The following is a 57,671-nucleotide window of genomic DNA, read 5'->3' as shown; positions in this document are numbered from 1 at the left end:
AGGATAGGATTTGGCGCGGCATACTTCACGCCAGCGGTGGCGTCGAGCAAGGCGTCCTGCCGCAACGCCGGTGCCGCCGCGGGCTCAGCCCCGTGGCCGGCTTCCTGAAAGACCACGGCTCCGGACGACCAGCCGGGGGGCATTTGGCGGCCGAGGCCGGGGTCGAACACTGTCGATTCCCTGGCGGGTGATGGCGCGCCGGAACCATCGGGAGCCACGCGCGGCTTTTGCCTTGGTCGTGGCGCGCGGATGACGGTTTTGTCCGGCGGCTCGGGAGGATCGTCCTTCGAGCTCATCGGCGCGCCACCGTCGAGGTGCGCGTACCAGGCTGGGTATCAACAGCGAGCCGGATGGAAAGACTGATCTTGCCGAAACATGACATTCCTGCACACGCCCCAAGCCACGCCGCTTTGCCAGCCAGGCAAGCACCCATGCGCTATCCTAGTCGCACCGCAAGCCGATTGAAATCGGAAAGCAGGATGATCAAGGAAGCGGCTTCTTCCAGGGGGGCCCTCACACAGCCCGTAAGAGCGTTGCCGACGACATTTGCCGAGCGCGGCTATTTCTGCTTGCCAGCCTTGGCGTAGGCTTCGGCGAAATAGGCGAGGAAGACATCCAGCATGCCGTTTTCGTGCTTGTCCTCCATCGTCCGCCACGTTGCGACGAGCGCGTCCCAGGCCTGGCTTTTCCTGGACGAAAAGGACGCAGGCGGGATTCTTTTGGCGATCGCCTCCGGCGACAGGTCGTCGAGCAGCCTCGAGAGCGCGGCCTGCATGGCGGCGTAGGTTGCGATTTCGTGGGTCTTCAGGTCGCGGAACGCATCCTCGATGCTGTGCCTGGCATCGAGATAGCCGGCCCGGCGCTTGGCAAACATGATCTCGAGTATGTCGTCGGTGCCCGGCACGAATTTCAGCGGGTTGTTGTCCTCGGCGCCGATCATGGTGCGGTGCGCGCTTTTGGCGAGCACCTTGGCGGCCGCCCGCGCCTTGAGCAGCAAGGACAGTTGCTCGACCGTGGTTCTCAGCACCGCACCGATCTCGGCAGCGACGTCATGCGGGTCGCGCGACTGCAACAGCTCCGGCGACAAGCCGGCCGCCTTGGCGATATCGCGCAGTATCCCGTCCGCTTCCGCCGACTGCTTGGCCGGAACAGCGGGGGTGGACTGCAGCGCCGAAGACGTCGGCACCGGCGCCGCCTCGGTCAGGCGCTGCCCCGCTGGATTGTGGAATGGCGCGCTGCCAGGTTCCAGCGGCCTTCCCGTCGTGGGCGGCAACTCGCGTTGCGTTGAACCGGTCCTGGCTTGCGGATGCCCGGTGGCGACGCGCTCTTCGTCGACCGAAACGGCGACGACATAACGGCCGATCAGCAGCCGGTCGCCTTGGGTCAGCCGATGCGGCGCATTTAGGCGCTGGCTGGAGCCGTTGACGAAAGTGCCGTTGCGCGAGACGTCATGAAGCCAGAACGAGCCCGCCTGATAGTGGACTTCGCAATGCCGGCCCGAGATGAACTTGTCGGGGTCGGTAAGTGTCCAGTCGCAATTTTCGCGCCCGATTTCGAAGCTGCGGTCGCGGGCGGCATAGCTGGTCGCTATGCCTGGCGGCAGTCTGTCAACATTGCTGATCTGGAGCGAAATGAACATTCGACGCCACTGGCAAACCTGAAATCCCAGGCATTCTAGCATCTTGCCAGCGCAGTGGGAGAGGTGCGCCTCACATGAATGCACGCCACGGTTTAGACATTGCTTCTGTTTGGCCTCCATCAAACATATGCTAGGCTTGCTTCGGTCCGATGCGGTGAATTCGAAAACCTCCCGAGCGTGATGCAGTTTACGGAGCGGGGGCTTCAATCCATCACACTGGCGGCCGCGTCGAGGAGGGGCACGCCCCATGCCGAACGAACGTGCCACGGTAGTACACACGCCGGTTGGCGCCGATGTGCTGACCTTCACCCATCTCGTCGGTCGTGACGAGATCAGCCGAAGTTTTGCCTATACCGTCGGGTTCGTCAGCAAGAGCCGCGACGTCGATCCGCTGAAGATGCTGGGCGGCGTCGTTTCGGTCGAAGGTGAATCCGATCCAAAGCGTTGGTTCAGCGGCCTGGTGTCGGATTTCAAGCTTACGCGCATAGAGGATCGGCTGGCCTATTACGAGGCCACCGTCAGGCCGTGGCTCTGGTTCCTCGGCAACACCACCGATTGCCGCATTTTCCAGAACATGACCGCTGTGGAGATCGTCGAAAAGATCTTTTCGAAATACGGCATCGCAAAATTCGAGAAGCGGCTGCAGGGCTCCTACCCATCGCGTGAATACTGTGTCCAGTATGACGAGAGTGATCTCGATTTCGTGCAGCGGTTGTTCGAGCACGAAGGCATTTTCTATTTCTTCGAGCATGATGAGGACAAGCACACGCTCGTGCTGTGCGATGCGATGAGCAAGCTGAAGCCGGCTCCAGGCTACGAGAAGGTGCTTTATAATTTCGAGGGCTATGGCTCGCGACGCGACGTCGAATACATCACCGAATGGATCCCGGGCAGTGCGGTGCGGCCAGGCGCCTATGCCCATACGGACTATGACTTCGAGAAGCCCGGCGCCGATCTGATGGCGAAGTCCGCCCAGCCCTTCAGCCACAAGGAGGCTTCGGGCGAAAACTACCGCCAGCCCGGAGCGCATCTCGATGTCGGGCGCGGCGACACGATCGCCGGAATCCGCCGCGAGGAACTTCAGGCAGTGCATCATCGCAACACCGCCGTCGCTACGGTGCGTGGCCTATTTTCCGGCTGCAAGTTCACGCTCGAAAGCTTTCCGCGCGACGACCAGAACAAGGAATATCTGGTTGTGAGCGCCGAATACCGCCTGTTCGATCCGGGCTACCGGACCCAGAACGAAGCCCACATCGAGAATTTCAAGGTGGTGCTGGGCGTAGCGCCGACGAAATTGCCCTATCGGCCGCCGCGCATCACGCCCAGACCGATCATGCGCGGCCCGCAGACGGCAACGGTGGTCGGCCCTTCGGGCGAGGAGATATTCACCGACAAATACGCGCGGGTGAAGGTGCAATTCCACTGGGACCGCCTCGGCAAGAAGGACCAGAACTCGTCCTGTTTCGTGCGCGTGTCTCAGACCTGGGCCGGCAGCGGCTGGGGCTTCATCCAGATCCCGCGCATCGGCCAGGAGGTCATCGTCGATTTCATCGAGGGCGATCCGGACCTGCCGATCATCACCGGCCGCGTCTACAATGCCTCCGAGATGCCGCCTTACGCGCTGCCGGGCAACGCCACGCAATCGGGCTGGAAGTCCAATTCCTCGAAAGGCGGCGGCGGTTACAACGAGCTGATGTTCGAGGACAAGGCCGGTTCCGAACTGGTCAATTTCCAGGCGCAGAAGGACCATCATCTGCTGATCAAGCACGACCGCAACAAGACGGTACAGCACGACCAGTCCGACCGCATCGACCATGACGCCAAGCACTCCGTCGGCCATAACCTCGATGAAGACGTCGGCAACAACAAGACGGTCAAGATCGGCGTCGACCAGACGACGAACATCGGGTCGAACGACACCGAGACGGTGGGCGCCAACCGTTCGCTGACGGTCAAGGCCAACGAGACCATCCATGTTGTGTCGAACTCGACGGAGAACATCGACGCCAATCATTCCCAGACGGTGGGGATCGTCCAGACCATCACGGTGGGCGCAGCACGCATCGACACGGTCGGCGCCGCCGAGACCCGAACTGTGGGTGGCGTTCAGACCAACACGATCGGCGCCGCCCGCACTGTCACGGTCGGCATTAGCCAGAGCCATACAATCGCAGTATCAGACAGTTGGGAGATTGGTGCAGGCCAAAGCGTTCAGATCGGGGCGGATCAAGGAATAAAGATTGGTGGCGGTCAGTCGACGGAAATCGGAAAAAAACGATCCACGAAGATTGGCGAAGACGATGCAACTCAGATTAACGGTGCACATGAGCAGAAGATTGGAAAGGGCAGCCTTGTACAGGTTGGAGAAGACAGCGGTATTATAGTAGGAAAAAATCTGACGATCGAGGCCAAAGAATCGATTACGATTAAATGTGGGGCAGCTTCGATTATTCTAAAAAAAGATGGAACAATTGGAATAAAAGGAAAGAATATTTCGATTGACGCATCTGGAAAGATAAGCGCGGAGGCGTCAAGCGATATTACAATGAAAGGCAGTAAAATACTGCAAAATTGAGGTGATAAGATGTCTGACATTTTGAAGCGTATTGACGGTGTAGTAATTGGTATATTTTTAGGATTCGACGCCAGCGCACCATTGGTGGTTTTTGTGGGGAATCCTAAAGATCACGGCATCCGGGCTCGCAGTCTTATTGAGCTTACTTCGGATATGATCGGCGCTGAGGTCGCACTGTTGTTCGAAAGCGGCGAAGCCACACGCCCTTTAATTGTTGGGCGTATTGTCGATCCAACCAAGGGAACGCGACCCACTCATGTGATTGCCGACGGCAAATATACCCGCATCAGCGGTGAAGATCGCGTTGAACTTAGATGCGGAAAAGCGACGATAATCCTGGAGAAGGATGGGCACATCACCATCCGCGGAACTTATGTCACGAGCCATGCTAGTGCCACGAACCGAATTCGTGGTGGATCGGTGAACCTTAATTGATCCCGGCGCCCGTCATTCCCGAGATAGTGCGCCAACACGCGGAAATGGCGGCCTTTCTGTGGATTGTATATGACGATGCACTTCTACATCCGGAGGAGAATCCCGAGATGGACGAAGTGCGCATTGCCCGACTAATCGAACGGTTGGAAGCGCATCTCGACGGGCTGCGAGTGGCGCGGGCGGATGGCTTGCGCATCGCCAAGGAGCGCTATTCGGAATTCCCAGAAGCGGGGGAACTGTTTGTGCTTCGAATGTTGGAGCCATCGGCGACAAGGACGCGAGTGTCTGATCTCGACCTAGCAAAGGTGCGAGCTTTCCTTGCCGCCCATGTCGAAAAACAAGAGCCTTGAATTATTCGAAGATAGGATAAAGCCGCGCCCACCGGCTGCCATCGAAAAACATGACGCCGCTCTCGAACATTGCCGCGATTGCGCCAACTGTTGGGGAGATGCTCACGTAGGCTGACTCGATGGACGGCAGCGGAGGGTCGAAAGGCACGATTTCCCCGCCCTGCAGGAGGTTGAGGCCACTGCCCAGCAAGAGCAACACATCGTTGTCGCGTGCCTTGACGTCGAAGAAATATCGTCGGCCAGGGAGGGCAACAACTTCATCAAAGGCGAGGAAATCCGTCGTGCGCCAAACCACACCCGTACTTGAGAAAACGTACCAGGTTCGACCAGGAGCGGGCAGGATCTCGATGACGGCACCGGAATAGTCGAAATCGAGCGTACGCCAGCGTCCGTCATAGATGCGCAGCGTCGTGCGATCCGGCCGAACATCTGCCAGCAGGAGGTCGGCAAGCAGATCAGCGTCGCCGGCATTGTTCGCTGCTTCCATCTCCGGGGTTGTTTCATCTCGAGAAATATCGGTCCCACCAAAGCAAAACTCGTTCTTCCCGAGAACGACTGCATAAAAGCATGGGTCGTATCCCGGCTCACTTGCCTCGGAGGGTACATTCAGGTTTTGCCAATTCTCCGTTGGGGTACGCCGATAGACCTGCCCGCCGAAACCAAATGCAAACAGATAATCACCTGCCTGGACAAGGGTCGTCATCCGGCCAAGGTCCAGCGCGCCTGCTCGATTATAGCCAGCGCCGGGGATAGGATCTGGAGTTGCCGCAGCCGGAGTTAGAAAGAAAACGGTTCCCTCGGCAGTCATTGCCGCCGCCTCGGCGCTACCGGCCCAAACGCCCGACAGGGGAATGAGCGATACGATTTCCTCGAGATCGGTCAGTCCCGTCAGCGGGATACGGTTTCCGTCACGGCGGCCCCCCACGACTACGAGCTCATCATCCTCGGCGTCTTCGTGGTCGCATAGAAGGTAAAACGTGCCCGACGTGGTAAGAACTCCGCCGCGCAGAGAAGCGGGGCCTTTAGGAATTTCTATGGCCATGGCTTATTCAACACTCCTCTCGCCGTCGGACTGAGATTGTTCAGGCTCTTTTCTGCTCGCACAAGCCTGTCCTTATGCGGTTCGGTCTGTTCCATCACCGCCTTCGTGGCAGCTTTGAAGCATTCCGCAGTGATAACGTCGGGGACGAGCTTCTTCAGCGCTTTCAAGCAGTCAATTCTCACGTCGCTCATCTTGGCGACTCCGCTTGGGTTGGCTCTAGTGCTCGCCTGTTTGCCCAAAGCGGTCAACTTGCTGTCCATGGCTTTGTGAACTGCGGTCTCCGTGCTTTTGGACGATCCAACGTGGTTATCAGGAGGAAGACAGATGCACATGCCTTCACCGTGTGAGGGCGCGCCAGGCATTCGTGAGTCGCGTGGATTCTTCAGCCCCCGGACCTTTCTGCGACCGGTTCGGAAAGTGCGATCGGGCACAATGTGGTGGAACTGGTATTTATTACCATCGGCGTCTGTGTTTTTGGCACAGTCTTTCGCCGCATCCGAGGAATACTCACCAACTATGCACTTCGTCCCGTCGGGATTTGGCGGCGCCGCCGCGACCATCTCCGGCCAAGGAGGAGTTTGGCCACCGGGCGACGCGTGGTTGTGCGTTGCGAGATCGGTGAAGCGTATGACCGGCTCGCCCTCGAACTTGACGTTGTTGGACCAAGAGTTGAAATACTTCTTGCCTGTATTCTTCGATGTGACGATTCCCTTTTTCGGCGCACATCCGGCTTCTGTTCCGCTGGTCCGCGAAATATCAGATTTATTCTTGATGTTCACCGTCTTGCCGCCGATGAGGACTTTGCCAGTGCCATTTTCGGTGTCGGATGCTATTCCGAAGGATGGATAGGGGATCGGCACCCCTGGCGGCGTCGCCGGCGTCTGAGGTGGCGTGAAGCACACATCGGGAAACGCAGCAATGGTTTGTGCTTGGACGGCCTTGCCAGAGATCTCTAGCCCATTCGCAAAGACGTTTGACATCAGGCAGCCCTCGCGGAGACGATGGCAGCCCCACAGGCTCCGTCATCTCCCGATGCCTCGATCAACACGGGGTTGCCAGCCGCATAGCCCTTGCGCGCCGCAAAGTACGCCATTCCGATCATGAGCGGGACCACGGCCGCACCGACGTTGCCAAGAGACTCGGCGGGGCTCCAGAGATCTTGAAAGCCTGTGGCGTCGCGCTCCAGGCGCAAGCTCGCAAGGGTAGTTTGCTTGAACCAGTATTGCTCGCCGATGAGGTCAGCAATCCGGTAGCCGACGCGGTTTAGTCCAATGCCGGTTTCATCCAAGGCCAAGCGGTAGGCTGAGGCCATGCCGTCCCCGCGCAATGGCAGATCACGCGGGTTGTTGATTGGCGCAGGATCACGTGCGAGTCCGAGACCGAAGAGGGAAAGGCTACCGTTCGAGCTGCGAGCGCAAAGCACTGCTGCGGCCGCCTCGCCAGGAATAAATCCGTTGGCATTGTCGGCAGTCAGCAGGCGATTTTGTCGTAGGTGATGGCCTACTGCCAATGTCGAGAGGTAGCTGTCCACCCCTACGATCATGACATTCGAAACAGCGCCTGACGCGATCAGCTTACGCGCGTGATCCAAAGCGACGTGTCCAGACGGCCGGCCGTGCGTAATAATGCGTGACGCGATATGCGGCTCGAACTCCAGAATTTTTGCAATTGCGCGCATAAATCGCGAGCTGTCGCGCACCGGCGAGCCAATGCGACCCTCCTCAGCAAGGCACAACAGCAGTGCCGTCTGATCCCTCGCCGCTTCACCACTTGCGAAAGCTTCGCTGATCGCGCCGGCCGCCAGGTGCTCTAGGCGCTTCTCGCCAACCCAATTCCGCGGCAGCGGCACTGGAGCGCCGATCAACCAGTCTCCGCCAGGGCCGACGAATCTCGTCTCGCGAAATCCGTCCAATCTCGCCCGCATTGCGGCACAGCTCGACGGTGCGTCAAGTCCAACAGCGGTGACCATTCCAACTGAGACGATGTCGAGACTGGCGCTCATGCCGCGTCGGCCTCATCTCTTGGCGGCGCATTGAAGCCGCGAACATATACTTTGCCCGTTGTCCTGGCGCGCTCCATTCCGCGCGTAGGTGGCCCGACCCAGCATTCGTTGAAATCGAGGATCGTGCGCTGGATCCGTTGCGATACCCGCCAGACCAGTGAAAACCGCCGCTTCTCCGGATCGAACAACAACGTATCTGGCAGAAGCTCGCCCTCGAACGCTTTTTCGCGACCTTTGAACAGCGTCAGCGGCAACGCTGTCGTTGGCATGCGGAAGCTTTCCTTGCCTGCCGGCGTCAAATTTATCAACTGCACGTCCTCGCCGCCGCGCGGATGGTCGATCTGCTGGTCAGGCGGCGCCATCTGGAAATAGCGTTCATCGAAATCCGGCGGCAGGAACGGAAAAATATTGTCGATCCAGTTCTGGTCGTAGGTGCCGCCATATTCGATGCGTCCCGGCCAGCCGCGGCCCATCGGCCCGAAGCTCATCGGCCTGTAGTCGCCAAAGGGTGAGCGCACTTCCTCGCCGACCGCCTGCGTGTTCGGCAGCCGCAGGCCTGGGACTAGACGCTGGTTCTTGGTCCGCGACCAGCCGGTTCCGACCGGGTTGTATTTATAGCTGGCGGGAAGCTTGTCCTCTGGATCCAGCCTGTCGACGCCACCCCAGGCAACATCATAGGAGATAGGCAGTTTCAGGAAGGGTTGCGGCGACGTGGCGGTAAAGAGCGGGCCGATGGCGCGCCATTCGCGGTGGCCGACGACCTCGAACAACTTTGACCAGTTGCCAACCTTGATGCCGACCGGTACGCGCTCGGCCGGACGCCCGCCCGGCGCGTAGGCACAGCCATTGGCGATCACGTCGCAGCGCGGCTTGCGGAAGGCGAAATCCGTCTCCCACAACGTCGCCGAATAGCCGGGCACGCCGGTTTGCGTGTCGGCCATGACCAGCGGAACCTGTTCGGCCGATTTCTGCACCAGCCCGCCAGGCTTCGTCGGAAAATCGAAAGTACCCTTGACCACGACCACGATCCATTCATGGCCGGCCTTGTCCATGCCCATGGTGAACTGATGCGGATAGCCCATCTGGTTCCAGATCTGCATCAGCTCGCCTCCATGTGGCTGGCGGCGATCTGCTCCAGCACCGGCCGCGGCGCCAGCTGGTCGACATCGAAAATATCCGTATGCGCCGACCACATGACGAGATCGTCGATGACATCGCCCTCGCCATCGACGACCGGAACGGGCAGGGCGGCCAGCGCCGCGTCGAGTTCGTCCGGCGTCATCTCGCCCCGTTGCGCGGCGAAGGCAGCTTTTTCGATATTTTCGAACCAGGCATCGGCATAGGCAAGCTTCAGCGGTGCTTCATCAAGACGCGCGACGATGCTCAGCGGAAATTGCCTGCCGACCCTGTCGGCGCTTTGCAGTACAATGCCGGCCGCGGCGCCGAAGGAACCAGGCCCGCTAAGGAAACGCAGCGCAATGTGCTGCGGCCAGGTTTCCAGCCCGAACAGCGGCACGATATGCTGCGCCAGCCAGCGGTCCCATCCACGCACGAAATCCGCCGGCAGCCGCCGGGTCACGAAATCGCCGGTGGCGGGCATCTTGCCATAGAAGCCGGGCATGATCAGATCTGCGGCGGACATGTGAACTTCTTGAACATTTCGAGCGTGTAGGGGTTCTCGACGCTGGCGGCTTTGAGTTCGAAATCGGCCCACATCCCCTTCGTCCCGAGCCGCAGGCTGTAGACGTCGGTGAGCTTGGTCGCGGCGAAGCGGCCGCCGCGCAGCATTCTGAGCCACGCCCAGCTGCCGGTCTCGTTGAGCATCACTTCGGGCGAGCCGTCGACCGGCTGGAAAGCGAGGGAGATCACCCCGGTGCCATCCTTGCCGGGCCACGTCATCGGTTGCGGCCTGGTGGCGTTGTTGTAGTAGACGAGGTTCTGGCCATCGAGGTTGAGCGTGACACGCGCCACGTTGGGGGAGAGGTCCTTGGGCTCCAGCGTGAAGTTCATCACCGGGCCGGTGCCGCCCGGAAACAGATCGTCGCGGATATGCCTCGCCTGCTCGAACGCTGCCAGCGCCGCCGGGTCGAGGCCAAAATCGGCACGCCATTTCCACGGCTCGCTGGCGGTGTCGACATAGTTGATCAGATGGTCGGTGGTGAAGGCATCGATCAGGCCGGTCGGCCCGAACAGACGTTGAAAATCGCGCACATTGACATCGACCGCGCTGTCCGGGCTGAACGGATAGCGGTTGTTGAGCGCCGCCTGGCAGAACGGCAGTATGTCGGCCCGCCAGATGGCGTTGAGCTCGTTGGTTACGGCCTTCTGCGACAGGCCGCTGGTGTCGCCGGCAATGCCGCCCAGCCACTCGTTGATCGGCGAAGGCAGGATCTGCGCCTGCCTTGCGACCGCGCCTGTGAGTTCGGCGAGGCCGCCCTGCTTCTTGATCGCATCCTGCGGGTTGGGATTGGCGGTCACCGTCTGCAACACATTCGACAGCGCCGTCAGCGCCACGACGGCGGCGTCGAGCGCTGGCGGCTGGCCGTCGACCTGGGCGATGGTGCCTTTGAGCGGCTTGAAATGCTCGGCAACCAAGCTGCCGGTCATGTCCACCTGGTTGGCGGAGCCGGCGCGCGGCAGGAGCTTGGCGCCCGAGGTCACCACCTTGCCCAGCTTGCCGAGTTTGCTGAGCAGCTTGGAGCCGGTCTTGGCGGCAGCGCCACTTTTGTCGTCGGCCGGCGCGTCGTCGGAGCGGGTGAGGTCGGTCTCCTGCACCACTGCCGTCAACAGGCGCTTCAGCGCGGAGTCGGCGCTGGAAAGATCCTTAAGGTTCTCACTGGCGATGTTGAGATCGGTAAGCGGCGCAAGCCGCATGTCACGCAGGAAAGAGTCCCACTGGGCGATATAGTCGTCGTAGTAGAGCTTCAGGATGTCCTGCGAGAGCGCCGAGACCGACGTCTCCGAATTCTCCGAGCAGCCGCCGGCAAACACCGCGCGATCGAGGGCCGCCTGTCCCGCCACATCCTCGACCCGGTCGAGGATCGCGTCGTGGAAACCCGCATAGGTGTAAGGCCCGGGAACACCGACGCGCAACGTCTTGTCGGAGCGGCGCGCGAACACTTTGGCGCCGTTCGGCCCGGCGAAATTGGCCGGCACCCATTCCTTGACGGCGGCTACTTCCGGATCGGCCAGGAGCTGCTTGTAGGCGCGCTGCGGCAGCGAGATCGTGCATACAGTCTTCAGCGCCTCCGCGACCAGAGCCTTGTCCGGGGCGATGTAGCTGTCGTCGACGGCCATGCGGCGGATGGCGGCAATTTGGTGCTCTTCGGCGTCGGCCGTGGGGAAAGGCGGAGCCGGTGCGAATTGCGGCAGGCTGTTCACCCACCAGTTCTGGACGAAATCGGTGTCCATCTGCGACAGGCCGGTCATCATCCGGTAGGTCTTCAGCGCGCCGAGCATGAAATCCGGATCGCGGATTTGCCGCCACATCGTGGCCTCGAGCAGGGCGACCATATGCGGCTCGAGCACGTTGCGCAGCGCATGGTCGTAGGTATCGGTCTGCGCGCGCACCAGCTCCGGCGAAGCGGTCGGGCCGAGCAGGTTATGGACGGCGTCTGGTGGCGGCGTTCGGGCGGTCGCCACCGCGTCCATCGCCGCCAGCGCGCCATCCATGGTCGGCTGCTCGACCGCGGCCGGCGTGGCGGCGACCTGGGTGAGCGGCCCTTGCAGGGCTTCGAACTGGCCGGCCTGTTCGGTGATCGCATTGCGGTTGTCGAGGTAGGACCAGGTGAACACTCCGCCGGCCAGCAGGGCCGCGAGCGCACAGGCGGCGGCGGCCCCGCGCCAGATCCAGGCGCGGCGGCGCTGCGCCAGCGGATCGAATGTTCCAAGGCCGGCCTCCTTGAAGATCACTTCGGTGAGAAGGTTCCTGAGGAAGAAGCTGCGCTTCTCGACGCGCGCCGCCGGCATGGCGCGGCGCGGCGGCAACCCGAAGGACGATGACAACGCCGCGGTCAGGCGGTCGATGGGGGCTCCTTCCTGTGTCGCCGATGTCAGATAAAGGCCGCGCAGCCACGCGGCTTCCTCGTAGCGGCTTTCTCCGAACATCGCCTCGATCAGCACCTGGATCGGCCCGGAGAGGCTCGCCAACTGCGCCGGAAAGCGAAAGATCTCGGCGCGCGAGCCAAGCTTGTCTTCGTCTTCAAGGCGCGGCACCAGCCTTCGCTCCAGCTCGCTGCCAAGCCTGGCCAGCTCCGTCTGGATCATGCCGGCGTTGACGCGGGCATCCAGCGCAAAGGTGGTTCCCCACACCTGCTCGCGCGCGCTCGTCGACAAGCCGCCGAAGAAGGCTTCGAACCCTTTGATCAGGTCGGCCTTCGTCAGCATCAGGTAGACGGGCAGACGAATCTCCAGCCGATCGTTGAGCTCGGCCAGTCGGCGGCGGATCTTGCGGCCGTGCGCCTTGATCGCCTCGTCGCCTTCCGAGAGCACATCGATCGACAGCGCGACGATGACGCCGTTGAGTGCGCGGCGACCGCGGTGCTTCTTCAGAAGGTCCAGGAAGCCCAGCCATTCCGCGGCGTCGACGTCCGGCTGGCTCTCCTGCTGGACGTAGCGGCCCGCAGTGTCGATCAGCACCGCGTTCTCGGAGAAAAACCAGTCGCAGTTGCGCGTGCCGCCGACACCCTGCAGATCATCGGTCAGATCGATTGGAAAATTGAGGCCCGACTGGCGCAATGCCGTGGTCTTGCCGGTGGCCGGAGGCCCGACGATCACATACCATGGCATCTCGCGCAGGAACTTCCGTCCGCCGAGCTTGCGACGCTTGAGCTCGGCCATCACCTCGCCGAACTTCGCGCCGACGGCTGCAACGCTCTCCTCGCCGGGGGTAAGCTGCTTTTCAGTCACGGGTGCCGCGATCTCGGCGACGAACATGCGGTTGGCGCGGATCGCGCGCCGTTGCGCGATGATCAGCCAGACCAGCCACAGGATGATCAGGCCCGCGATGATGGCGATGCGCACATTGTCGGATTCGAATGGCGTGTACGGGCCGACCTGGACGATCGGGCCGAACACCCAGATTAAAAGCGAAAGCAGCGCAATGCCGATCAGCGTCCAGAGAAAGCGCGAGGTGATGACCGCCCAGAAGAAGCGCAGGATGAACATCTCAGAGCCTCTTCTCGACCAGGACCTCGACGCGCCGGTTAAGCGCGCGGCCCTCGCGCGTCGAGTTGTCGGCCACCGGATCGGAGTCGGCGCGGCCTTCGGAATGGATGCGCTCCTGTGGCACGCCAGCCTGCACCAGGAGGTCCGCTATGGTTTGGGCACGTGCCTCCGAGAGCCGCTGGTTGCTGGCGAGCGGATTGGACCGTTGCAGGCGCACATTGTCGGTATGGCCGACGATCGTGATGTTTCCGATGAGCTCCTGATTGGCGAGGATCACCTTGGCGATCGACTGGATCAGCGGCTCATAGCCTTGCGACAGTGTCGGCCGCGAAGACTGGAAGAGTTCGGGGTTGGACGACTGGATGATCAGCTTGGCCAGCGAGACGCTTTCGGTGCCGCTGAGCGCGCCCTTGAGGCTCGTCGGCGCTTCCACCTTGAACGCGGGCAGCAGCGCGAAATCGACCGGCTGTGGCGGTTCAGGTGCGGGCGCATCCTGCTTGGGCGCGGCGCGGGCAACGTCCGCGCGTGAGGCCGGCGGCAGCGTGCGCACGAGGGCGGAGAGTTCGACCGCCTGGCTGCTCAAGCCCGTCGACAGACCGATATAAACGACGGCGGCGACGACGACCGCGGCAAGTGCCATCACCCAGATCGGAACGATGAAGCGCTGCGGCTCGTCGGAAGCGATCACGCCTTTCCAGTTCGGCGACAGCGGCGCGTCCTCGGCGTCGGCATTGCGCAGGAACCGCGCGGCTGCCACACGCACGGCATTGAGCGAACGGTCGCCGGCGCGGCCGGGCACCCGGTACTTGCCGCGGAAGCCGAGCGCCAGGCAGTAATACTGAAGCTCAAGCATCTCGCGGTCGCGGTTGGGATGGCGCTCCAACTCGTCAAGGCGGGTGAAAAACTGGGTGCCGGCATCGACATCGCCACGCAGCATGACCACCAGCGGCTGGCGCGGCCAGGCGCTGGCGCCGCCCCACGGCGTGTTCAGCGCCAGGTCGTCGAGCAACGCCGCCACCGCCCAGGCCGCCTGGTCGGCGCGCTCCAGCGAGGAGCCTGCTGCCATCGCGGCGTCGCGCGCCTGAACCAACTCGTCGAGCAGGCGCGTGCGCATCGCTTCCGGGCTCTCCGGCGCCAGCGCGCTTTCGAGCTCCGGCGCGAATTCGAGCAACGGCGCGAAGATATTGATGAGCGTGTTGGGATGGGCGCGCGCCCTTTTGACCGGCGCGCCCGGTGCCAGCGGCGCCATCGGCCGCGGCGCGGCGCCCGCCAGCCTGATGCGTGTGCGTTCGCGATCCTCCGACAGTCCGAAAGGATCATCCCGGCTCATGGCCTCACCTGTTCACTGAGTAGCAGTCGACCTGCGGCTCGCTCGGCAGGACACCGGAAACGCCGATGACGAAGCCGGGGGCGTCGAGCAACGAGGCCCAATGCTCGCTCTTCTGGTCAAGCTCCAGGCACAGCCGGTCGCCATCATAGGGAATCTCGCGTGGCTGCGAATGAAGCGGCTTCAGCGGAATACCCGGCAGGCGCGACTTCCAAAGGCCTTCGAACTGATCGGCGGCGCCGACCGTCGCCTGGTTGACGAAGATCTTGCGCAGCGCGTCTTCCGACAGTTCCGATCCGACGCGGATGACAATGCGGCTGGCGACCAACAGCTTCGGATTGTCGATGCGCACTTTCCAGACATTGGTCGCGTGCCGCATGACCGGCAGCGCGCGTGATTTCGGCTCGATGTAGCGCAGGCTGAGGATGAGCGAGCGCAGGGCGTCGGCCAGCGCCATATAGGCGGGGCCGGGCGCCATGTGGTCGTAGGCCGGCAATTCGCCGAGCCGCCGCGAGCTCGAGCCGTAGGTTGCCATCTCGCCGGCCAGTCCGGCCAGTTCGAGATAGAGTTCGGCCGGGTGAAAGACATCCTGCGCCAGCATGTGGGCGAGCCGCGGGCGAGCGGCATTGGCGAGGTGCAGCATCAAAAGGTCTTCGACGCTACGGCCGGCGCCGCCCATCACCATCTTGCCATGCGCTTCGGCGATCTGGTCGAGGCCGGTGACCACTTCCTGCAGCAATTGCCGGTACCAGTGGACCGCGCCGGTGATCAACGTCGGCGGCAGGAACGTCTCATCGAGCGAGATGCCGCCGTCGGCGCGCACACCCTTTATGTCGGCGATCGGCAAGGCGGTATAACCGCCGACCGATTTGCCGGGTGCAAGCAGGGCGGCTTGCGGCCGGGCGACCTCGATCTCTTCCGGATCGGCGCCGCTCTGGACGGCGTCGCGCACCGAAACGATCTTGCCGCGGTAGCGCGCGCCCGTCGAAGCCGCATGCGCCGGATCGAATCCGACGCCACCGGGCGGCTCGAGCGGCAGTGCCACCAGCACCGGACCGGCGCCGGTGTCCGCAGTGACCGGCAGCGGCTTCGGCGCATCCATCAGTTCCGGGATGGAGAAAGGCGTGCCGTCCGGGAAAATACCCCGGGCGGACACGATCGAGACCTGGCCGGCGTCGAGCAGCGACTGGTCTAGGGTCAGTTGCTGGAAGCCGAAAGTATGGAGCTGACCGGCCTGCAGTGCGCCGCGCACCATGCCCTCGAAGAACCGATCCTGCTGCTGGAAGTGCTGGGTCCTGAGAAACAGGCCCTCCGACCACAGCACCCTGTTTGCATCGCTCATGCCATTACTTTCTGCGCACAACCATCCGTGGCCCCTGTCGCTAGGCGGAAATGCCGCCCTTGCCGAGGCTGACATTGACGGTGAATTTCGACCCTGGCGATACCGACTTGGTCGTGCGCCAGTTGCGTCCGCCCGGCTCGCGGATCAGCGCCACGAAGCCGAGTGCCGTGGCGTTCGGCTCGACCGTGATGGTCTTGGCCGCCGTCTTGCCTGGCGCGACCGAGATTGTGTCGGAGCCGATGAGGTCGGCGCCGAGCGCCGAGCTGGCATCGCCCTGCAGCGCGAAATAGTCGGCCGAGTTGAACTTGCCGGTGCTGGCAAGCCGCATCACCAGTACCGTCACCGGCCTGTCGCCGCCGCCCGGTCCTGGATTCATGCCGGCGCCTCCGGTCACGTTGACCGAGATAACCGATGGTTTCGGCGGGCCGCTCTGGCAAGCCGCAAGCAGCCCCGTCGCGCCGAGGGCAACGACGAATTCGCGTCTGTCGATCATGTCCTACTCCTCCTCTTCATATGCGTCCCTGAAGTCCGCGCCGATCTCGCCCAGGAAACTCGATTCCGCGCTCTGGGCGATGTCGCGATGGCGTTTCTGGTAGAGCTCCCACAGCTTGGCGTTACGTCCGCCGGAGAGCAGATTGCCGATGGCGGAATTGGACTTGAGCTCTTCCTCGATCGCGGCCGGATCGAAACGGTCGATCATGCGCCGAAGCGCGGCCTGAACGCCGCGCCAGGCGCGTATGTGATGCTGTGCAAGGTCCCTTACCGCATCGTCGATCGCCGCCTCGCCGGAGAGAAAGCCCGGACTGCGTTCCGAGATGATGGTGACGATGACATCCTCGGCCGTCGGCAGGAATTTAAGCGGGTTGACCTCGGAAGCGCCGACCACCGTCTGGGCGACGCGCGCGCTTCCCTTCTCCTCGGCGCGCTTGCGCAGGAGTTGCATCAAGCCATCCAGCATCAGCCGGTATTCACGTCCGAATTTTTCCATTTCGGCGATCGGGTCGCGGCCGGGAAAATCGGCCTCCTCGACGCCCATGCCGCGCAAGAATGCGGCACGAAGTGCCATATCGCCGGATGCGGGCTGCGCCGGGCGCGCCGGCTTGGGCGCTGGAACGGCGCGTCGCGGCGGCGGTGGCTCGGCTGCTTGCACCGGTACATCCCAGGGATGCCCGGCGCGCGGCTTTTCAGCCTGATGCTGCACACGTCCTGCCGGGTCTGCGCCGTTAGCCAGAGGCGGGGTCGCGGCCGGCCCAAAGCTGAAATCGTCATCGAAGCTTGCCGGCTTTGCCGCATGCCCGGACGCATCGTTGCGCGAAGGCATTTCGCCGAACCCGAACGGATCCGGCTGACCTGGAGCAGCGGCATCGCTGGATTGCGATGTCGCCACCGGGTCGAGGCTGAACGGGTCGTCGAAGGCAGGCGAACTGCGCTGGATCGATGGGCGGTCATAAGCCCCCGGAACGGGCTGCTCGAACGGGTTCGGCAAGTCCGCCGGGCGTGGCGGGCGCGGTTCTTCCTCGACCTTGGCCGAGAAGAAGTCGTCGCCGCCGATGCTGGCAGGCGTTCGCGCTCCCGGCGATGACCATGCAGGCGCGGGATGGCCGGTGACAGGGGCCGGGCCGACCGACGTCCGGTTCGCTTTGGATTGAACCTCCACGTGGAAGATATAGTCGCCCATGCGCAGCCGCATGCCGTCCTGCAGCCGCATCGACCTGCCAGGACCCAGGGGCCTGTCGGAGTCATCGACGAACAATCCGCTGCTCGACGTGTCGGTAACCAAATAGCCATCCCGATCGCCGCTGATCTTGCAATGCGCGCGCGAGACGAACATGTCCGGGTCGTCGATCTGCCAGCCGGCGTCGGCGCTGCGCCCGATCACCAATTCGCCCTCATCCAGCCGGGTCTGCCTGACCACTTGCGAGCGCGGGCCTTGTTCCAGCGTCAGCAGCAGGCTCATGCGGCCGCCTCCGCCATTTCCGGCCGCCAGCCGACGATGGTGTGCAATCTGAGATCGTCGGCGTCACCCTTTTCGGCGGGACGCGCCAGCCAGGCCGTCCGGCCAAGCTGGACGGTGCCGACCCGTGGCGACGGCACGGCGTCGCGTGCGAGCACGATGCGCAAATCGACGTCGAGCGTCTCGCCGATCATGTCGCGCACCGCCTTCCTGAACAGGCCAAGGCGCCGTTCGCCGGGCAGGAACGACCTGAAGTCGTCGAGGCTCAACGGACCGATGCGCAATTCGATCCTGCTTTGGCGGCTGAAGACCCGCGGCCCGATCGTCGCGCCACGTCCAAGCCCGGCATGGGCCTTGCCGAGACGCGTCTGCAGTGCCTCCGGTATGGTGATCCAAGCGGCGACGAATTCCTTGATCTGCACCTGCACCTTGAAGGCGGTGGCGAGAAACAGCGTCAGCCGCTCCGCGCCGTCGATCTGGTTGGCGAGCGATCCAGCCTGCCGCAGTCGAACAGTGTCGAGTTCGGGATCCTGCGTGCCGGGGAAGCCGATCCCGGACATTGCCTCCAGCATGGCGCGAACCCGCCCGCCGACTGACCGTTCGACCTGCACCGCCGGATGCGCGTCGGCCCAGGCGCGATAGTAAAGGGCCATCATGCGGTGCTGCAGGATGTTGACGAAATCGACGAAGGTCGTGTCGCTGGTCTGCTCGGCATCGGCCCCGGTGAACCAGCGCTGCGACAGCCGGTCGAGCACCCAGCGTGTCAGATGCAATGGCATCGGTCCTTCCGGTCCAAGCAGCCCGAGATTGGCGACGGTCACCCGGGCGTGGGCCTTGTCCCCGACGTCCTGGAGCTTGACGACGTCGCGAGCCGAGAAGCTCAGGCGCACATGCTGGCCAAGTCTCGCCGGCTCGCGGTCGGCCGTTCCGGATTGGCCGAACAATCCACCGCGCTGCTCCAGGCGCCGCAGCAACTCGAAAAAGTCGAAGCTCTCCAGCAACGGTTCGGTCGCTACCGTTGCCGGCTCCGCTAGATCAGGTAGCGATTGCCGGGCGTCATCGGCCATGGCACATCCTCCTGCTTCTGCAGCAACCGGGTACGGGTCCGCACAAATCCGTTTATCCCTGCATGGCGGGCGAACAGCCGCGAAAGCAGGGCCGAAAGCAGCAGCGAACTTTGCCCCGCCAGCACGGACTGGTCGACATGCAGTGTCACTTCGGTGCCGCGTCCGAAACACATTGGCCCGTCGATCTGGAGCCGCTCGATCACCGGGCGTGAATCGATGCGCACGATCGAATGCACGTTGCGGGCAAGGCTGGGATCGCCGCGATCGGCATAAAGGTCGAGCAAGGCATGCAGCGGATCGACGCCGCGGCCTTCCTGGGCAAGGCTGAGGAAGTTGAGAGAGAGCTGCGCCACCAGCCGCCAGGCGAGATTGTCGGCACGGGATTCGCCTGCCGCGCTGGCCGGGAGCGACGCCGGGATTGCCGGCTGCGGCGCCCGCAGCGCTCCGAGCAAGCGCACCGCTTCGACCGGATCGGCCGTCTCCAGCGTCAGCGTCGGCGTGTCGTCCAGGATCGGCAGGTCGCGGTTGGTGCACAGCGCCGTGATGTCGAGACGCTTCAGTGGCCGGTTTGGCGAGCTTCCTGCCGGCCGCGAGACGGCGATAAAGACATCGTCGCCCGTGTAGGAGGTGCGGGTCAGGCCCTCGCGCCGCTCGTCTTCGGTGGCCCGGCGCGGACGTCGCTCCGTCGAATAGACCCAGCCGCTGCCGCGGTTCTGGCCCAGGCTGAACAATTCGGGAATTGTAGCCTCGCCGCTCTCCGCGTCGGCGTCCTCGACCCGGGTCACCCGGAAGATCTCGAAATCCCGCGCCCGTGTGCGGTCGGCGTGCAGCACCTGACGCGTTTTGCGCGGATCGATCTCGATGACGTTGCATTCGCGTTCGAAGAGATTGATGACCGGTGTCACGAACAATTCGAAGTCGGCAACCGTCACATCGGCGAGCTCGGGCACCGGACGCCGGAACAGGAAGATGATCTCGATCCCCGCATCGCACTTGCGCACCACCGGCTGGAGGCCGGCGACCCGCACATAATGGAAGCGCTCCGGGATCATGAAATATTCGCGCAGCAGCCGGTATCCCTCGAAGGTCGGACGGGTGCGCGGCATCAGCGCTTCGTCGTCGCGGATGCCGATCATTTCGGGCTCGGGCAGCGCCGTCAGCGGATTGGTCTTGCCTTCCGCCCGCGCGCCGAGAGCCGAGCAAGCGCCGAAGATTGCATCGAAAAGCAAGGGTGCCCTGGCACGCCCGGCGAAATAGAGGTCGAGACGGTCAAGCGACAGTTCGCTGAGCTTGCCCTTTCCCGTCCGGGAGAGGGTGACGCGAAACGCCGCCTCGCCGCGCGCGTCGCCGATCGGCGCGATTCCGGCAGCCGCGAGCGCGCTGCGATCCTGGAAATAACCGACCGAGGTGATCGCGATCGGCCACAGCGTGACCTCCTGCGCGGTCGTGAAGGTCGAACGTGTCGAAAGCCCTGGATTGAGGCCGGAGACCAATCGTGTGCCGCGCGCGACGGCGTGGCCGGCAATCATCGACTGCACCTGCTGGCCGGGTTTCAGCACGGCCATCGCCGTCGCCGGCGCCGGCGTCACCAGATCCGGGTAAAGCACATCGAGCACGGCGCGCGAGAAGCGCGAGCGCTCCGCGTCGACCTTGAGGCGGGTGCGCGCGGCCAGGAAGGCCACGCCGTCGAGCAGCCGTTCCACATAAGGGTCGGGGCAGGGGACCGTGTCGAGGGAAAGATTACGGGCGACCGCCGGATGCATGTCGGCGAATTCCGCGGCCAACGCCCGGATATGGGTCAGTTCTTCTTCGTAGTACTCCACGAAGACCCGATCCATCTCAGGTCTCCCGGAATTCGGTTCGTGCCAGGCCGTTGTCGAGATTGATCGTGGTGCGCAGCCGCATGCGCTCCGGTGTCGGGGCCATGATCAGCACCGCGTCGATCTCGATCTTGAGGCCGACGGTCTTGTCTCCGAGCGTGACGTTGACGGTCGTGGCGCTCTCCTTCAGGCGCGGCTCGAAGGTGGCAAGCACCGCGCGGATTTCGCGCGCCAGCGCATCGCGGTCGAAATCCCGCGAAGAGCGGCCGGAAAAGGACGGCACGCCATAATTGACCACGCTGCGGCGCACCTCGGGAAAGTCGGCGAGCGACGGCAGTTCGTCCAGGGGCTGTTCGTGTTCGGCATCGGAGAGCATCGGTACGGATTCGAAGCGCTCGGTGTTGAACAGGGCCTCGATGTCGCGCCGCACGGCCTCTTTCAGCACGCGTGCCGAAACCACCACACCGCGGCTTTCGATCTCGGCGCGATGTTCGGCCTGGAAGACCAGCCGGTGCAGGCGCCGCCTCTGCTCTGGCGTCAGTTCGGCTTCGGTATCGATGCCGCGTGCGCTGCCGGCAAGAAGAGCCTCGACGCGCTCGGCGCCGAGTTCTTCATCCAGAAGACGGCGCAGCCCGTCGATCTCCGACGCCACACCAGGCAAGTCGTTGACGAGGCGGTCCCAGAGCGAAGGCTGGACCGCCTCGCGCTTTGCCCGCGAACTGCCGGCAAACTGCGGCTTCGCGCCAGGCCGCTTGGCCTCACTTGCCGACATAGACGTCCATTTCGATCTCGTCGTCCTTGTCGTAGACGAACTTGATCTTCTTGTAGGCGAAGCTGACTTCTTCCTCGATAAGATCGGCCTCGTCGGCGGCCTGCCGCATGTCGTACTCCATGACCGAGGCGTCGGTGAGCGTCACGACCAGATAGTCGCTGGTCTCGCCGTCAATGGTGCGGCGTGCCGAGAACACCACCTCGTCGAGCGCCTTGTTCTCGAACAGCGCCTTCTTCAGATATGGCGACGACTTGTCGTAGTGCTTGATGAATTTGATCATTCCCATCGACACACGGCCGCGTCGCGAAAGCGAATTCGGGTCGTAGGGCGCTATCATCTTGTAATCGACGCCATGCACTTCGATCTCGTCTTCATGGCCGTCGCGCTTGCTCGGGCCCTTGATGTCCGGAACTTTCAAAAAACCATCGATCTTCATTGAAGGAGCCTCGCTTCTCTCTGTGGTCGGCATTGTCTTTCTCCACCGCTTTTCAAACGAAACAAGATGACTTCGCTGCGACTTCAGCCCTTCACTGACGGCAGTTCCGATACCAGCCGGAGAGAGGCGTTGATGCCTTCCAGCTGGTAGTGCGGACGCAGATAGAAACGGGCATTGTAGTAACCGGGCCGGCCTTCGACGCTGTCGACTTGAACCTCGGCAGCGGCAAGCGGACGCTTGGCCCGTGCCTTGTCGTCGGCGAAGGCCGGATTGGCCAGCACGTACCGGTTGATCCATTCGGTCAACCAGATCTCCATATCGGTGCGTTCCTTGAACGATCCGATCTTGTCGCGCGCGATCGCCTTGAGGTAATGCGCGAAACGCGACACCGGGAACAGGTAGGGCAGGTTGGCGCTCAGCCTTTCGTTCGACTGGGCGTCGGGGTCGACGAGGCGCCCGGCGCGCGTCTCGTCATCCTGGAGCGAGTGCGCGCCGATGAAGGCTGCGAGATCGGTGTTCTTGCGGTGCAGGATCGGCATCAGGCCAAGCTTCGCCAATTCCGCCTCGCGCCGGTCGTCGATGGCGACCTCGGTCGGGCATTTCATTGCGATCGAACCGTCGTCCGTCGGGAAGGCGTGCACCGGCAAATTGAGCACCGTGCCGCCATTCTCGACGCCGCGGATCTGCGTTCCCCAGCCATAGAGCTTGTGGCTGCGGTTGATGTTGACGCCCATCGGGAAGGCGGCGTTCATCCAGACATATTTGTTGTGGTCGCCGCCCACCTCCTCCTCGAAGGTGAAGCCCTTCACCGGAACGGTTTCCGAGCCGTAGGGCAGGCGTGCCAGCACGCGCGGCATGGTAAGCCCGATATAGCGGGCGTCCTCGCTCTCGCGCAGCGACTGCCATGAGGCATAGGACGGGTTGTTCACGATCATCTGCAGGTCTTGCGGGTTCGGCAGTTCCTGCCAGCTGTCCATGCGGAACAGCCGCGGCGACGCGGCCGCGATGAATGGCGTGTGCGCCGAGGCACAGACACCAGAAATGTTGCGCAGCAGGCCGACGTCGCGCGGATGGTTGGAGAATTCGTAGGCACCGATGATGCAGCCGATCGGCTCGCCGCCCAGCATCGAATACTCGTCCGTGTAGACTTTCTTGAAGATCGGGCTCTGGTCCCACATCTGGCCTTCATAGTCTTCCAGCGTGTCGCCCAACTGCTCCTTGGAGATGTTCATCACCCGGATCTTCAGCTTGGTGTCCGTCTCGGTGTTGTTGATGAGGTACCAAAGGCCTCGCCATGTGCCTTCCATCTCCCGCACTTCCGGGGCATGCAGGATCTCGTTGACCTGCGTCGTCAGCATCTTGTCGATGCCCGCGATCAGCGACTTGATCGACCTGATCGCGTTGGACGAGATGGTCGTCGTCTCGGAACGGGACTGAGCGGCCAGCGCCAGGTTGCGCACCAACTGCTGCAGTTTCTCGCTGTCGTCCTTCTTGACCTTGAAATCCTTTTCAAGGAGGCCGCTGAATTCGCCAAGATCGATGGCTTCGGCCTCGGCGGTAGCGGCTGCGGTCTTTTGCTGTTCGGCCATGACTTACTCCTCGCCCTTGCCGTCAGAAATCGCCTGGCCGGCGATCTTGCTCAGCAGCGGCTCGTTGTTCAGAAGCTGCGCGATGCGCTTTTCGGCGTCGACACGGCCATCCATGAAGCCCAGCAGTTCCTCGAGTTGACGCCGCATCTTGAGGATCTCGGCCAGTTGCGGCACCTGCTCGGCGATCTTGTCCGGCGCGAAATCACCCATTTTGGAAAAGGTGAGATCGATCGCCAGTTCCTCGTCCCGCTCGGCGCCTTCGGCTTGCGGCAACGTGTTCTTCACACGCGCCTTCACGCGCGGTCCCATCGCTTCCATGAATTTGGGGAAGCGATTGGCGTCGGTTTCGACGAAATTGCGGTCCAGAACCGACTTCGACGCTTCCTTGGTCTGCGAGGCGCCGGAAAGGTCGGCCATGACAGCCATGACGAACGGCAACTCGATCGTCGTGGGGCTGCCGTAGGTTTCGACGTCGTAGGCGATCTGCACGCGCGGGGCGCGGTTTCTTTCGATGACCTTGGCTTTGCTCTCTGCTGGCATACTGGTTACCTTTCATCCTTCTGGGCCGGCTTCTTGGGATCGGCGACACCGGCAAGCAGCCGGAATTCCTTCAGCCCCGACGGGGCGAGATCTTCCATCAGTTCCACGAAATCCATGTGCACCATCCTGCGCACGCGCCGGGCGAGGTGCGGGATAGGGCTGGACGGTTCGGTGCGGTCGTAGAAGGCGACCACGAGATCGAGGCATTTGACGACGTCGTCGCGCGAGTTGATCCGGTCAGGCAGGCCGGCGCTGGCGTCCACGGAGCTTGCCACACTTGCCATCGTTTCGGCTCCATGACCGTTTTGGGTGGGCGTCGATGCCGGTTGGGCCGGCTGCGGAGCAGGCTTTGCCGCACCGTTGGCCATGGCGCCGGCGCTGGAATTCCGCTCCAGCGTCGTCAGCAGGCGCTGCAGGAACTTCTTCAGATCCGGAACGGCCGCGCCATTGCCGTCGATGCGGGCATTGAGCGCGGTATCCACCGCCTCCAGCGCCGAAATCGCGGCGCGCGCATCGGCCAAAAGTGTCGTGACAGTGTCCGCGGCCTGATCGATCTGCGCCGCGCATCCTGTGCGCACCCGGTTCAGCAGCTGGTTGTGGGCGGCCGTCAGCGCTGCCTTTTCGGCGGTTCCGAGGCCCGAGGCAGCTTCCTGGAGCATGACGCGCTCGTCGAGCGCTGCCTGTTCCAGGTCTCGCCCGCTGATCGGCCCGATGGCGCGCGGTGAGAAGAAGACGGTCTGCCTGAGGTTCGCCAGCAGGCCTTCCTGGCCGTTCTGGAGGTCAAGCAGCGCATTGATGCGTCGCAGCGCCGCGTCGCGGGGCGTGGCACCCGTCCGCAAAGCCGGATGCATCGTATCCCAGTACTGGTCGAAAGTCCTTGCGATCAGGGTCAGCCCCTGGGCGAGGCCGGCGAGCTTCTCTTCATTGGCCAGCGCGCGCGTGACGATGACCAGAAGGCGCAAATCCCGGCCGCGCGACTGCAATTCTTCCGATTTTTCGAGGACGGCCGCCCAGTCGACGGCGCTGGTTGACTGCGAAGCCTTGTTGCCACCGTCGTGGACGACCTTGAGCTGGGCTTCCGTGAGCCGCTCCAGCTCATGAAAAGCCGGGTCGTTGCGTAAATCCTCTCCCGACGGGTTCGCACCGTCCAGAGGATTCAGCCAGAGTGCGAGATCAATCACACCTACCCCCAGCAAAGGCCCTGTGACCCCTGTGACGCAACGTTATCATCGGTCCCATGCCACGACAATTGAGCACTTCCTCAAAAACTAACAGAAGCTGAATTCTCCAGTAATCTTTCAACCAAACCCATTGTGCGATCGGCGGGCCGGGCATGCGAAATGGCTCGCATGCCCGGCCCGCAATCCGGGTTTGTTGGAGGAGTTTGCAGGGCTTGTGTAACCACGAGGTGCCGCCCGAACCGGGTCGGAAGGCCTCGTTCGTCACACGGCTTTGTCAAGCGGCCGCTTCTATGGCAGGGTACGGTCAGCAGATTTCGGGGGCAGGTTCAATGGAACAGCGCCGATCGTCGCAGAGTTTCAAGCGCAAGGAACTGGTTGCAAAGCTCAATCCCACGGGGGTGCGCGCCTTCAAGGCCGCCGCGGACACGGCGAAGATGCGCGGCAACCCCTATGTCGAGCTCGTTCATTTCGTCCAGCAACTGGTGCTGTCCGAGCGCTCGGATGTGCAGATGATCGTCGCCGATGCCGGGCTGGATGTCAGCCGGCTGACCGCCGATATGACCCGCGCCATCGACAAGCTGCCCTACGGCGCGACCTCGGTGGAGGAATTCTCCGATCACATCTTCCACGCCATACAGGAAGGCTGGAGCCTGGCCACACTGGAATTCGGTGTCGAGGAGGTGCGCAGCGCGCATATTCTTCTCGCCTGTCTGAGGACACCGGCGCTGGAAGGGCTGGTTTCGAAAATCAGCGCCGAATTCGACAAGATCGATGCGGACGGGGTCATTGCCCGCTTCGCCGACATCACCGAGGGCTCGCTCGAAGCCGGCTCACCTCCTGCCGCGGCGGCCGCCGAAACGCCGATGAGACGCGGCCCTGGCGGGGATTCGGCGCTCGCCAAATACGCCACCGACCTGACCCAGCGTGCTCGCGACGGCAAGATCGATCCGGTCGTCGGCCGCGATCCCGAAATCCGTCAGATTGTCGATATCCTGATGCGGCGCCGGCAAAACAACCCGATCCTGACCGGCGAGGCGGGTGTCGGCAAGACGGCGGTCGTCGAAGGCTTTGCCTTGCGCATCGCCCAGGGCGACGTGCCGCCGACGCTTCAGAATGTCAGCGTACGCATGCTCGATGTCGGGCTGATGCAGGCCGGCGCCAGTGTCAAGGGCGAGTTCGAAAAGCGGCTGAAGGCCGTCATCGACGAGGTCCAGGCCTCAGAGACGCCGATCATCCTCTTCATCGACGAGGCGCACACGCTGATCGGCGCCGGCGGCGCGGCGGGAACCGGCGATGCGGCCAATCTCCTCAAGCCCGCGCTCGCGCGCGGCGAGCTTCGCACCATCGCCGCCACGACGTGGGCCGAATACAAGCAGCATATCGAGAAGGATCCGGCGCTGACCCGCCGGTTCCAGGTGGTCAAGATCGAAGAACCTTCCGAAACGGTGGCCGTGCTGATGTTGCGCGGTGTCGCCGGCGTTCTCGAGCAGCACCACAAGGTGCAGATCCTCGACGAGGCGATCGAGGCCTCGGTTTCGCTTTCGCACCGCTACATTCCGGCCAGACAGCTGCCCGACAAGGCGGTCAGCCTCCTCGACACAGCCTGCGCCCGCGTTGCCGTTTCGCAGCACGCTACGCCGGCGGAGGTCGAGGACATTCTGCGCCGCCGCCAGGCGCTCGAGGTCGAGGAAGGCATCATCGGCCGCGAGGCGGCGATCGGCATCGAAGTGGCCGACAGACAGGCTCGCGTGGAGGCCGGGTTGGCGGAAACCGAGACCATGCTTGCGGCAGCGCAAGCGCGTTGGGATCGGGAAAAGGCGCTTGTCGCCGAGATTCTCGACCTGCGCGCCAAACTCCGAGGCGAGGGCGTGCCGCTTGACGCGGTGGAGGGCGGGGAAGCCGCTCCGGGCGAGGCCGTCAATGCGCCAGCCGCCGAGGCGCATGAAAGCAAGGCAGCTGAGGCCAAAACGCCGAAACCCGAGACGGCCGAACCCAAGGGCTCGAAGGCCAAGTCTCCGAAAACAAAGGCGGCAAAGATGGAGGCCGCTGCCGCGCACGAGCCCGTTGCCGTGCCGGATTCCACTGCCGATCTGGCACGACTGCGCGAATTGATGGCGGAACTTGCCGAGGCGCAGGGCGAGACCCCGCTGATCCTGCCGTCGGTCGATCGCAATGCGGTGGCTGCCGTCGTCCAGGACTGGACCGGCATCCCGACGGGACGGATGCTATCCAGCCAGACCGAGAAGGCGCTCAAGCTCGCCGCCACTTTGTCCGAGCGCGTTGTCGGTCAGGACCATGCGATGGAGATGATCGCGAGGCGCGTGCAGACCAGCCGCGCCGGCCTCGGCGCGCCGGAGAAGCCGGTCGGCGTGTTCCTGCTGTGCGGCCCCTCCGGCGTCGGCAAGACCGAGACAGCCCTGGCGCTGGCCGAAACGCTCTATGGCGGCGAGCAGAACCTGATTTCGATCAACATGTCCGAATTCCAGGAGGCGCACACGGTCTCGACGCTGAAGGGCGCGCCGCCCGGTTATGTCGGCTATGGCAAGGGCGGCATCCTGACCGAGGCCGTGCGGCGCAAGCCCTATTCGGTGATCCTGCTCGATGAGGTCGAGAAGGCGCATCCGGACGTACACGAGATCTTCTTCCAGGTCTTCGACAAGGGCATGATGGACGACAGCGAAGGCCGCCGGATCGACTTCAAGAACACGCTGATCCTGCTCACCTCGAATGTCGGCTCCGAGGTTATCATGGACCGCACCAAGAACGGCACCTTGCGCAGCGGCATGGACGACCTGGACACCGCCTTGCGCGGCCCGCTGCTGAAAGTGTTTCCGGCCGCTTTCCTCGGCCGCGTGGTGACAGTCCCTTACTATCCGCTCTCGGACGCGATGATCGAGGCGATCACCAGGCACCAGTTCGGCAAGATCGCGCGGCGCCTCAAGGCAACCAACGATGCCGAGCTGGTGATCGGCGACGGTGTCATGGACATGGTCAAGGCGCGCTGCACCGAGATCGAATCCGGCGGACGCATGATCGACGCCATCCTCACCAACACGCTGCTGCCGGAACTCAGCCGCGGCGTGCTCAATCGCTCGCTCGAGGGCAAGAAGATGACAAAAGTCACCGTCGGTGCCTCGTCGGAAGGATTTACCTACTTTTTCGAATAGATTTTCGACGTTCGTTCCCTGGCGCCGACCAAAGCGCATTCCTATGACCGCTCAGGCCAATCCTTGGCGCACCGGCACTCGTGAAAGGCACTCGCGCCAGGCTGAAGCACCTGCGCATTCCCCGGGAAAACCGCTCACACCTTTCCCGGAATTGTCCTAGATCACCGTTTCTCCTCCATCGACAACCAGGATCTGACCCGTCATGTACGAGGATCGGTCGGACACCAGAAACAGCACTGCCTCCGCGATCTCCTCGACGGTTGCCCAACGGCCAAGCGGCACCCTTTCGCGGATGTAGTCTTCGATGGCTTCCCGGCCTCCCATCTGGGCGATGAAAGGAGCATTGAAGGGCGTGTCCACCCAACCCGGACAAAGCGCGTTGACGCGAATGCCGAAGCGGCCATAGTCGCCGGCCATCTGCCTGGTCATCGCGATCACCGCGTGCTTGGTCGTCGTATAGGCGATCATCTCGCGGTCGTAGAGCACGCCGGAGCTCGACGACGTGTTGAGGATGACGCCGCGGCCTGCCTTCTTCATGAATGGCATGACGACGCGGGCACCGAGGAAGTGAGCCCGCACATTGAGCGTCCAGGAGGTGTCGAAGCCTTTCACGCTGACACCGAGCACGTCGCCTTCGACCTGTACGCCGGCATGATTGTGCAGGATGTCGATCCTGCCCTGAGCGTGGATGAAATCGTGAAAACCGGCTTCAAGCGCCTGATCGTCGGTCAGGTCGAACACAAGCGCCTTTGCCCGGCCACCGACGGCAAGAATCTGTTCGACCGTCGCGTTGGCGCCGTCGGCGCTACGATCCGCCACGCCGACCACCGCACCCTCGCGCGCGATGATCAGCGCCGCCGCCCTGCCGATGCCGGATCCCGCGCCGGTGACGATCGCGGTCCTGTCCTTCAGGATCATGCTTCCCCCTTTCTCGCCGGTCGGTAATCCTGCATCATCGATCGGGCGAGCCTCGCCCGATCAACCCTTGAGGACAAGACAGGCATGTACGACTTCGGCCCCTTCGAGTTCGAGTCGAAGCAGGATTTTTTCGACAAGGCAATGCGTTTCTGGAACCCCGACAAGACCAGGTTCTGGCAGAAGGCCGGGATCGATCTGGTGATCGGCAGGCGAGAGGGCTATTTCCTCTACGACATGACGGGGCGGCGCCTGATCGACCTGCACCTCAATGGCGGCACCTACAATCTCGGTCACCGCAATCCGGAGCTGGTCGAGACGCTGAAGAGCGCGCTCGACTATTTCGACATCGGCAACCACTGGTTCCCTTCCGTGGCGCGAACGGCGCTGGCGGAATCCCTCGTCAATGTCTCGCCGGGAATGAAATACGCGATCTTCGCGCCGGGCGGCGCGGAGGCGGTGGACATCGCCATCAAGAGCGCCCGCTATGCCACCAAGCGGCGCAAGATCGTGTCGATCATCAAGGGCTATCACGGGCATTCGGGGCTCGCCGTGGCGACCGGCGACGATCGCTTCACCAAGATCTTTCTCTCCGACCAGCCGGAGACGTTCATCCAGGTTCCCTTCAACGATATCGACGCCATGGAACGGGTGCTCAAGGGCGAAGACGTCGCGGCGCTGATCATGGAGACAATCCCCGCCACTTACGGCTTCCCGATGCCGAAGGACGGCTATCTCGCCGCCTGCAAGGCGCTGTGCGAAAAGCATGGCGCGATGTACATCGCCGACGAGGTCCAGACCGGCCTGATGCGCACCGGCAGCATGTGGGGCTGGCAGGCCTACGGCGTCCAGCCGGACATCATGGTGACGGCAAAGGGCCTGTCCGGCGGCCTCTATCCGATCAGCGCGGCGCTGGTGAACGACAGAGCCGGCGGCTGGCTCAACGAGGATGGGGCAGCCCACATTTCGACGACCGGCGGGGCCGAACTCGGCTGTGTCGTCGGCCACAAGGTCATCGAGATGCTGCAGCGGCCCGAACTGGTGGCCAATGTCGGCACAGTAACCGAGTTCATGGCGCAGGCCATGCGCGAGATGCTGGTTCGTCACGGCGATATCTTCACCGGGGTACGCCAGAAAGGCGTGATCCTCGGGCTGGAATTCAGCAATCACCCGGAAGGCGCCGTCTTCGTGTCGCGTGCGCTCTACGAGCAGGGCGTTTGGGCGATCTTCTCGTCGCTCGACAAGCGGGTACTGCAATGGAAGCCCGGCGTTCTTCTGGACCACGAGACCTGCCGGGACATCATGGATCGCTTCGATGCGGCAATGCCGCGCGCGCGGGCGTTGCTGCATCAGGCAGGCAAGGCGAGTTGACATGGTCCAACCCTCGTTGAAATTGTCAGGTGTCCAGTGCGAACGGGCGGCTGGGCTTGCCGGGATCGCGAGGGTTCCGGCAGGGGACAGGTGTGCAGGGATAGGGCAGGACGGACAGTGATGGATTTCGACGCGCTCACCCACGACCAGCAACTCGGGATCCTGCAGGAAACGGCGGAGGCGGCCACAGCCAACTACGATCTGCCGGCGGACGTTTCCGTCGAGATGATCAACCTGTCGGAGAACGCGACCTACAAGATTGCGGCCCGCGACGGCCGGCGCTGGGCGCTCCGCATCCATCGCGACGGCTACCATTCAAGGACGGCCATTCAATCTGAACTGGCCTGGCTGACCGATCTGCGCCAGACCGGGATCGTCCCGACGCCCATGCCGGTGGCGGGCAAGGACGGCGAACAGATCCAGCGTGTCGGCCATGCCAGACTGGCGCAGCCACGCAATGTCGTGCTGTCGCACTGGGAGAACGGTTCGGAGCCGGGCATAGGCGAGGCGCTTGGCGAACCTTTCGAACTGCTGGGCGAGGTGACGGCCCGCATGCACATCCACACCCGGCAGTGGAAGCGCCCTTCCTGGTTCAGCCGCCCTGTATGGGATTTCGAAACAAGCCTCGGCGAGGAGAGGCCGCATTGGGGACGCTGGCGTGACGGCATCGGCGTCGATGCCGCGAAAGCCAGGCTTTTTGGCCGCACCGCGGAGCTGATCGGCCGCCGGCTCGCCGCCTTCGGCAAGGGCCATGACCGCTTCGGCCTCATCCATTGCGATCTGCGGCTCGCCAACCTTCTGATCGACGGCAAGACGGTGAAGGTCATCGACTTCGACGACTGCGGCTTCGGCTGGTATATGTACGACGCGGCGACGCCCATCTCTTTCTACGAGCACGAGCCACAGGCAGCCGATCTCATCCGGTCATGGACGACCGGCTATCGCCGTGTGCTTGACCTGCCCAGGGCGGACGAAGACGAGATCCAGACCTTCGTGATGCTGCGCCGTCTGCTCTTGGTCGCGTGGATCGGCTCGCACGCCGAGACAGACCTCGCCAAGTCGATGGGCCTTCCCTATACCGAGGGAACGGTCGGGCTGTGCGAGGCCTATCTGAGCAAGTTTTGAACCAACCTATGCCAGTGCCTCCAGGCTCTCCGGCAGGATCTGGCCGCCATCGACAATGATTGTCTGTCCCGTCACGTAGCCGGCTTCCTTCGACGCAAAGTAGAGCGCGGCGTAGCCGATGTCCTCCACGCTTCCGAGCCGCTTGAGGGGGATCGAGGCGGCCATGGTCTTCTGGTAGTCCCCGCCCAGGCCGACAAGGCCCTCGGTCACGATGTTACCGGGCATGACGGCGTTGACGGTGATGCCGTATCTCGCCAGTTCGATGCAGGCCGTTCGCATGAAGCCGAGCTGTCCCGCCTTGGTGGCGCCGTAGTGCGACCAGCCGGGAAAACCGGTGATCGGGCCGGTGATCGACGACGTCAGCACGATGCGGCCCTGGTCGGATGCCTTGAGATAGGGAACCGCCGCCTTGACAGCGTGGAAGGTGCCCTTGAGGTTGGTGTCGACAACCTCGTCCCATTGCTGTGAGGTCATGTCCTCGAGCCGTGCCTGCGGGAAGATGCCGGCATTGGCGCACAAAACGTCAATACTGCCGTTTCTCGCGGCTGCCGCGGCAAGCGCGCTCTCGATGCTGGCGAGCGAGGTAACGTCGCCAACCACGCCAAAGGCGCCATGGCCGATCTCGGCGGCCGCGGCTTCGGCCTGGTCGACATGGCGCGCAATGATGGCGACCTTGGCACCCGAGAGTGCGAACACCCGCGCTATGCCCTTGCCGATGCCTTTCGACCCGCCGGTAACGACGACGGATCGACCCCTCAGAGACTGGGTCATGACTTGAAGCTCCAAAATGAGACGGGGACAGAGTGATGCTCCGTCCCCGTTGACGCTGGAAATCCAGGGCGAGGAATGCCCTAGCCCTCGTTCACCATGTGACCGATGTTCTCATACGCCTTGGGGTTGGCCGACTTCAGCACGAAGCCCCAGATCAGGCCGACGATAAGGATCGCAAGCCCGACATAGGGGATGCTCCTGGCAAAGCCATTGGTGCCGCCCAGAGTCGCCAGATTGGCGACCAGCGTGTAGACGAGCACCAACTGCACAACGAGCGAGATCAACGGCGCGATGACAGTCGTCAGCATGCTGCCGCCGCCGTTCTTCTTGAACCACATGTAGATGGCCAGCGAGACAACCGCCTGCAGCACCAAAAGCAGTCCGGTGCCAAGCACGGCAAACAGCGTATAGACGCCAAGCCAGGCCTGTCCCGACGGATCGTCGAAGCCGTAGGCCAGACCGTAGAGCAGCACCCATACCGCCGCTAGCACCGACTGCAGCGCCGAGGCCTTGTGCGGGCTCTTGTGGTGGTCATGCGTCTCGGCGATCGCCTGCGGCAGGACGCCTTCGCGCGCCAGCGAATACAGATAGCGGGAAGCGGTGTTGTGGAAAGCCATGCCGCAGGCGAAGGAACTGGTCAGGATGAGCAGCGACATCAACTGGTAGCCCCAGCCACCGACAAAACTCTGAATGGGTGTCAGGAAGAAGTTCACGCCGTCGGAGAAGGCCTTGGCTACCATGTCGGCCTCGGTCGGATAGGCCGCCACCGCGCACCAGCTGACGAAGGTGTAGAACAGGCCAAGGCCGATGACCGAAATCAGCAGCGATTGCGGAATGATGCGCTTCGGATCGCGGGATTCCTCGGCATAGTTCGGCGCCATCTCGAAGCCGACCCACGACCAGAACGCCATGAAGATGCCGACCGCCGCCGCGCCCGCCGGTATGGCCACGGTTCCGACTGTCTGCTCGGCGACAGGCGTGAACACCTTGAACACATTGAGCGAATCGCCGGAAAAATTCGTCCCGCCATGGGCAAAGATCACGCCCAGCGAAAAGATCACCAGCATGATCACTTCCAGAATGAGGGCTATGCCGAGCAGCCGTGCCGACACTTTCACATCGCGGTAGGCGAGGGCCGCGATGACCACGATCATGGCGAGCGCGAGCACGATCCACGGCACGTTGATGCCGAAATGCTGCGAAAGCCACAGATTGCCGAAAAAGGCGAACAGCCCGGTGAGGGAAGCCTCGAACAGCGAGTAGCATGCGAGCGAGCCGATGCCCGCCGACATGCCGACCTCGCGGCCGAGCCCCTGGCTGATGAAGGAGTAGAAGCCGCCGACCGACGATACGCGCGATGCCATCGCGGCATAGCCGATCGAGAAGATGGTCAGCACGATCGTCGCCATCAGGAAGGCGGCAGGGGTATATTTGCCGATGCCGTAGCCCGCCGCGAACGGGACATTGCCCAGCATCGCCGACATTGGCGCCGCGCCGGTGACGGCCAGGAAGAGCACTCCGGCGAGCCCAACGGCCTTCGAGTGCAAAAGGTTGATGCTGTTACTCTTCGAGACGTCGATCGTCCCGCGTGCAGTTTCTATGGCCATGAAGCCCTCTCCATTCGTGACAGCTGTATGCAGTTCCCCGCACAGGGCGGCCGATGTGTCCCGGCCTGCTCGTGCCGCCATGACAGTACGGACGCAGCGTCACTTTGCCAAGGCCATGATTTTGCATAGCTCGCCGCTCGACATCACGTGGCAATAGATCATGTTGATGATTTCGAGCTCCTTGCGGTGAAGCTCCTCGGTCGCCGCCGCGCAGCAATCCTCGATCACGATGACGGCATAGCTCTCATCCGCCAGGCTGCGCACCGTCGAGGACACGCATTGGTCCGTGAAGATACCGCAGCAGATGACATTCCGGATGCCGAGATTGTGAAGGATCAGGCGCAGATTCGTTCCCGTCAGCGCGGAATCGGTGGTCTTGGTCACCACGATCTCGTCGCCGGCCGGCTGAAGCTCGGCAACCAGCTGCGACGGTGCCTCGTTCTTCGGCAGCAGCAAATTGTTCCAGCCCGGCATTTTCTGAGAGAGCGAGCGATCACGCCCGTCCTTGGTGTGGCAGGCGATGCGGGCAAAAAGGCATTCGATGCCGTTTTGCCGGGCCAGCGCCAGCAGTCGTCCCGTGTTCGGTATGACCGTGCCGTGCATACGCTCGTGGAACGGCGTCCACAGATCGTAGCGATGCTGTTCCTGCTGCGAAAGCGATGCGCGATCCGGCCGTTCCAGGTAGGTGTTCTGAATGTCGATGACCAGGATGGCGGTTTGCGCCGGCACCAGCACCGGATCATCCGGCTCGGGCGCGCCGAGATAGTAGAGCGAACGGAATCCGGGTTTCCAGCTCATGCGGTCCTTTCAGAAGCGGAACGTGAAGAGGCCTCGCGCCGCGTAGGTCTCGGCGGCTTCCTCGATGAAACGGGCGATGCGTTCGGCCTGGTAGGTATCGCGCATCGTGGCAGCGGCCTGGAGCAATTCTTCCTTGGCTTTGGCGCGGCCGGGGCGCAGCAGTTCATAGACCTGCATGATGAAATTTTGCGGCACCTCGACAAGCTCCGCCCCACGCTCGAAGTTGAGTGCCAGTGTCGGCCGTCCGACATCGCGCGCCACATCGGCCTGTGCCTGCAGCGCTTGCGGGGTGATGCGAAGGTCTTCCATCGTCACGTCGCCCGCGAGCACCGAATCCAGCGTTATCTCGGCAAGCGATTTGCCGCGCTTGCCCGTCACGGTGCCGGGCTGTGTTTCGGCGAGCGGATAGTCGGCGCGCGTGTGGGTCACGATTTCACCCCCGTCAGGGTGACGTCGACCTCTTCGGGAGCCGCGCCGGCCTCCGTCAGCCCGGTTTCGATGGCGTAGATGAGGGCGACGCGGGCGTGGTAGCGAGACCCCATGGCCTCGCCCCGCTGCGGCACCACGATGGGCTCCGGCATTTCGCCCAGCGCATAGGCCGCCGCATTGGCGCCAAGCGCGCGATAGTGCTCGAGCCTGGTGATCGGCGCATTGGAAAACAGTTCCAGATTGTTGTGCGGCTGGCGATCGCGCTGGTGGATGACGGCCGTGCCCTTGGCCTGGATGCCGATGCCGATGCCGCTGCCGGCCATCCGGGCGGCGGACAGGCCGAGGAAGGAGGTATCGGCCGTATGGCGAAAGCGGACGACGCGCGCCTTGAGTCCGCGTGCGTGGATCGCATCCAGCATGGCGCCGAGCACTTCGGAGAGCCGATGTCCGGCCGTCGTCCGATAAAGCTTCAGCCCGAAGGCCGGGCTGATGCCGATGACCACATCGTCCTTCGCCGATCCATTGGCCGCCGGCCCAAGGTTGCGATAGCGGATGTGCCTTGCCTCGTCCTTCTCGTGCAGGGCTTCCGAGCGCAGCACCTCCTTCTGGTCCAGCACATCGCGGATGTCATTGAGCTGCAGGCGCCGTTCTTCAGACACGCGGTAGCCGGAACCGGGGCCGAGATAGTCGTTTGGATCGTTGACCGCACTGACGATCCGCCCATTGCGGATCATCGCCGATGTCTGGAGATAGTCACCGGAAAGGCGCAGCTTGACCACGTCGAGGAGGTTCTCCGCCTCTTCGCGGAACCCACGCTTGGCCAGCGCTTTGACCACGTCGATCACGGTGATGCCGCGCTCCTTGATGGCTTCGCTGATAAAGCTGACGTCGCGCGGCATCAGGCTGCGCGTATCGTCGGAACCGGAAGCGTAGACCACGCTGCTCTTCATGTCCTCGGTCGGTGAGGAAAGGTCGAGTTCCTCGAACACGGCGGCGATCGCTTCCACCGCCCTCTCGCGCAGCTCGATCGCGCGCGACTCGGGCAGCGGCGTCAATCCGCCATCGGCCTCGAAATCGCGCTGCAGCACAAGATAATCTTCCAGTTCCTCGCCGTTGATCAGCGAAGGGTTGAACGAATTGTCGTATTTCAGGATCGATCCCATGCCGGAGCAGATCAGATCCGAGCCGGCAATCAGGTAGGGAAGGATCTTGGCGCCGACGCGAATTTCCGATTCGGTCGAGCGCGCGTCATTGCCCGAGGCGCATTCGAGATCGAGCCAGACGGCGATGAGGTTCTCGGCCATCAGTTCGCGAACGCCGCCGGGTATGGTGGCGGTCAAGGGCGCTCCGTCGATACCGCCATTTTGCGTGCCTTGCACACCCATGCCGCGCTGCAGGCAGAGGCAGCGCGCTTCCAGGTAGAGCAGCGATTTGGCTTCGTGGAAGCCCATCAGCAACTCGGAGCCGGCACCCGACGTACAGCGCATCTTGACGCCACGCGAGGCGTAGGCGGCGGCCAGGAATGCCTTGGACCACGGCGTGTCGTCGCCATCGGTGAACGACTTTTCAGTGCCGTAGACGGAAACGGTTTCGGCGTAGGAGGTAAAGCCGGCCATGGCGATGCGCAGCTCTTCGGCTTCCTCGCTGGAGCATTGGAACAGCGTTCCCCAGCGGCCGACCGCGCCGCCTACCGCGCATGCCACTGCGTTGGACCAGGCGTTGCGCGACACGCGCATCGTTGTCTCGATCTCGTCGAAGCCGAAGGCGACGGCGGTCGCGGCATCGGCGGCGAGCTGCAGCGGATCGTCCTTGGCGTTGGTGACGTGCGCCTGGTTGCCCGGCGTCTTGCGGGCTCGCATCTTCGAGTAGGCGAAGGCGATCTCCAGCGCGTTGAGCTGAGACACCACTTCGGCGAGTTTGGCGGGTGTCATGCCATGGGCGAGCCGCACCAGCGTCTCGCGCGGCACGTTCATGTCGACCAGCCAGCGTGCGACGGTCGCCGAATCCAGCGCCATCGCTTCCGGTGCCACCTCCGGATCGATGTGATGGCGGGCGATGAAGCGGTCGATCATGTCGTAGTCGTGTTCGAGCACCCCATCGAGGGATACGACGCGCCCGTCCCTGATGCCGATGCCGGGTTGGGGATCGGCCGGACTGGAGAAAGCGGAGAAGCCGTTGGCGGGGTCTTCCGCCGCAAACTTGTCCAGCCGCAACGGCCGCTCGTCCCAGTCGGCGAAGCGCTTCCAGCGGTTCAGTTTCGGCGTCATGCGTGCGATCCTCGACCCAGCCGAAAGACTAGTGAAAGCTTACCCGCCACACAATGACCCTGGATCGACCGCCGGCCAAGGGGGCGCACGCCGCAGGCTCAAAATACCCGAAGCTGCTCGCCATCCTGTCGATCTTCGCAGCAGAGGCGCTCGAAATCCACCGACGGCAGAGGCTGCCGGTGCCACAGGTCATACGGCATTTATTTCGTTTTGCTGGAGCATTGCGCGACGTGTTTCGGTATCGAATTCGGCCGCCAAAGATCAGGTTTGGCCGGGCACGTCTGAAGCCGCACGTCTCACCGGCCCGACCGCTCCGCTGCGGTGAGCAACGAGGTAAACATGTGCGCGTAGTTCTCCGCCTGCACGCCCCAATCCCACTCCCGGATCGTCTCGATCATGCGGGCGGCCATCCGCGACCGGAGCGATGGCGTGTCCCGCAACAGGGCGAGCTTGTTCGCAAGCCCTTCCGCGGTTCCATCGAAGAACAGCCCGTTGTCGCCATCCCGAATCAGCTCGGGCATGTTTCCCACACGGGTCGTCACCACGGGGACACCGCACGCCGCCGCCTCCAGGCAAGGATTGGGTGTGCCTTCGCTGCGACTGGCGCAGACATAAACGTCGAGATCCCGGTAGAAGTCGAGCATTTCGTCATGGTTGCGCCAGTGCTGCTCCCGAATCGCAGTCTGCAGTCGCACGCCCGGCACGGCAGCGACCGCGGGCTCGATGACGTCGTGGAAGCCGCGATGTGCCGGACCATGGTTGCCGAGACTTCCCGCCCATCCGACGCGGAGCTCGCCAGAATAGGGTTGCGGCTCTGGCCGGGGGCAAAAGAATGTCGTGTCGACTCCATTGGGCGTGTAGTGGACCGGAATAGGCAATAGAGGAGCGTATTCGCGCTCGAGCTGCCGATTGTTGACGAAGACGGCGCGCGCCAACCGCTGCAGGATAGCGAGCCCGGGCTCGCGGAATTCGCCCTCCATCTCCCTGTGGCTGCAGATCCCGATGAGCAGCCTGTCAGAGCGCCGGGCGAGGACCGATTCCGGCAGAGGCAGCTTCGCGATCTGGAACCAATAGAAGATGAGCACGACATCCGCGGCGTTCACGTCGGACTCAGTCACATCATGCTGAAATCGTTCGACGATCTCGAACTTCCTTGCCAGCACGCGCCGGAGATTCTGGGTCTTTCTATCGATCGCCCAGCCGGGTCGGTCCGCGATCGCCAGGATGCGGGGGAGGTGTCCATCGCTCACGAGGCGTACCGCTCAAGCCAATGCGCCAACCATGGATTGGCCTCGTCCAGATCATCGTCCGTCGCAGTGGTGCGCACCTGGGTAGTGTCCGGCAGTTGGATATCGCCTGGTCGCAAGCGGGGTCGCCATCCGTGCCAACCACGACCATTGACCTCCTCGCTCAGGAACCGGCGGCCACCATACTTGCGCGCGGCGTGCTCCGCGCTCAGGAACAGATAATGCTTCATGCGAAAACGCTCGGGGGAGAGCCTCACCGGCTCCCCGAAGCGCACGCGATGGCCCCCTGACCACGCAATCTCCATGGGGCCGTCCTGTTTCTTGTACGCACGGACGCAGTGTGGGGAGAACGGCCGGAACGGGTAGTAGGTGCGCAGCGTGTCTTGATAATTGGGATTGTCGTGGTCGGGGGCTTCCCTGGTGGGAATGAACGTGAACTCGGAAGACTCGATCGCATTGAAGCCAAGTGCGTCGGCTGCCGCAATGGCGGAGACCAACGATGAGTACGAAGTCGGCGGAAGATGGATCTCGTCAGCGTCAAGATGCATGAACCAGTCAGCCTCGAGCGACTGAAATAGTTCCTCTTTGCGACGAAGAAGCTGTTCCCAGCAATACCAGCCGTTGTGCGGGATGCTTTCGAATCCTATCAACCCTGCCCCGCGGTAGCGCTGGGCAATCTCCAGCGTTCGGTCCGTCGACTGATTGTCGCAAATGTAGACCTGTACGCCTTGACGAAAGAGATTCTCGAGACATCCGGCGACGAACCGTTCCTCGTTGCGTGTTGTAAGGACTGCGACGACTCGCGGGGATTTCCGATCACGCGCGGCATGCGCAATGTTGGTGTTGAGTTCGACCAAGTTCCTCAATCCTTCGTTGTGTGCTTCCGGATGCTGGCCGGTCAACTGGCGCAAATACTGAACTTGGCCGAAATGACAAGTCTAAAGACTCAGACCCGCCATGCCAACGCGCCGTCACCCGAAGTGCAACCGCTCACAGCGGTTCCCGTCGCGATCGCGAGTCTCGGGAATATGCGTATTCGGAAAACAGACCAGACGGCCGCTTGCGGCGTCGTTTCCGTGAAACGGTGAATTGCTCTAGCGACCCCAGATGACGGCATTCTCGTGCCGCTTTATGATGTGCTTCAGATTCTCGAAGGCGGTCGTGACGTGGCCGGCGAAGCGCTCCGCCGCCGGAGAGCGCGGCCCGCCAACCCGGCGCAGGATGCCCAGTGAGCGGCTAGGCTGCGGGATTTCATAGGGGAGCACCGTCACCCGGTTCTCCTTGCGCTGCGCGAAGACCACGGAAAATGGCAGCACGGCCAGTGCATCTGTTTCGGCGAGGAAGTTGATCACGCTCATCAGCGAGCCGCCCGAATAGCGCACGTTGAGGTCCGACATGCCGATGCTCATCAGGATCATCTGCAGGTCCGACATCAGCGGAGAGCCGGGCAGGGGCGCCACCCAGGGAAAGCTGGTCAGGTCATGCGCCCTGAGGCGGCGATTGCGCAGCAGCGGATGGTCTGGCCGGCAAGCCACGACATTGCGTCCGGGCAGGATCTCGGTGAATTCGAAGCCGGGTCCGAGGTCGAGCACGCCGATCGGCACGATCCCGAGGTCGATCTGGTTGCTCTCCAGTGCCGCGACCATCTCGGGCAGGTTCATATAGCTTTGCTGGACGGTGACCTCAGGCTCGAGCTTCTGGAATTCGCCGATCATCCGGCTGATCATGGCATCCATGAAGAAAGGCACGCCGCCGACGCGGACAACACCCTTGGTGCCTTTCATGAAGCCTTGCACCGCATCCGACGCCTTGCGCGAGGCCGTGATGATCGTGCGCCCTTGCGCCGCCAGCTGGAAACCGAGCGGTGTCGGCTGCAGCGGCCGGCGGCCCTTGAGGAAGAGGGGCTCGCCGACCCGCGCCTCCAGCATGGCCAGCGATCGGCTGACCGCGGGCTGGGTCAGGCCCAGCATGGCGGCTCCTTCCGACACGCCGCCTGCATCCAGCACCGCGGCGAGCTGCATCAGGTGGCGCTCATTCAGCTTCATAGCAAAATGCTATACAAGGGGCGCGACATCTCATCAAGCATCGCGTCGGGCCGTGTTATCCCGTTTGGCAAGGGGAAGGGAGGCCCCGGCGAAATGGACGGCCAGCACGACCCCCAGAGGGATGAATTTCCCAAGGCGATCTCGACGCAGGCCGAAGAATTCGCGCGGCGCCTGGCGGCGATGGGCCAGTCCCGCCTGGCGGCGGCGGCGCAGGCGGCCGTGGATGGGTTGCACGCGCTGATAGTGGAGTTGCGGCCTTCCGGCGAGGAATTCCGGCTGGCGATCGATTTCCTGACCGAGGTAGGCCATTACGCCGATGCGCGGCGCCAGGAATGGGTGCTGTTCGCCGATGTGCTGGGCGTGTCCTCGCTGATCGAGGATCAAAACAGCCCGCGCCCCGCCGGGGCGACCCCCAACACCCTGGCCGGACCTTTCTACCGGGCCGATGTGCCGGAAATGCCGATCGGCGGGAACATTTCGCGCGACCACAAGGGCGAGCCGCTGGAGGTTACAGGGCGGATCGTGGCGCTCGGCGGCGCGGGGATCGGCGATGCTATGGTCGAGATCTGGCAGGCCAATGCCGAGGGCCTGTACGAGAACCAGGAACCGGACAGACAACCGGAATTCAACCTGCGCGGACGCTTCCGTGCCGATCCGCAGGGGCGGTTCCGCTTCATGACGGTCAAGCCGAAGGGCTACACGCTGCCGGCGGACGGCCCTGTCGGTCAATTGATGTCCGCGCTCGGTCTTGGCCTCGAGCGGCCGGCACACATCCATTTTCGCGTTTCGGCACCGGGCTTCGAAACGCTGACGACCCACATCTTCGACCGGTCGGACCCCGCGATCGGCCGGGATGCCATTTTCGGGGTCAAACCCGAACTCATGGCCGAGTTCCGCGCGCTGCCGCCCCATGGAGGAAAGCGGAAGCACGCACTCGACCTCAATCTCGTGCTCTGCCCGCAGCGGCCGGGCGAAACCGAAACCTCTGGGAGGAGATGACCGATGGCCCGTGTCAGCGGCTACCACCATCTGACGCTGTCGACTGATGGCGCTCAGGAAGATTTTGATTTCTATACCAAGGCACTCGGCCTGCATTCGGTGAAGCGCACCGTCCTGTTCGACGGCGTCATCCCGGTCTATCACCTCTATTACGGCTCGCCCGACGGCGATGCTTCGACGATCATCACCACTTTCCCGTTCCGCAAGCCGGGCGTCTATGGCCGCCGCGGCACCAACCAGTCGCGCACCATCATGCAATCCATCCCCAAGGGGGCGGCGGATTTCTGGGTGGACCGGCTGAACGCGCGCGGCATCAAGGCCACCAAGATCACACGCTTTGGCGCCGACCGCGTGGCTTTGGCGCATCCCTGCGGCATCCCGCATGAGCTGGTGGAAAGCGACAGCGATCCGCGCGCGCCCATCACCAACGAGGCGCAGGGCATCGGCAAGGCCCACGGCATCAAGGGCATCTACGGCGCCGTCGTGGCGGTGATGGATCGCACCGCGATGGACGATTTCCTGACCGTCGCATTGCCGCTGGAGAAGGAGGCGGACAATCACGAGGGACTGGTGTTCCGCGTGCCGGACGCGACCGGCGTCAATCAGCGGGTCGAGGTGATCGTCGATCGCGACAGCGCGCAAGGCACCTGGACGCTGGCGGGCGGGACGATCCACCACCTCGCCCTCAACACGGGCGACGAAGAGAACCAGTTGAAGTTGCGCGCTCATATCGAGGGCCTCGGCTTCACCGATATCTCGGAGCAGAAGGACCGCAATTACTTCAAGTCCTGCTATGTCCGCTCGCCCGGCGGCGCGCTGTTCGAACTCGCCTGGACCACGCCGGAAGGCTGGGCCAAGGACGAACCCCCGGGCCAGATCGGCAAGACGCTGGTCTTCCCGCCATGGTTCAAGGACCGCGAGAGCGAATTGCAGGCCGGTCTGGAACAGGCGGATTTCGCGTGAGTTCAGGCAGCGGTCCACTCCGGCTCGGGCCAAAGGGCGCGCAAGCGAAGGCGATCTGCGTCTTCGTTCACGGCCGCGGCCAATCGCCGGAGGAGATGCAGTCGCATGTGCTGTCGCGGCTTTCCGCGCCTGCCGTGGCATTCATCCTGCCGCGCGCGCCGCTCGGCACATGGTGGGAGGCGCGCGCCGTCGACCCGTTGACGCCGGTCGCCCGCGCGCACCTTTCCGACGCGCTCGACCATTTGGCGGCCGCTGTGGTGGCGGCGCGGGCGGAATTGCCCGGACTGCCGCTGCTTCTGGCGGGCTTCTCGCAAGGAGCATGCCTGTCGATCGAATATCTCTGCGCCGGGCTGCCGCCGCCGGACGCGCTTGCCGCCTTCACGGGCTGTCGCGTCGGTGTGCCGGCGGATGGGCGCTCCGAAGCCGTGCCGGCCGGCGTGCCGGTCTATCTTTCCGGCAGCGATTCCGATCCCTGGATTCCGGTCTCGGCCTTCGCCGATACGGCGCAGTCGCTGGGCCGCAGTGGCGCGAGCCTGCGGGCCGATCTGTTCCCCGGCCGGGGCCACGAGGTTTCGGATGCCGAGATTGCGATGCTGGGCACCATCATCGCCGACCTGGAGGCCGGCCGGGGTGCGCGCATGGGAGCGGCGCGATGATGGACAGTTTCACCTTTCCCGGGCTCACGACGCGGGTGATCTTCGGTGCCGGCACGATGGCCCGCGCCGAGGAGGAGGTGCGGCGGCTCGGCCATGACAAGGCGCTGGTGCTGTCGACGCCACATCAGAAGGCCGATGCGGACAAGCTGGCTCAAAGCCTTGGCGGCCTCGCCGCCGGGGTCTTTGCCGGCGCGGTCATGCATACCCCCGTCGAGGTCACGGAAAAGGCCGTCGACGCCTTCCGCGCCAGCGGCGCCACGGCGGTGGTCAGCCTCGGCGGCGGCTCGACCACAGGGCTCGGCAAGGCCATCGCCGTGCGCACCGGCGCCGATCAGGTTGTGATCCCGACCACCTATGCCGGCTCGGAAATGACCGACATCCTCGGCGAGACGGCGGCCGGCGAAAAGACCACACGCCGCTCGCCGGACATCCGTCCCGAGACGGTGATCTACGACGTCGATCTGACACTGAGCCTCCCGGTTGGTCTCACCGTCACTTCGGCGATGAATGCGATCGCCCACGCCATGGAGGCCTTCTACGCCCCCGACCGCAATCCGGTGATCGTGCTGATGTGCAGGGATGCCATGGCTGCGTTCCGGGACGGCATTCCGCGGCTGATCGACAATCCGCAGGACCGCGCGGCGCGGACGCAGGCGCTGTACGCGGCCTGGTGCTGCTCGACCGCGCTCGGCTATGTCTCGATGGCGCTGCATCACAAGCTGGCGCATGTCTTCGGCGGCTCGTTCGACACGCCGCATGCCGAAACCCACGCCATCCTGCTGCCCTACACGACCGCCTTCAACGAAGCGGCGGTGCCACATCTGCTGCGGCCGATGGCCGAAGCCTTCGGTGGTGGCTCGGCGGGCGGCGGGCTCTGGGATTTCGCGCGCTCCGTCGGCTCTCCGCTGAGCCTGAAGGAGATCGGCATCGGGCAAGCCGATCTCGACCGCGCGGCGGCGATCGCGGTGAGGAACGCCTATGCGAATCCGAGGCCAATCGACTTGGGGTCGATAAGGGAACTCCTCCAGGCGGCGTTTGAGGGACGCCGTCCAGGGGGCTGACAAGAGGCAAGAGGGAGGAAGAGCAGATGATTACAAGACGGAGCTTACTGAAAGCGTCGGCGGCGACAGGTCTTGCGCTCGCCGGTTCTCGGCTGGCGACGCCGGCGCTCGCGCAGGGCGCCAAGATTCGCCTGGGCTATGTTTCGCCGCAGACGGGGCCGCTCGCCGGCTTCGCCGAAAGCGATGCCTACAACATCAAGGCCTTCCTCGCATCCGAGGCGGGCAAGAATTTCGACGTCATCGTCAAGGACAGCCAGTCGAACCCCAATCGCGCCGCCGAGGTGGCGAAGAGCCTGATCGTCGACGACGAGATCAACCTGATGCTGGTGGGCTCGACGCCCGAGAACACCAACCCTGTCGCCACCACCTGCGAGGCGGAGGGCGCGCCGGTCATCTCGACCATGGCGCCGTGGCAGCCCTGGTTCATTGGCCAACAGGGCAATCCGGCCGATCCGTCGTCGTGGAAGCCTTTCAAGTTCGCCTATCATTATTTCTGGGGCCTCGAAGACATCATCGCCGTCTACACGGGCATGTGGAAGCAGCTTTCCTCCAACGGCAAGGTGGGCGGGCTGTTCCCCAACGATGCCGACGGCAATGCCTGGGGCGACCCCAAGAACGGGCTGAAGCCCGGCCTCGATGCCGCAGGCTTCAGCCTCAGCGATCCCGGCCGCTATCAGAACCTCTCGGACGATTTCACCGCGCAGGTCAACGCCTTCAAGGCGGCGAATGCCGAGATCGTCACCGGCGTGGTCATTCCGCCCGACTTCACCACTTTCTGGAACCAGGCCCGCCAGCAAGGCTTCAAGCCCAAGGCGGTGACGGTGGCCAAGGCGATCCTCTTCCCGCAATCGGTCGAGACGCTCGGCGACGCCGGCCACAACCTCTCGTCCGAGGTGTGGTGGTCGGCCTCGCATCCGTTCAAGTCGTCGGTGACGGGTCAGAGTTCAGCGGACCTGGCGGCGGATTTCACCGCCAAGACCGGGCGCCCGTGGACCCAGCCGATCGGCTTCGTCCATTCGCTGTTCGAGGTGGCGGCCAATGTCATGGGTCGCGTTTCGGATCCGTCGAATGCCGAGGCGATCGCGGCGGCGATCGCGGCCACCGACATGACGACCGTGGTCGGCAAGGTGGCCTGGGGCGGCGCTGGGCTGCCGCCTTTCGCGGCGAAGAACGTCTGCAAGACGCCGCTCGTCGGCGGCCAGTGGCGCAAGAAGGCAAGCGGCGGCTTCGATCTGGTGATCGTCGAAAACGCCACCGCGTCCGAGATTCCGACCGCAGGCAAGATGGAAGCCCTGGCCTGACGCCGCCGAGGGCGGCGGATGCCGTCGCCCTCGTTCGGCGCGACCCGAGGATGACAGTGATGATACTCAGGCTGGAAAACGTCTCGAAGTCCTTCGGGGCCTTGAAGGTTACCGATGGCGTGACCGTCTCGGTGCGGCGCGGCGAGGCGTTGGGCATCATCGGCCCGAACGGGGCGGGGAAGTCGACGCTCTTCAACCTGATCACCGGCAATCTGCTCGCCAATGAGGGCCGCATCGAACTCCTCGGCCGCGACGTAACCCGCGCCCCGGCCATGGATCGGGTGCGCATGGGTGTCGGCCGCAGCTTCCAGATCCCGCAGCCCTTCGAGGGGCTGAGCGTGTTCGAGAACCTCTTGACCGCAGCCGCGTTCGGCCGGGGCGGCCGCGAGGCCGAGATGGTCGACGATTGCGCGCGTATCCTCGAAGAGACCGAACTTCTCAGGAAGGCCAATGTGCTGGCCGGATCGCTGAGCCTTCTCGACCGCAAGCGCTTGGAGCTCGCCCGCGCCCTGGCGACGGGACCCGAGCTGCTGCTTCTGGACGAGATCGCGGGCGGGCTGACCGAGGGCGAATGCAAGGCGCTGGTCGCGACGATCAAGGCCATCCACGCCAAGGGAACCACGATCATCTGGATCGAGCATGTGCTGCATGCTTTGACGTCGGTGGTCGAGCGGCTTCTCGTGCTGGATTTCGGGCGCGTGATCGGGATCGGCGCGCCGGACGCGATCATGGTCTCGCAGCAGGTTCGCGAAATCTATCTGGGGCTCGAGGTCTGATGCTGCTGGAGACGCGCGCCCTCACCGCGAATTACGGCCAGTTCCGGGCGCTGTTCGGCCTGGATATCTCCGTGGCGGCGGGCGAGTGCGTGGCGATCATCGGCGCCAACGGCGCGGGAAAGTCCACGCTGATGCGCTCGATCACGGGCGTGATCCGCAACGAGGCCGCCATGGTTCTGCACCGGGGCGAGCCTATCGGCGCGCTGTCCTCGGCCGAGATCATGAAGCGCGGCATCGCCATGGTGCCGGAAGGGCGCCGGCTCTTTGCCTCGCTGAGTGTCGAGGAAAACCTGCTGATCGGCGGGCAGGCGCGCAAGGCGCCGGGGCCGTGGAGCCTGGAGTCGGTCTACGACCTCTTCCCGATCCTGCGCGAGCGGCGCAAAAACCCCGGCACGGCGCTCTCGGGCGGCCAGCAGCAGATGGTCGCGATCGGCCGGGCGCTGATGTCCAATCCTGAATTGCTGCTGTGCGACGAGATCAGCCTCGGCCTCGCGCCCGTCGTCATCCGCGACATCTACGCAGCACTGCCCAAAGTCCGCGAAAGCGGCGCCGCGATCGTGCTGGTGGAGCAGGACATTGGCAAGGCGCTGGCGGTGGCCGACCGCGTCTACTGCATGATGGAGGGCCGGGTGACGCTGGTCGCCAAGGCGGCCGATGTCACGCGCGAAGAAATCCATTCCGCCTATTTCGGAGTGGCGGCATGACGAGGCAGCCCTGCATGCCCGCGCAATTTTCCCGCCGCCTGATGACGGGGGCGCGGCGATGATCTGGCTGGACACCCTCGTGCAGGGAATGCTGCTGGGCGGGCTCTATGCGCTGTTCGCGGCGGGGCTGAGCCTGGTCTTCGGCATCATGCGGCTGGTGAACCTCGCCCATGGCGACCTTATCGTCTTTGCCGCCTATCTGGTGCTGATGGGCGTCACGCTGCTTGGCCTGTCGCCCTGGGTCGCCGCGCTCATCGCCATGCCGGTGATGTTCATGCTTGGCTGGCTGCTGCAGGCCGCCGTGCTGAACCGGGTGCTTGGCAAGGATATCCTGCCGCCGCTTCTCGTCACCTTCGGCCTGTCGGTTGCTCTGCAGAATGGGCTGCTCGAAGCCTTTTCCGCAGACAGCCGGCGCATTCCGGCAGGCGCGCTGGAGGGGGCCTCGCTCGATCTCGGGCTGGTCACGGTGGGCGTGATGCCGCTGATGACCTTTGCGTCCGCGATCTGCGCCATCGTGGCCTTGAACGGGCTCTTCTATCACACCGCCCTCGGCCGTGCCTTCCGCGCCACCTCGGACGACGCCGTGACGGCGGGCCTGATGGGGATCGAGCCGAAACGGGTGTTCGCCATCGCCACCGGGATCGCGATGGTCGTGGTGACGCTGGCGGCGCTCTATCTCGGCATGCGGGCGAACTTCGATCCCTCGATCGGGCCGGCGCGGCTGATCTATGCCTTCGAGGCGGTGATCATCGGCGGCCTCGGCAGCCTGTGGGGAACGCTTGCGGGCGGGATCATCATCGGCGTGGCCCAGACGGCCGGCGCGGCGGTGAATCCGGAATGGCAGATTCTGGCGGGCCACATCGCCTTTCTGGCCGTGATGCTGCTCAAGCCGCGGGGCCTGTTCCCGCGCGCAGTGGATTGAGGGCGGCATGTATCGGCTGACAACCCGCACCCGCGCCGGAACTGCCACGGAGATCGCCGTGATCGTTCTCGTCGTGGCCGGGCTCGCCTTGCCCGCCGTGACCTCGCGCGGTGTCATACAGGACCTGTTCTTCATTCTCACCATGCTGACGCTGGCGCAGATCTGGAACCTGCTGGCGGGCTATGGCGGTCTCGTCTCGGTGGGTCAGCAGGCATTCGTCGGCATCGGCGCCTATGCGATGTTCGCTGGGGTGATCCTGCTCGGCTGGAACCCGGTTGCCGCGATCCTGCTGGGCGGCCTTGCGGCGCTGGCTCTGGCCGTTCCCACGGCCTTCTTCGCCTTCCGCCTGCAGGGTGCTTACTTCGCCATCGGCACCTGGGTGATCGCCGAGGTGACGCGGCTGCTGATCGCGCAATGGAAGGCGCTCGGCGGCGGCACCGGCACCTCGCTGCCACGCGAGGCGACCAGCAACATCATGGGCACGGATGCGATCCGGACGCTGTTCGGCGTGCGCGAGGCGGCCGCCCGCGACATTCTCGCCTATTGGCTGGCGCTGGCGCTGGCCGTGGCCGTCACCGGCTGCATCTACTGGCTGCTGCGCAGTCGCCTCGGGCTGGCGCTGGCGGCCGTGCGCGACAATGTCGATGCGGCCCAGGCGGTCGGCGTCGATGTCGGGCGGCTCAAATGGGCGGTGTTTCTAATCGCCGCGGCCGCCACCGGACTGACCGGCGCGCTGATCTTCGTGCAGACGGCCCGCATCTCGCCGGAGGCGGCCTTCGCCGTCACCGACTGGACGGCCTATGTCATCTTCATCGTCGTCATCGGCGGCATCGGCACCATCGAGGGACCCATCGTCGGGGTGCTGGTGTTCTTTGCGCTGCGTTCAGCGCTGGCCGACTACGGCAGCTGGTACCTGATGACACTCGGCCTCGCCGCCATCGCGGTGATGCTGTTCGCACCGAAGGGGCTGTGGGGGCTGATTTCGGCCCGCACCGACCTGCACCTGTTTCCGGTCCGCCGCAGGCTGGCCGGTCCGAAGATCGAGGGAGGAATTTGATGGCGGATATCGAAACCGACGTGCTGATCGTGGGCACGGGCCCGGCCGGCTCGGCCACGGCGGCACTTCTCGCCAGCTCCGGCGTCGCCAACATGGTCGTGAACCGCTACCGCTGGCTGTCGAATACGCCGCGTGCCCACATCACCAACCAGCGCACCATGGAAGTGCTGCGCGACCTCGGGCCGGAGGTCGAGGCCGAGGCCGTGATGCACGCCTCGCCGCAGGAGCTGATGGGCGAGAACGTGTTCTGCGAAAGCCTGGCCGGCGAAGAGCTTGGCCGGATGAAAAGCTGGGGCACCGACCCGCTCTCCAAGGCTGAACATCTCCAGTCGTCGCCGTCCTTCATGAACGATCTGCCCCAGACCTTCATGGAGCCGATCCTGTTCAAGACGGCGTGCGCGCGCGGCACGCAGGCGCGCATGAGCACCGAATATGTCAGCCATGTCCAAGATGCGGACGGCGTCACCACGACCTGCCGCGACAGGCTATCGGGCAGGGACTTCACCGTGCGGTCGAAGTTCCTCGCCGGCGCCGATGGCGGCAACTCGCTGGTGGCCGAGCATCTGGGCCTGCCTTTCGAGGGCAAGATGGGCGTCGGCGGGTCGATGAACATCCTGTTCCGGGCCGATCTTTCGAAATACGTCGCGCACCGGCCAAGCGTCCTCTACTGGGTCATGCAGCCCGGTGCCGATGTCGGCGGGATCGGCATGGGTCTCGTTCGCATGGTGCGGCCGTGGAACGAGTGGCTCATCGTCTGGGGCTACGACATCAACCAGCCGCCGCCCGATGTGACGCCCGAACTGGCAACCGGCGTCGCGCGCCAGCTGGTCGGAGATCCCGAGCTCGAGATCGAGCTCCTGGGCGCCAACACCTGGACCGTGAACAACTGCTTCGCCACGCACATGCAGAAGGGGCGGGTGTTCATCATGGGCGACGCCGCGCACCGGCATCCGCCCTCGAACGGGCTTGGCTCCAACACGTCGATCCAGGACGGGTTCAACCTCGCCTGGAAACTCGCCAAGGTCGTCAAGGGGCAGGCGGGGATCGGGCTGCTGGACAGCTACTCGGCCGAGCGAGCGCCGATTGCGCGCCAGATCGTGACGCGCGCGAACCAGTCGATCGCCGAGTTCGGCCCGATCTTCGAGGCGCTCGGCATGGATGGAGGCGTGGATCACGACAAGATCCAGAGGAACATGGAGGCCCGCGCCGACGCTAGCCCGGCGGCCGAAGCGCAGCGCGAGGCGCTGCGCAAGGCCATCGCCTTCAAGAAATACGAGTTCGACGCCCACGGCGTCGAGATGAACCATCGCTATGCGTCGGGCGCCGTGGTGACCGACGGCCACCCCGAGCCGGCTTTCGAGAAGGATCGCGAGCTGCACTATGCGCCCACGACCTGGCCCGGCGCGCGGCTGCCGCATGTCTGGGTGTTCGAGCGCGCGGGCAGGAAGGTCTCGACACTCGACCTTTGCGGACATGGCGAGTTCACGCTGTTGACCGGCATTGGCGGCGAGGCGTGGCTCGCCGCCGCGGAGACGGTCGCCGCGGAACTCGGTCTGCCGATCCGCACCCATGTGATCGGCCCGCGCCGCCCGATCGAGGACCATACCGGCGACTGGGCGCGCGCACGCGAAATCCGCGACTCCGGCTGCCTGGTGGTGCGCCCCGACCATCACGTCGCCTGGCGTTCCGAAACGCTGGCGGCCGATCCGGCGACCGAGCTGCGCCGCGTCTTCAAATCCGTTCTGGCGCGCTGAGGAGGATCCCATGACCGACGAACACGAACACGGCTATTTCACTGAAGCCAACTCGGCCGAAGTCGTCGTGGCGCGCAACAAGAACGCCAAGGACCAGCGGCTCGGCCAGGTCATGGAGGTCATCACCCGCAAGCTGCACGAGGCGGTGAAGGAGATCGAGCCGACGCAGGAGGAATGGTTCGAGGCGATCATGTTCCTGACGCGGACGGGCCAGATCTGCAACGAGTGGCGGCAGGAGTACATCCTGCTGTCGGATATCCTCGGCGTCTCGATGCTGGTCGATGCGATCAACAACCGCAAGCCGTCCGGCGCCTCGGAATCCACCGTGCTGGGGCCATTCCACGTCGCCGACGCGCCCGAACTGCCGATGGGCTCGAACATCTGCCTCGACCAGAAGGGCGAGCCGATGTTCGTGCATGGCCGCATCCTCGACACCGAGGGCAACCCGATCGCTGGCGCCAAGATCGATGTCTGGCAGGCCAATGACGAGGGCTTCTACGATGTGCAGCAGAAGGGCATCCAGCCCGACTTCAACCTGCGCGGCGTCTTCCGCACCGGTGCGGACGGACGCTACTGGTTCCGCGGCGCGAAGCCCAAATACTACCCGATCCCGGATGACGGGCCGGTCGGCAAGCTGCTCGGCGCGCTGGGGCGCCACCCCTATCGCCCGGCGCATCTCCACTACATCGTCGAGGCCGAGGGTTTCGACGCGCTGACCACGCACATCTTCGATCCGGACGACCCGTATATCGATACGGACGCCGTCTTCGGCGTGAAGCAGAGCCTGCTCGCCGAATTCCGCAAGGTCGAAGACGCCGAGGCCGCGGCGAAGGCCAAGGTTGCCGCGCCGTTCTACGACGTCGAGTTCGATTTCGTGCTTTCGCGAAAGCAGAAGTGACCCCCGCGCCGTGGGTGCCGCGAAGGCGCCCGCACGCAGGTCGGTAACGCGCAAAAATGGGAGGAAACTGATGGCCGCACTTCAGAAGATGTTCGATGTCAGAGGCAAGTCGGTGATCGTCACCGGCGGCGCCAGCGGCATCGGCCAGGCCTATGCAGAGATCATGGCCGAGCATGGCGCGAAGGTCTGCATCTTCGACCTGAACCCCGCCGGGCTGGACAAGACCGTCGCCGCGATCAGGGCCGCGGGCGGCGATGTCTGGGGCCAGGTCGTCGATGTCGGCGACCGCGCGGCGATGGCCCAAGCCTTCGACAAGGTGGCTGACAAGGCGGGCTCGATCGATGTCGTGTTCGCCAATGCCGGGATCGACGCCGGACCGGGCTTCAATACCCCGACGGGCGAGAGGAACCCCGAGGGCGCCATCGAGAACCTGCCCGACGAGCACTGGGACAAGGTGATCGAGATCAACCTGACCTCGGTCTACACCACCATCAAGCATGCCGTCCGGCACATGAAGCCGAATGGCGGGGGCCAGATCATCGTCACGTCGTCCATCGCCTCGCTGATCAACGAGAGCATCGTGGGCACGCCCTACATGCCCGCCAAGGCCGCGGTGAACCATCTCGTGCGCCATATGGCGATGGAACTCGGCGCCTACAACATCCGCATCAACGCCATTCTGCCCGGCCCGTTCATCACCAACATCGCCGGTGGCCGGCTGCGCAATCCGGCCGACCGCCAGGCCTTCGAGGCCCAGTCGCTCGTCGGCCGCATCGGCGATCCGGAGGAGATCAAGGGGCTGGCGCTCTACCTGGCGTCGCCCGCCGCGTCCTACGTCACCGGCTCGCTGATCGTCATCGATGGCGGCTCGCTGCTGCGCATGACTTGAAGGAGCTTTGAACTGACGCCGGTCTCGTCGAGGGGACGGGCCGGCTTAACCCAGGGAGGAAATAACATGACCTACCACAACAGACTCGTGAAATCGGGTTTGCCCAGCCGCCGGACCGTGCTGAAGGGGATTGGGGCCGGTGTTGCGGCCGCCAGTACGCTGGCCATGCCGCGCTATGTGCGCGCCGCGACCGCTGGCAAGATCAAGCTTGGCTATCTCAGCCCCACCACCGGTCCGCTCGCCCTCTTCGGCGAGACGGACGGCTACACCTTGCAGAAGATCCGCGCCCTGCTCGGCGGCCAGCTGCAATGCGCCAACGGCAATACCTACGAGATCGAGATCCTCGATCGCGACAGCCAGTCCAATCCGAACAAGGCATCGGAAATCGCCGGCAACCTCATCCTGAACGACGAGGTGCACCTGCTCGTTCCGGCTTCGACCACCGACACGATCCTGCCCGCGGCCGAACAGTCGGAACTCTATGAGACGCCGTGCATCTCCTCGGGCGCGCCCTGGCAGGCGGTGATCATGCCGCGCGGCGGCGGCAAGCAGACCTTCGACTGGACCTACCATTTCTTCTGGGGTCTCGACGAAGCGCTGAACACCTTCGTCGGGCTCTGGAACCATCTGGAGACCAACAAGAAGGTCGGGATGCTGTTTCCCCAGAACATCGACGGCGAGACCTGGGGCAATGACGAATACGGCCTGCCGGCGCCGACCCGCAAGGCCGGCTACGACGTCGTCGTGCCCGGCTACTTCCAGCCGCGCACCAATGATTTCTCCGCCCAGATATCCGAATTCAAGAAGCAGGGTTGTGACATCATCGGCGGCATCACCTATCCGGACGATTTGAAGACCTTCGTCACCCAGTGCAACCAGCAGGGCTTCAAGCCGAAGGCGGTCACGGTGGCAGCGGCGCTGCTGTTCCCAGGCGGCGTCGAGGCGATGGGTCCGCTCGGCGCCGGCATGTCCTCCGAGGTCTGGTGGACGCCGGCCTTCCCGTTCAAGTCGTCGCTGACCGGGCAGGTCAGCCGCGACATCGCCGACCAGTGGGAAGCCGACGCGAAGCGGCAGTGGACGCAGCCGCTGGGCTATTCGCATGCCTTGCTCGAGGTCGCGCTCGACATATTGAAGCGCTCCTCCAATCCGCTCGACCGCCAGGCCAACCGCGACGCGCTGGTCGCCACCGATCTGCAGACGCTGGTCGGCCACATCAAGTTCGACGGTTCGCCGCACAAGAACATCTGCAAGACGCCGATCTTCGGCGGCCAGTGGGTGAAGGGCGAGAAATGGCCCTACGACCTGAAGATCGTCGACAACACGGTCAATCAGCTCTTCGCGCCCCAACAGGCGATCAAGCCGATCGCCTGGTGACATGAGCAGGGACGCGGACGGATCCATGGATAGGGCAATCCTGCTGACGGCGCGCGGCGTGTCGAAGTCCTTCGGCGCCGTCCGCGTCCTGCATGAGGTGAGTTTCGACGTGCATCGGGGCGAGGTACTGGGCATCCTCGGCCCGAACGGGGCGGGCAAGACGACGCTGTTCAACATGATCAGCGGCGATTTGAAGGCATCCGGCGGCGAGATCCAGCTCGGCGACACGGCGCTGCGCGGCGAGCCGCCCTTCCGTCGCTGCCAGATGGGAATCGGACGGACCTATCAGATCCCGCGTCCTTATTCCGGCATGACCACCTTCGAGAACCTGCTGGTCGCCGCCGCGTTCGGCGGCGGCCGGTCGGAGAAGCAAAGCTATGCTTTCTGCGCCCAGGTGCTGCGCGATTGCGAGCTTTCCGACAAGGCCAATGTCTCGGCCGGCGCCCTGACGCTGCTCGACCGCAAGCGGCTGGAACTGGCGCGCGCGCTGGCGTCGGATCCGAAGCTGCTGCTGCTGGACGAGATCGCGGGCGGGCTGACCGACGATGAATCGAAAGCGCTGGTGGCGCTGGTGCGCCGCATCCGCGACCGCGGCATCACCATCGTCTGGATCGAGCACGTGCTGCACGCGCTGCTGGCGGTGGCGGACCGGCTGTTGGTGCTGAACTTCGGCGAGAAGATCGCCGAAGGCGTGCCCGCCGAAGTGATCGCGCTGCCCGAGGTCCAGCGCGTCTATATGGGGATCGAGGCATGACGGCCGTTCTTTCCACCCACGGGCTGCTGGCCCGCTATGGCGATTTCCAGGCGCTCTACGGCATCGACATCGAGCTGCACCAGGGTGAGGCCGTGGCCCTGATCGGCGCCAACGGGGCAGGCAAGTCCACCCTCCTGCGTTCGATCATGGGCCTGCTCCCGGTTGGGCGCGAGATGGTGCGGCTGCACGGCGACCCTGTCGGTGGTACCGCGACCGACCGCATGGTGCAGAAGGGCGTCGCCATCGTGCCGGAGGGCCGCCGCCTGTTCACCGGCATGTCGGTCGAGGACAATCTGCGCGTCGCCATCGACCAGGCCGCGCGCATGGGCGCCAAGGGCGGATGGACGCTGCCACGGCTGCACCAGCTGTTCCCGATCCTCAAGGAGAAGGCCCGCACGCAGGTGCAGAGCCTCTCGGGCGGGCAGCAGCAGATGGTGGCCATCGGCCGCGCGCTGCTGTGCCAGCCGCGCGTGCTGCTTTGCGACGAGATCAGCCTCGGCCTTGCGCCCAAGGTGATCCGCGAGATCTATGCCGCCTTGCCCGAAATCCGTGCCACCGGGACGGCGATGATCGTGGTCGAACAGGATGTCGGCCTCGCCCGGAGCGCCTCGGACCGTCTCTACTGCATGCTGGAGGGGCGCGTGACCCTGACCGGCAGGTCGGCCGAAATCACGCGCGAGCAGATCGGCAAAGCCTATTTTGGAGCGGGCCATGGAGTGGTTTGACGCCTTGGTGCAGGGGATCCTGCTGGGCGGCATGTATGCCCAGTATGCGCTCGGCATGGCGCTGATGTTCGGCGTCATGCGCATCGTCAACATCAGCCATGGCGATCTGGTGATACTTCTGTCGCTGATCGGCATCTCGATGGCTACGGCCTGGGGCCTGGGACCGCTGCCTGTGCTGATCGTGTTGGTGCCGCTCGCGGTGCTTATGGGCTGGGTGCTGCAGAAGGCCGTGCTGAACCGGGTGGTGGGCAGCGACCCGCTGCCTTCGCTGATCGCGACCTTCGGACTGTCGATCGCGCTGCAGAACCTGATGCTGCAGATCTGGTCTGCGAACAGCCGGTCGCTGCCCGGACATGGGATCGAGAGCCAATCCATCGAGATCGGCAGCGTCTATGTCGGCCTGCTGCCGCTGATCGTGCTGGCGGTCGCCACGGGCCTGACCTGGGGCCTCGATCTGACATTGAAGCGCACGCGCTTCGGCCGGGCGCTGCGCGCCGCGTCGGCCGATGTCGAGGCGGCGGCGATGACCGGCATCAACCCGCGCGCCGTCTATGCGATGGCGACGGCGGCGGCGGTCGGCATCCTGGGCTTTGCCGCCGTCTTCCAGGCGCTGCGGTCGACCGTCGCGCCGGCCGATGGACCGGCCCAGCTGATCTACGCGTTCGAGGCGGTGATCATCGGCGGCATGGGTACGGTATGGGGCGCCTTCGTCGGCTCGATGGTCCTCGGCATCTCGCAGGCCATTGGTTTCCGCATCGATCCGGGCTTTGGCGTGCTCGCCGGACACATCGTCTTCCTGATCGTGCTGGCGACCCGCCCCCAGGGCCTGTTCGGAAAGGCATTGTCATGAGTGCGATCCCCTATGTGGAAACCGAGGCGCCCGAAGTCCTGGTGCAGCGCCAGACCCGCTCCGGCCGCGTCGCGATGACGCTGGCGGTGCTGGCGATGATCGCAGTCGCGGCCATGCCGTGGTGGGCCTCGACCGGCACGATCCGCTCGATCCTGGTGCTGTGCTGCTACATCGCCGTCGCGCAGATGTGGAACCTGCTCGCCGGCTATGCCGGCCTTGTCTCGGTGGGCCAGCACGCCTTCATGGGCGCGGCCGGCTATGCGCTTTTCGTGTTGGCGCAGACTTACGGCATCAATCCGTTCGCGGCGGTCTTCCTGTCACTGCTGGTGCCGGCCGCACTTGCCGTGCCGATCTACCTTTTGCTTCATCGCCTGGACGGACCGTATTTCTCGATCGGCACATGGGTGGTGGCCGAGGTCTTCCGGCTGACGGCCTCGAACATGCCGTTGGTCAATTCCGGCGCGGGCATGTCGCTGCGCGTGATGAAGGATTATTCGGCCTTCGAGCGCAATGTCGCCATGTCGCTGCTCTGCGCCGGCATGCTGCTGGTCACGCTCGGCGGCAGCTACTGGCTGCTTCGCTCGCGCTTCGGCCTTGCGCTGATCGCCATGCGCGACAATCCGGTTGCGGCAGCCAGCCAGGGCGTGAATGTCGCAAAGCTGCGCTTCCTGGTCTATGTCGCGTCGGCGGTCGGCTGCGGCCTTGCGGGCGCGATCTATTTCATGGCGCAGCTGCGGATCACGCCGGGTTCGGCCTTCGACCCGATGTGGGCGAATGTGGCGATCTTCATCGTCATGGTCGGCGGGATCGGCTCCATCGAGGGCGTTCTGATCGGATCCCTGATCTTCTTCATCGCCGACCGCTGGTTCGGTGAATACGGCGCAACCTATTTCGTCGTCCTCGGCCTGATGACGCTGCTGGTGGCGCTCTACGCCCGCACGGGCATTTGGGGCCTGATCTCGAAACGGTGGGATGCGCCATGGTTCCCGATCCGACGCAAGCTCGTCGA

51 protein-coding genes (2 of these 51 running past the window's edge) are annotated in these 57,671 nt (G+C 64.0%); 23 read left to right on the top strand and 28 right to left on the bottom strand.

Annotated features, from left to right (window positions below; all coding sequences use genetic code 11):
• Together tssL (CK227_RS27125) and tagH (CK227_RS27120) are read right to left on the bottom strand one after the other, a co-directional pair.
• A protein-coding gene (tssL, locus tag CK227_RS27125) for a type VI secretion system protein TssL, long form (RefSeq protein ID WP_095775029.1) crosses the window boundary here: on the bottom strand, nt 1–296 show its start. The gene continues 1,219 nt to the left of window position 1, outside the view; 296 of the gene's 1,515 nt are visible here — the first part of the coding sequence; it begins with the start codon at nt 294–296; its stop codon lies beyond the left edge, outside the window.
• A gap of 263 nt (nt 297–559) precedes the next feature.
• Entirely contained in the window at nt 560–1,639 is a 1,080-nt protein-coding gene (tagH, locus tag CK227_RS27120; RefSeq protein WP_095775028.1) for a type VI secretion system-associated FHA domain protein TagH, read from the bottom strand.
• 247 nt (nt 1,640–1,886) lie between these two features.
• On the opposite strand from tagH (CK227_RS27120), the gene tssI reads away from it, so the two are divergent.
• From tssI to CK227_RS27105, 3 genes are read left to right on the top strand one after another with little or no spacing between them, the layout of a single operon-like run.
• On the top strand, nt 1,887–4,214 hold the full coding sequence (gene tssI / locus CK227_RS27115) for a type VI secretion system tip protein VgrG (RefSeq protein WP_095775027.1): 2,328 nt from the start codon (nt 1,887–1,889) through the stop codon (nt 4,212–4,214).
• Nucleotides 4,215–4,223: 9 nt separating this feature from the next.
• Nucleotides 4,224–4,649: a DUF6484 domain-containing protein gene (locus CK227_RS27110; protein ID WP_095775026.1), complete on the top strand. Its 426-nt coding sequence runs from the start codon at nt 4,224–4,226 to the stop codon at nt 4,647–4,649.
• Nucleotides 4,646–4,999, top strand: a complete 354-nt coding sequence (locus CK227_RS27105; protein WP_095775025.1) for a hypothetical protein — start codon at nt 4,646–4,648, stop codon at nt 4,997–4,999. The genes CK227_RS27110 and CK227_RS27105 overlap by 4 nt, the downstream gene beginning before the upstream one ends.
• Before the next feature lies 1 nt (nt 5,000).
• On the opposite strand, the gene CK227_RS36375 is transcribed toward CK227_RS27105, so the two are convergent.
• The 17 genes from CK227_RS36375 to tssA all read right to left on the bottom strand — a co-directional run bounded on the left by CK227_RS36375 (nt 5,001) and on the right by tssA (nt 25,237).
• Nucleotides 5,001–6,041 carry a hypothetical protein gene (locus CK227_RS36375; RefSeq protein ID WP_143750536.1) on the bottom strand — a complete coding sequence of 347 codons (1,041 nt, stop codon included), beginning with the start codon at nt 6,039–6,041 and terminating at the stop codon, nt 5,001–5,003.
• On the bottom strand, nt 6,032–7,021 hold the full coding sequence (locus CK227_RS37855) for a DUF4150 domain-containing protein (RefSeq protein ID WP_280951248.1): 990 nt from the start codon (nt 7,019–7,021) through the stop codon (nt 6,032–6,034). Before CK227_RS37855 ends, CK227_RS36375 begins: the two co-directional genes overlap by 10 nt.
• The gene (locus tag CK227_RS27090; protein WP_095775023.1) at nt 7,021–8,043 is read right to left on the bottom strand and encodes a beta-ketoacyl synthase N-terminal-like domain-containing protein; all 1,023 of its coding nucleotides are present in this window, start codon (nt 8,041–8,043) and stop codon (nt 7,021–7,023) included. The genes CK227_RS37855 and CK227_RS27090 overlap by 1 nt, the downstream gene beginning before the upstream one ends.
• The gene (locus CK227_RS27085) at nt 8,040–9,143 is read right to left on the bottom strand and encodes a DUF2169 domain-containing protein (RefSeq protein WP_095775022.1); all 1,104 of its coding nucleotides are present in this window, start codon (nt 9,141–9,143) and stop codon (nt 8,040–8,042) included. Before CK227_RS27085 ends, CK227_RS27090 begins: the two co-directional genes overlap by 4 nt.
• Complete coding sequence (gene tagF / locus CK227_RS27080) at nt 9,143–9,685, bottom strand: type VI secretion system-associated protein TagF (protein WP_095775021.1); 543 nt, start codon at nt 9,683–9,685, stop codon at nt 9,143–9,145. Before tagF ends, CK227_RS27085 begins: the two co-directional genes overlap by 1 nt.
• Nucleotides 9,667–13,209, bottom strand: a complete 3,543-nt coding sequence (gene tssM / locus CK227_RS27075; protein WP_095775020.1) for a type VI secretion system membrane subunit TssM — start codon at nt 13,207–13,209, stop codon at nt 9,667–9,669. The genes tagF and tssM overlap by 19 nt, the downstream gene beginning before the upstream one ends.
• Nucleotide 13,210: 1 nt before the next feature.
• Nucleotides 13,211–14,539, bottom strand: coding sequence for a type VI secretion system protein TssL, long form (gene tssL, locus CK227_RS27070; RefSeq protein WP_095775019.1), 1,329 nt, complete (start codon nt 14,537–14,539; stop codon nt 13,211–13,213).
• A gap of 4 nt (nt 14,540–14,543) precedes the next feature.
• A complete protein-coding gene (gene tssK / locus CK227_RS27065; protein WP_095775018.1) occupies nt 14,544–15,878 on the bottom strand; it encodes a type VI secretion system baseplate subunit TssK in 1,335 nt (444 codons plus the stop codon).
• A 40-nt stretch (nt 15,879–15,918) separates the two neighbouring features.
• Nucleotides 15,919–16,371 carry a type VI secretion system lipoprotein TssJ gene (tssJ, locus tag CK227_RS27060; protein WP_019859795.1) on the bottom strand — a complete coding sequence of 151 codons (453 nt, stop codon included), beginning with the start codon at nt 16,369–16,371 and terminating at the stop codon, nt 15,919–15,921.
• 3 nt (nt 16,372–16,374) lie between these two features.
• Nucleotides 16,375–17,835: a type VI secretion system-associated FHA domain protein TagH gene (tagH, locus tag CK227_RS27055; RefSeq protein WP_095775017.1), complete on the bottom strand. Its 1,461-nt coding sequence runs from the start codon at nt 17,833–17,835 to the stop codon at nt 16,375–16,377.
• Nucleotides 17,832–18,899, bottom strand: a complete 1,068-nt coding sequence (gene tssG, locus CK227_RS27050; RefSeq protein ID WP_095775016.1) for a type VI secretion system baseplate subunit TssG — start codon at nt 18,897–18,899, stop codon at nt 17,832–17,834. Before tssG ends, tagH (CK227_RS27055) begins: the two co-directional genes overlap by 4 nt.
• Nucleotides 18,863–20,737 carry a type VI secretion system baseplate subunit TssF gene (gene tssF / locus CK227_RS27045; RefSeq protein ID WP_095775015.1) on the bottom strand — a complete coding sequence of 625 codons (1,875 nt, stop codon included), beginning with the start codon at nt 20,735–20,737 and terminating at the stop codon, nt 18,863–18,865. Before tssF ends, tssG begins: the two co-directional genes overlap by 37 nt.
• Nucleotide 20,738: 1 nt before the next feature.
• The gene (gene tssE / locus CK227_RS27040; RefSeq protein WP_095775014.1) at nt 20,739–21,491 is read right to left on the bottom strand and encodes a type VI secretion system baseplate subunit TssE; all 753 of its coding nucleotides are present in this window, start codon (nt 21,489–21,491) and stop codon (nt 20,739–20,741) included.
• Nucleotides 21,478–21,927: an Hcp family type VI secretion system effector gene (locus CK227_RS27035; protein ID WP_027047140.1), complete on the bottom strand. Its 450-nt coding sequence runs from the start codon at nt 21,925–21,927 to the stop codon at nt 21,478–21,480. Before CK227_RS27035 ends, tssE begins: the two co-directional genes overlap by 14 nt.
• A gap of 83 nt (nt 21,928–22,010) precedes the next feature.
• Nucleotides 22,011–23,516: a type VI secretion system contractile sheath large subunit gene (tssC, locus tag CK227_RS27030; protein WP_095775013.1), complete on the bottom strand. Its 1,506-nt coding sequence runs from the start codon at nt 23,514–23,516 to the stop codon at nt 22,011–22,013.
• A gap of 3 nt (nt 23,517–23,519) precedes the next feature.
• Nucleotides 23,520–24,056, bottom strand: coding sequence for a type VI secretion system contractile sheath small subunit (gene tssB, locus CK227_RS27025; protein WP_019859789.1), 537 nt, complete (start codon nt 24,054–24,056; stop codon nt 23,520–23,522).
• A 5-nt stretch (nt 24,057–24,061) separates the two neighbouring features.
• On the bottom strand, nt 24,062–25,237 hold the full coding sequence (gene tssA, locus CK227_RS27020; protein ID WP_095775012.1) for a type VI secretion system protein TssA: 1,176 nt from the start codon (nt 25,235–25,237) through the stop codon (nt 24,062–24,064).
• A 329-nt stretch (nt 25,238–25,566) separates the two neighbouring features.
• Here tssA and tssH point away from each other — a divergent pair, with 329 nt between their 5' ends.
• The gene (gene tssH, locus CK227_RS27015) at nt 25,567–28,404 is read left to right on the top strand and encodes a type VI secretion system ATPase TssH (protein ID WP_095775011.1); all 2,838 of its coding nucleotides are present in this window, start codon (nt 25,567–25,569) and stop codon (nt 28,402–28,404) included.
• Between the two features lie 156 nt (nt 28,405–28,560).
• Here the strand turns inward: tssH and CK227_RS27010 are convergent, their stop codons facing one another.
• A complete protein-coding gene (locus CK227_RS27010) occupies nt 28,561–29,322 on the bottom strand; it encodes an SDR family oxidoreductase (RefSeq protein ID WP_095775010.1) in 762 nt (253 codons plus the stop codon).
• Nucleotides 29,323–29,406: 84 nt separating this feature from the next.
• On the opposite strand from CK227_RS27010, the gene CK227_RS27005 reads away from it, so the two are divergent.
• Nucleotides 29,407–30,690, top strand: a complete 1,284-nt coding sequence (locus tag CK227_RS27005) for an aspartate aminotransferase family protein (protein ID WP_095775009.1) — start codon at nt 29,407–29,409, stop codon at nt 30,688–30,690.
• 120 nt (nt 30,691–30,810) lie between these two features.
• The gene (locus CK227_RS27000) at nt 30,811–31,815 is read left to right on the top strand and encodes a phosphotransferase enzyme family protein (RefSeq protein ID WP_245318274.1); all 1,005 of its coding nucleotides are present in this window, start codon (nt 30,811–30,813) and stop codon (nt 31,813–31,815) included.
• Nucleotides 31,816–31,821: 6 nt separating this feature from the next.
• On the opposite strand, the gene fabG is transcribed toward CK227_RS27000, so the two are convergent.
• From fabG to CK227_RS26960, 8 genes are all read right to left on the bottom strand, one after another.
• Nucleotides 31,822–32,586: a 3-oxoacyl-ACP reductase FabG gene (fabG, locus tag CK227_RS26995; RefSeq protein ID WP_095775007.1), complete on the bottom strand. Its 765-nt coding sequence runs from the start codon at nt 32,584–32,586 to the stop codon at nt 31,822–31,824.
• An 80-nt stretch (nt 32,587–32,666) separates the two neighbouring features.
• Nucleotides 32,667–34,193: an APC family permease gene (locus CK227_RS26990; RefSeq protein WP_095775006.1), complete on the bottom strand. Its 1,527-nt coding sequence runs from the start codon at nt 34,191–34,193 to the stop codon at nt 32,667–32,669.
• A gap of 99 nt (nt 34,194–34,292) precedes the next feature.
• Entirely contained in the window at nt 34,293–34,991 is a 699-nt protein-coding gene (locus CK227_RS26985) for a cysteine hydrolase family protein (protein ID WP_095775005.1), read from the bottom strand.
• Nucleotides 34,992–35,000: 9 nt separating this feature from the next.
• A complete protein-coding gene (locus CK227_RS26980) occupies nt 35,001–35,420 on the bottom strand; it encodes a diol dehydratase small subunit (RefSeq protein ID WP_095775004.1) in 420 nt (139 codons plus the stop codon).
• Nucleotides 35,417–37,687 carry a propanediol/glycerol family dehydratase large subunit gene (locus CK227_RS26975; protein WP_095775003.1) on the bottom strand — a complete coding sequence of 757 codons (2,271 nt, stop codon included), beginning with the start codon at nt 37,685–37,687 and terminating at the stop codon, nt 35,417–35,419. The genes CK227_RS26980 and CK227_RS26975 overlap by 4 nt, the downstream gene beginning before the upstream one ends.
• 296 nt (nt 37,688–37,983) lie before the next feature.
• Nucleotides 37,984–38,937, bottom strand: a complete 954-nt coding sequence (locus CK227_RS26970) for a glycosyltransferase family 4 protein (RefSeq protein ID WP_095775002.1) — start codon at nt 38,935–38,937, stop codon at nt 37,984–37,986.
• The gene (locus CK227_RS26965) at nt 38,934–39,791 is read right to left on the bottom strand and encodes a glycosyltransferase family 2 protein (RefSeq protein WP_245318272.1); all 858 of its coding nucleotides are present in this window, start codon (nt 39,789–39,791) and stop codon (nt 38,934–38,936) included. Before CK227_RS26965 ends, CK227_RS26970 begins: the two co-directional genes overlap by 4 nt.
• A gap of 237 nt (nt 39,792–40,028) precedes the next feature.
• Nucleotides 40,029–40,979, bottom strand: coding sequence for a LysR family transcriptional regulator (locus CK227_RS26960; RefSeq protein ID WP_019859771.1), 951 nt, complete (start codon nt 40,977–40,979; stop codon nt 40,029–40,031).
• Between the two features lie 93 nt (nt 40,980–41,072).
• Between CK227_RS26960 and CK227_RS26955 the strand changes: the two genes are divergently transcribed.
• The 17 genes from CK227_RS26955 to CK227_RS26875 form a co-directional block, all read left to right on the top strand.
• Nucleotides 41,073–41,978, top strand: coding sequence for a dioxygenase (locus tag CK227_RS26955; protein ID WP_095775001.1), 906 nt, complete (start codon nt 41,073–41,075; stop codon nt 41,976–41,978).
• Between the two features lie 3 nt (nt 41,979–41,981).
• Nucleotides 41,982–42,941: a VOC family protein gene (locus tag CK227_RS26950; RefSeq protein ID WP_095775000.1), complete on the top strand. Its 960-nt coding sequence runs from the start codon at nt 41,982–41,984 to the stop codon at nt 42,939–42,941.
• Complete coding sequence (locus CK227_RS26945; protein ID WP_095774999.1) at nt 42,938–43,597, top strand: phospholipase; 660 nt, start codon at nt 42,938–42,940, stop codon at nt 43,595–43,597. The genes CK227_RS26950 and CK227_RS26945 overlap by 4 nt, the downstream gene beginning before the upstream one ends.
• Nucleotides 43,597–44,658, top strand: coding sequence for a maleylacetate reductase (locus CK227_RS26940; RefSeq protein WP_245318283.1), 1,062 nt, complete (start codon nt 43,597–43,599; stop codon nt 44,656–44,658). Before CK227_RS26945 ends, CK227_RS26940 begins: the two co-directional genes overlap by 1 nt.
• Nucleotides 44,659–44,684: 26 nt before the next feature.
• The gene (locus CK227_RS26935; protein WP_095774997.1) at nt 44,685–45,959 is read left to right on the top strand and encodes an ABC transporter substrate-binding protein; all 1,275 of its coding nucleotides are present in this window, start codon (nt 44,685–44,687) and stop codon (nt 45,957–45,959) included.
• A 56-nt stretch (nt 45,960–46,015) separates the two neighbouring features.
• Nucleotides 46,016–46,735, top strand: coding sequence for an ABC transporter ATP-binding protein (locus CK227_RS26930; protein WP_210202257.1), 720 nt, complete (start codon nt 46,016–46,018; stop codon nt 46,733–46,735).
• Nucleotides 46,732–47,439 (top strand): ABC transporter ATP-binding protein, encoded by a 708-nt coding sequence (locus CK227_RS26925; protein WP_179296069.1) that lies wholly within the window; start codon nt 46,732–46,734, stop codon nt 47,437–47,439. The genes CK227_RS26930 and CK227_RS26925 overlap by 4 nt, the downstream gene beginning before the upstream one ends.
• Before the next feature lie 58 nt (nt 47,440–47,497).
• Nucleotides 47,498–48,361 carry a branched-chain amino acid ABC transporter permease gene (locus CK227_RS26920; RefSeq protein ID WP_095774995.1) on the top strand — a complete coding sequence of 288 codons (864 nt, stop codon included), beginning with the start codon at nt 47,498–47,500 and terminating at the stop codon, nt 48,359–48,361.
• A 7-nt stretch (nt 48,362–48,368) separates the two neighbouring features.
• The gene (locus tag CK227_RS26915) at nt 48,369–49,418 is read left to right on the top strand and encodes a branched-chain amino acid ABC transporter permease (RefSeq protein WP_095774994.1); all 1,050 of its coding nucleotides are present in this window, start codon (nt 48,369–48,371) and stop codon (nt 49,416–49,418) included.
• Complete coding sequence (locus tag CK227_RS26910) at nt 49,418–51,172, top strand: FAD-dependent monooxygenase (protein ID WP_095774993.1); 1,755 nt, start codon at nt 49,418–49,420, stop codon at nt 51,170–51,172. The genes CK227_RS26915 and CK227_RS26910 overlap by 1 nt, the downstream gene beginning before the upstream one ends.
• A 10-nt stretch (nt 51,173–51,182) precedes the next feature.
• Nucleotides 51,183–52,070, top strand: a complete 888-nt coding sequence (locus tag CK227_RS26905; RefSeq protein WP_095774992.1) for an intradiol ring-cleavage dioxygenase — start codon at nt 51,183–51,185, stop codon at nt 52,068–52,070.
• A 70-nt stretch (nt 52,071–52,140) separates the two neighbouring features.
• Nucleotides 52,141–52,959: an SDR family NAD(P)-dependent oxidoreductase gene (locus tag CK227_RS26900; RefSeq protein WP_095774991.1), complete on the top strand. Its 819-nt coding sequence runs from the start codon at nt 52,141–52,143 to the stop codon at nt 52,957–52,959.
• A 66-nt stretch (nt 52,960–53,025) separates the two neighbouring features.
• Complete coding sequence (locus CK227_RS26895) at nt 53,026–54,333, top strand: ABC transporter substrate-binding protein (RefSeq protein WP_095774990.1); 1,308 nt, start codon at nt 53,026–53,028, stop codon at nt 54,331–54,333.
• Between the two features lie 25 nt (nt 54,334–54,358).
• Nucleotides 54,359–55,087 carry an ABC transporter ATP-binding protein gene (locus CK227_RS26890; RefSeq protein ID WP_095774989.1) on the top strand — a complete coding sequence of 243 codons (729 nt, stop codon included), beginning with the start codon at nt 54,359–54,361 and terminating at the stop codon, nt 55,085–55,087.
• Entirely contained in the window at nt 55,084–55,812 is a 729-nt protein-coding gene (locus CK227_RS26885) for an ABC transporter ATP-binding protein (protein ID WP_019859752.1), read from the top strand. The genes CK227_RS26890 and CK227_RS26885 overlap by 4 nt, the downstream gene beginning before the upstream one ends.
• On the top strand, nt 55,799–56,662 hold the full coding sequence (locus CK227_RS26880) for a branched-chain amino acid ABC transporter permease (RefSeq protein ID WP_095774988.1): 864 nt from the start codon (nt 55,799–55,801) through the stop codon (nt 56,660–56,662). Before CK227_RS26885 ends, CK227_RS26880 begins: the two co-directional genes overlap by 14 nt.
• Nucleotides 56,659–57,671: the 5' portion of a branched-chain amino acid ABC transporter permease gene (locus CK227_RS26875; protein ID WP_095774987.1), read on the top strand. It continues 13 nt past the right edge of the window; the window shows 1,013 of its 1,026 coding nt (coding positions 1–1,013); its start codon is at nt 56,659–56,661; its stop codon lies beyond the right edge, outside the window. Before CK227_RS26880 ends, CK227_RS26875 begins: the two co-directional genes overlap by 4 nt.

The organism is Mesorhizobium sp. WSM4308 (genome assembly GCF_002294905.1).
Lineage (GTDB): Bacteria > Pseudomonadota > Alphaproteobacteria > Rhizobiales > Rhizobiaceae > Mesorhizobium.
The sequence above is the reverse complement of the archived record's forward strand: the minus strand, read 5'-3'. Positions and strand labels throughout refer to the sequence as shown.

Excerpts from the sequence above, each read along its gene's own strand:
- CK227_RS27110 (WP_095775026.1), top strand. The coding sequence starts at position 4,224 with ATGTCTGACATTTTGAAGCGTATTGACGGTGTAGTAATTGGTATATTT.
- fabG (WP_095775007.1), bottom strand. The coding sequence starts at position 32,586 with ATGACCCAGTCTCTGAGGGGTCGATCCGTCGTCGTTACCGGCGGGTCG.
- CK227_RS27090 (WP_095775023.1), bottom strand. The coding sequence starts at position 8,043 with ATGAGCGCCAGTCTCGACATCGTCTCAGTTGGAATGGTCACCGCTGTT.
- CK227_RS26895 (WP_095774990.1), top strand. The coding sequence starts at position 53,026 with ATGACCTACCACAACAGACTCGTGAAATCGGGTTTGCCCAGCCGCCGG.
- CK227_RS27005 (WP_095775009.1), top strand. The coding sequence starts at position 29,407 with ATGTACGACTTCGGCCCCTTCGAGTTCGAGTCGAAGCAGGATTTTTTC.
- CK227_RS36375 (WP_143750536.1), bottom strand. The coding sequence starts at position 6,041 with ATGGCCATAGAAATTCCTAAAGGCCCCGCTTCTCTGCGCGGCGGAGTT.
- tagH (WP_095775017.1), bottom strand. The coding sequence starts at position 17,835 with ATGAGCCTGCTGCTGACGCTGGAACAAGGCCCGCGCTCGCAAGTGGTC.
- CK227_RS27010 (WP_095775010.1), bottom strand. The coding sequence starts at position 29,322 with ATGATCCTGAAGGACAGGACCGCGATCGTCACCGGCGCGGGATCCGGC.
- tssG (WP_095775016.1), bottom strand. The coding sequence starts at position 18,899 with ATGGCCGATGACGCCCGGCAATCGCTACCTGATCTAGCGGAGCCGGCA.
- CK227_RS26950 (WP_095775000.1), top strand. The coding sequence starts at position 41,982 with ATGGCCCGTGTCAGCGGCTACCACCATCTGACGCTGTCGACTGATGGC.
- tssH (WP_095775011.1), top strand. The coding sequence starts at position 25,567 with ATGGAACAGCGCCGATCGTCGCAGAGTTTCAAGCGCAAGGAACTGGTT.
- CK227_RS26940 (WP_245318283.1), top strand. The coding sequence starts at position 43,597 with ATGGACAGTTTCACCTTTCCCGGGCTCACGACGCGGGTGATCTTCGGT.
- CK227_RS26905 (WP_095774992.1), top strand. The coding sequence starts at position 51,183 with ATGACCGACGAACACGAACACGGCTATTTCACTGAAGCCAACTCGGCC.
- CK227_RS26910 (WP_095774993.1), top strand. The coding sequence starts at position 49,418 with ATGGCGGATATCGAAACCGACGTGCTGATCGTGGGCACGGGCCCGGCC.
- tssL (WP_095775019.1), bottom strand. The coding sequence starts at position 14,539 with ATGAGCCGGGATGATCCTTTCGGACTGTCGGAGGATCGCGAACGCACA.
- tssF (WP_095775015.1), bottom strand. The coding sequence starts at position 20,737 with ATGGATCGGGTCTTCGTGGAGTACTACGAAGAAGAACTGACCCATATC.
- CK227_RS27085 (WP_095775022.1), bottom strand. The coding sequence starts at position 9,143 with ATGCAGATCTGGAACCAGATGGGCTATCCGCATCAGTTCACCATGGGC.
- CK227_RS26960 (WP_019859771.1), bottom strand. The coding sequence starts at position 40,979 with ATGAAGCTGAATGAGCGCCACCTGATGCAGCTCGCCGCGGTGCTGGAT.
- CK227_RS26955 (WP_095775001.1), top strand. The coding sequence starts at position 41,073 with ATGGACGGCCAGCACGACCCCCAGAGGGATGAATTTCCCAAGGCGATC.
- CK227_RS26975 (WP_095775003.1), bottom strand. The coding sequence starts at position 37,687 with ATGACGCCGAAACTGAACCGCTGGAAGCGCTTCGCCGACTGGGACGAG.
- tagF (WP_095775021.1), bottom strand. The coding sequence starts at position 9,685 with ATGTCCGCCGCAGATCTGATCATGCCCGGCTTCTATGGCAAGATGCCC.
- CK227_RS37855 (WP_280951248.1), bottom strand. The coding sequence starts at position 7,021 with ATGTCAAACGTCTTTGCGAATGGGCTAGAGATCTCTGGCAAGGCCGTC.
- CK227_RS26900 (WP_095774991.1), top strand. The coding sequence starts at position 52,141 with ATGGCCGCACTTCAGAAGATGTTCGATGTCAGAGGCAAGTCGGTGATC.
- CK227_RS26915 (WP_095774994.1), top strand. The coding sequence starts at position 48,369 with ATGTATCGGCTGACAACCCGCACCCGCGCCGGAACTGCCACGGAGATC.
- tagH (WP_095775028.1), bottom strand. The coding sequence starts at position 1,639 with ATGTTCATTTCGCTCCAGATCAGCAATGTTGACAGACTGCCGCCAGGC.
- tssK (WP_095775018.1), bottom strand. The coding sequence starts at position 15,878 with ATGAGCGATGCAAACAGGGTGCTGTGGTCGGAGGGCCTGTTTCTCAGG.
- tssB (WP_019859789.1), bottom strand. The coding sequence starts at position 24,056 with ATGCCAGCAGAGAGCAAAGCCAAGGTCATCGAAAGAAACCGCGCCCCG.
- CK227_RS26990 (WP_095775006.1), bottom strand. The coding sequence starts at position 34,193 with ATGGCCATAGAAACTGCACGCGGGACGATCGACGTCTCGAAGAGTAAC.
- tssJ (WP_019859795.1), bottom strand. The coding sequence starts at position 16,371 with ATGATCGACAGACGCGAATTCGTCGTTGCCCTCGGCGCGACGGGGCTG.
- CK227_RS27000 (WP_245318274.1), top strand. The coding sequence starts at position 30,811 with ATGGATTTCGACGCGCTCACCCACGACCAGCAACTCGGGATCCTGCAG.
- CK227_RS26890 (WP_095774989.1), top strand. The coding sequence starts at position 54,359 with ATGGATAGGGCAATCCTGCTGACGGCGCGCGGCGTGTCGAAGTCCTTC.
- CK227_RS26985 (WP_095775005.1), bottom strand. The coding sequence starts at position 34,991 with ATGAGCTGGAAACCCGGATTCCGTTCGCTCTACTATCTCGGCGCGCCC.
- tssI (WP_095775027.1), top strand. The coding sequence starts at position 1,887 with ATGCCGAACGAACGTGCCACGGTAGTACACACGCCGGTTGGCGCCGAT.
- CK227_RS26880 (WP_095774988.1), top strand. The coding sequence starts at position 55,799 with ATGGAGTGGTTTGACGCCTTGGTGCAGGGGATCCTGCTGGGCGGCATG.
- CK227_RS26920 (WP_095774995.1), top strand. The coding sequence starts at position 47,498 with ATGATCTGGCTGGACACCCTCGTGCAGGGAATGCTGCTGGGCGGGCTC.
- CK227_RS26885 (WP_019859752.1), top strand. The coding sequence starts at position 55,084 with ATGACGGCCGTTCTTTCCACCCACGGGCTGCTGGCCCGCTATGGCGAT.
- tssM (WP_095775020.1), bottom strand. The coding sequence starts at position 13,209 with ATGTTCATCCTGCGCTTCTTCTGGGCGGTCATCACCTCGCGCTTTCTC.
- CK227_RS26935 (WP_095774997.1), top strand. The coding sequence starts at position 44,685 with ATGATTACAAGACGGAGCTTACTGAAAGCGTCGGCGGCGACAGGTCTT.
- CK227_RS27035 (WP_027047140.1), bottom strand. The coding sequence starts at position 21,927 with ATGAAGATCGATGGTTTTTTGAAAGTTCCGGACATCAAGGGCCCGAGC.
- tssC (WP_095775013.1), bottom strand. The coding sequence starts at position 23,516 with ATGGCCGAACAGCAAAAGACCGCAGCCGCTACCGCCGAGGCCGAAGCC.
- tssE (WP_095775014.1), bottom strand. The coding sequence starts at position 21,491 with ATGTCGGCAAGTGAGGCCAAGCGGCCTGGCGCGAAGCCGCAGTTTGCC.